Source organism: Wolbachia endosymbiont (group A) of Yponomeuta plumbellus, from assembly GCF_947251575.1.
GTDB lineage: Bacteria > Pseudomonadota > Alphaproteobacteria > Rickettsiales > Anaplasmataceae > Wolbachia > Wolbachia pipientis.
Genome location: NZ_OX366353.1, coordinates 1,325,037 through 1,382,707 on the forward strand (window position 1 = coordinate 1,325,037; position 57,671 = coordinate 1,382,707).

At 34.6% G+C, this 57,671-nt stretch carries 53 protein-coding genes and 3 pseudogenes (2 of these 56 cut by a window edge); 46 read left to right on the forward strand and 10 right to left on the reverse strand.

The features are described 5' to 3' along the window. The 5 genes in view from OPR39_RS06620 to OPR39_RS06640 are tightly spaced (at most 51 nt apart) and all read right to left on the reverse strand, a layout consistent with a single transcriptional unit that may run on beyond the window. Window positions 1-259: the beginning of an AAA family ATPase gene (locus OPR39_RS06620; protein WP_265039181.1), read on the reverse strand. 1,763 nt of this gene lie to the left of the window's left edge; the window shows 259 of its 2,022 coding nt (coding positions 1-259); the start codon lies at window positions 257-259; its stop codon lies off the left edge, out of view. A 22-nt stretch (window positions 260-281) separates the two neighbouring features. Further along, on the reverse strand, window positions 282-1,514 hold the full coding sequence (locus OPR39_RS06625; protein WP_265039183.1) for an AAA family ATPase: 1,233 nt from the start codon (window positions 1,512-1,514) through the stop codon (window positions 282-284). Continuing rightward, window positions 1,511-1,999 carry a hypothetical protein gene (locus tag OPR39_RS06630; protein WP_015587751.1) on the reverse strand — a complete coding sequence of 163 codons (489 nt, stop codon included), beginning with the start codon at window positions 1,997-1,999 and terminating at the stop codon, window positions 1,511-1,513. The genes OPR39_RS06625 and OPR39_RS06630 overlap by 4 nt, the downstream gene beginning before the upstream one ends. Before the next feature lie 23 nt (window positions 2,000-2,022). Beyond that, window positions 2,023-2,820 carry an ATP-binding protein gene (locus OPR39_RS06635; RefSeq protein ID WP_265039185.1) on the reverse strand — a complete coding sequence of 266 codons (798 nt, stop codon included), beginning with the start codon at window positions 2,818-2,820 and terminating at the stop codon, window positions 2,023-2,025. Between the two features lie 51 nt (window positions 2,821-2,871). Then, the gene (locus OPR39_RS06640; protein WP_182365598.1) at window positions 2,872-3,363 is read right to left on the reverse strand and encodes an RNA polymerase sigma factor; all 492 of its coding nucleotides are present in this window, start codon (window positions 3,361-3,363) and stop codon (window positions 2,872-2,874) included. Between the two features lie 753 nt (window positions 3,364-4,116). Here OPR39_RS06640 and OPR39_RS06645 point away from each other — a divergent pair. The 30 genes and pseudogenes from OPR39_RS06645 (at window position 4,117) to OPR39_RS06790 (ending at window position 28,891) form a co-directional block, all read left to right on the forward strand. Beyond that, window positions 4,117-4,587, forward strand: coding sequence for a RuvC family protein (locus OPR39_RS06645; RefSeq protein WP_265039193.1), 471 nt, complete (start codon window positions 4,117-4,119; stop codon window positions 4,585-4,587). 133 nt (window positions 4,588-4,720) lie between these two features. Next, entirely contained in the window at window positions 4,721-5,191 is a 471-nt protein-coding gene (locus tag OPR39_RS06650) for a hypothetical protein (RefSeq protein WP_226079475.1), read from the forward strand. A 19-nt stretch (window positions 5,192-5,210) separates the two neighbouring features. After that, window positions 5,211-6,688: pseudogene (locus tag OPR39_RS06655) on the forward strand (ankyrin repeat domain-containing protein). Next, entirely contained in the window at window positions 6,685-8,508 is a 1,824-nt protein-coding gene (locus OPR39_RS06660) for a phage terminase large subunit family protein (RefSeq protein ID WP_265039195.1), read from the forward strand. The pseudogene OPR39_RS06655 and the gene OPR39_RS06660 overlap by 4 nt, the downstream one beginning before the upstream one ends. Window positions 8,509-8,511: 3 nt before the next feature. Beyond that, a complete protein-coding gene (locus tag OPR39_RS06665; protein WP_265039197.1) occupies window positions 8,512-8,727 on the forward strand; it encodes a gpW family protein in 216 nt (71 codons plus the stop codon). Further along, entirely contained in the window at window positions 8,728-10,146 is a 1,419-nt protein-coding gene (locus tag OPR39_RS06670; RefSeq protein ID WP_265039198.1) for a phage portal protein, read from the forward strand. It begins immediately after the preceding gene. 24 nt (window positions 10,147-10,170) lie between these two features. Then, a complete protein-coding gene (locus OPR39_RS06675; protein WP_406833340.1) occupies window positions 10,171-11,247 on the forward strand; it encodes a S49 family peptidase in 1,077 nt (358 codons plus the stop codon). Next, on the forward strand, window positions 11,222-11,590 hold the full coding sequence (locus OPR39_RS06680) for a head decoration protein (RefSeq protein ID WP_262986414.1): 369 nt from the start codon (window positions 11,222-11,224) through the stop codon (window positions 11,588-11,590). The genes OPR39_RS06675 and OPR39_RS06680 overlap by 26 nt, the downstream gene beginning before the upstream one ends. A gap of 25 nt (window positions 11,591-11,615) precedes the next feature. Continuing rightward, entirely contained in the window at window positions 11,616-12,620 is a 1,005-nt protein-coding gene (locus OPR39_RS06685; RefSeq protein ID WP_265039414.1) for a major capsid protein, read from the forward strand. A 91-nt stretch (window positions 12,621-12,711) separates the two neighbouring features. Continuing rightward, the gene (locus OPR39_RS06690) at window positions 12,712-13,032 is read left to right on the forward strand and encodes a head-tail joining protein (protein WP_264377373.1); all 321 of its coding nucleotides are present in this window, start codon (window positions 12,712-12,714) and stop codon (window positions 13,030-13,032) included. Then, window positions 13,025-13,513: a phage tail protein gene (locus tag OPR39_RS06695; protein WP_265039416.1), complete on the forward strand. Its 489-nt coding sequence runs from the start codon at window positions 13,025-13,027 to the stop codon at window positions 13,511-13,513. The genes OPR39_RS06690 and OPR39_RS06695 overlap by 8 nt, the downstream gene beginning before the upstream one ends. Continuing rightward, window positions 13,494-13,967 (forward strand): hypothetical protein, encoded by a 474-nt coding sequence (locus OPR39_RS06700; RefSeq protein ID WP_065094331.1) that lies wholly within the window; start codon window positions 13,494-13,496, stop codon window positions 13,965-13,967. The genes OPR39_RS06695 and OPR39_RS06700 overlap by 20 nt, the downstream gene beginning before the upstream one ends. Next, entirely contained in the window at window positions 13,954-14,409 is a 456-nt protein-coding gene (locus tag OPR39_RS06705) for a phage baseplate assembly protein V (RefSeq protein ID WP_265039203.1), read from the forward strand. The genes OPR39_RS06700 and OPR39_RS06705 overlap by 14 nt, the downstream gene beginning before the upstream one ends. A gap of 8 nt (window positions 14,410-14,417) precedes the next feature. After that, window positions 14,418-14,672 carry a PAAR domain-containing protein gene (locus OPR39_RS06710; RefSeq protein ID WP_065094333.1) on the forward strand — a complete coding sequence of 85 codons (255 nt, stop codon included), beginning with the start codon at window positions 14,418-14,420 and terminating at the stop codon, window positions 14,670-14,672. Between the two features lie 5 nt (window positions 14,673-14,677). After that, the gene (locus OPR39_RS06715) at window positions 14,678-15,013 is read left to right on the forward strand and encodes a GPW/gp25 family protein (RefSeq protein ID WP_264683014.1); all 336 of its coding nucleotides are present in this window, start codon (window positions 14,678-14,680) and stop codon (window positions 15,011-15,013) included. A gap of 9 nt (window positions 15,014-15,022) precedes the next feature. After that, window positions 15,023-15,820, forward strand: coding sequence for a baseplate assembly protein (locus tag OPR39_RS06720; protein WP_264683015.1), 798 nt, complete (start codon window positions 15,023-15,025; stop codon window positions 15,818-15,820). Window positions 15,821-15,826: 6 nt separating this feature from the next. Beyond that, window positions 15,827-17,044: a phage tail protein gene (locus OPR39_RS06725; RefSeq protein ID WP_264683017.1), complete on the forward strand. Its 1,218-nt coding sequence runs from the start codon at window positions 15,827-15,829 to the stop codon at window positions 17,042-17,044. A 20-nt stretch (window positions 17,045-17,064) separates the two neighbouring features. Next, complete coding sequence (locus tag OPR39_RS06730; RefSeq protein ID WP_265039418.1) at window positions 17,065-17,751, forward strand: hypothetical protein; 687 nt, start codon at window positions 17,065-17,067, stop codon at window positions 17,749-17,751. Between the two features lie 16 nt (window positions 17,752-17,767). Then, a complete protein-coding gene (locus tag OPR39_RS06735; RefSeq protein WP_265039274.1) occupies window positions 17,768-19,699 on the forward strand; it encodes a DUF4815 domain-containing protein in 1,932 nt (643 codons plus the stop codon). Between the two features lie 4 nt (window positions 19,700-19,703). Continuing rightward, window positions 19,704-20,888, forward strand: a pseudogene (locus tag OPR39_RS06740) (hypothetical protein). Then, window positions 20,888-21,082, forward strand: a complete 195-nt coding sequence (locus tag OPR39_RS06745; RefSeq protein WP_114517444.1) for a hypothetical protein — start codon at window positions 20,888-20,890, stop codon at window positions 21,080-21,082. Before OPR39_RS06740 ends, OPR39_RS06745 begins: the two are co-directional and overlap by 1 nt. Beyond that, complete coding sequence (locus OPR39_RS06750) at window positions 21,079-22,509, forward strand: SF-assemblin family protein (RefSeq protein WP_265039276.1); 1,431 nt, start codon at window positions 21,079-21,081, stop codon at window positions 22,507-22,509. Before OPR39_RS06745 ends, OPR39_RS06750 begins: the two co-directional genes overlap by 4 nt. Window positions 22,510-22,515: 6 nt before the next feature. Further along, complete coding sequence (locus OPR39_RS06755) at window positions 22,516-23,073, forward strand: hypothetical protein (protein WP_226079826.1); 558 nt, start codon at window positions 22,516-22,518, stop codon at window positions 23,071-23,073. Window positions 23,074-23,088: 15 nt separating this feature from the next. Continuing rightward, on the forward strand, window positions 23,089-24,246 hold the full coding sequence (locus tag OPR39_RS06760; RefSeq protein WP_265039280.1) for a phage tail sheath subtilisin-like domain-containing protein: 1,158 nt from the start codon (window positions 23,089-23,091) through the stop codon (window positions 24,244-24,246). A gap of 13 nt (window positions 24,247-24,259) precedes the next feature. Continuing rightward, a complete protein-coding gene (locus OPR39_RS06765) occupies window positions 24,260-24,766 on the forward strand; it encodes a phage major tail tube protein (RefSeq protein ID WP_265039282.1) in 507 nt (168 codons plus the stop codon). 16 nt (window positions 24,767-24,782) lie between these two features. Beyond that, the gene (locus OPR39_RS06770; RefSeq protein WP_015588509.1) at window positions 24,783-25,034 is read left to right on the forward strand and encodes a phage tail assembly protein; all 252 of its coding nucleotides are present in this window, start codon (window positions 24,783-24,785) and stop codon (window positions 25,032-25,034) included. A 688-nt stretch (window positions 25,035-25,722) separates the two neighbouring features. Next, window positions 25,723-27,317: pseudogene (locus tag OPR39_RS06775) on the forward strand (phage tail tape measure protein). A gap of 3 nt (window positions 27,318-27,320) precedes the next feature. Further along, a complete protein-coding gene (locus OPR39_RS06780; RefSeq protein WP_191110947.1) occupies window positions 27,321-27,737 on the forward strand; it encodes a phage tail protein in 417 nt (138 codons plus the stop codon). Window positions 27,738-27,747: 10 nt separating this feature from the next. Then, complete coding sequence (locus OPR39_RS06785; RefSeq protein ID WP_255586148.1) at window positions 27,748-27,921, forward strand: tail protein X; 174 nt, start codon at window positions 27,748-27,750, stop codon at window positions 27,919-27,921. A gap of 1 nt (window position 27,922) precedes the next feature. Continuing rightward, on the forward strand, window positions 27,923-28,891 hold the full coding sequence (locus OPR39_RS06790; protein ID WP_265039283.1) for a phage late control D family protein: 969 nt from the start codon (window positions 27,923-27,925) through the stop codon (window positions 28,889-28,891). Here the strand turns inward: OPR39_RS06790 and OPR39_RS06795 are convergent. Beyond that, the gene (locus OPR39_RS06795) at window positions 28,868-29,380 is read right to left on the reverse strand and encodes an ankyrin repeat domain-containing protein (protein ID WP_264711400.1); all 513 of its coding nucleotides are present in this window, start codon (window positions 29,378-29,380) and stop codon (window positions 28,868-28,870) included. The two genes, OPR39_RS06790 and OPR39_RS06795, sit on opposite strands and share 24 nt — an antisense overlap. 148 nt (window positions 29,381-29,528) lie before the next feature. Here OPR39_RS06795 and OPR39_RS06800 point away from each other — a divergent pair, with 148 nt between their 5' ends. Then, entirely contained in the window at window positions 29,529-29,747 is a 219-nt protein-coding gene (locus OPR39_RS06800) for a hypothetical protein (RefSeq protein ID WP_264711399.1), read from the forward strand. 4 nt (window positions 29,748-29,751) lie between these two features. Then, complete coding sequence (locus OPR39_RS06805) at window positions 29,752-30,672, forward strand: patatin-like phospholipase family protein (RefSeq protein WP_264378081.1); 921 nt, start codon at window positions 29,752-29,754, stop codon at window positions 30,670-30,672. 201 nt (window positions 30,673-30,873) lie between these two features. Here the strand turns inward: OPR39_RS06805 and OPR39_RS06810 are convergent, their stop codons facing one another. After that, window positions 30,874-31,017 (reverse strand): hypothetical protein, encoded by a 144-nt coding sequence (locus tag OPR39_RS06810; RefSeq protein WP_226079608.1) that lies wholly within the window; start codon window positions 31,015-31,017, stop codon window positions 30,874-30,876. 527 nt (window positions 31,018-31,544) lie between these two features. On the opposite strand from OPR39_RS06810, the gene OPR39_RS06815 reads away from it, so the two are divergent. From OPR39_RS06815 to OPR39_RS06825, 3 genes are all read left to right on the forward strand, one after another. Further along, on the forward strand, window positions 31,545-31,682 hold the full coding sequence (locus OPR39_RS06815; RefSeq protein ID WP_265039285.1) for a hypothetical protein: 138 nt from the start codon (window positions 31,545-31,547) through the stop codon (window positions 31,680-31,682). Continuing rightward, window positions 31,673-34,144, forward strand: coding sequence for an ankyrin repeat domain-containing protein (locus OPR39_RS06820; protein WP_265039286.1), 2,472 nt, complete (start codon window positions 31,673-31,675; stop codon window positions 34,142-34,144). The genes OPR39_RS06815 and OPR39_RS06820 overlap by 10 nt, the downstream gene beginning before the upstream one ends. 95 nt (window positions 34,145-34,239) lie before the next feature. Further along, the gene (locus OPR39_RS06825; protein ID WP_174516910.1) at window positions 34,240-35,319 is read left to right on the forward strand and encodes an ankyrin repeat domain-containing protein; all 1,080 of its coding nucleotides are present in this window, start codon (window positions 34,240-34,242) and stop codon (window positions 35,317-35,319) included. 185 nt (window positions 35,320-35,504) lie between these two features. Here OPR39_RS06825 and OPR39_RS06830 read toward each other — a convergent pair whose 3' ends face one another. Continuing rightward, window positions 35,505-35,636: a hypothetical protein gene (locus OPR39_RS06830; RefSeq protein WP_264954044.1), complete on the reverse strand. Its 132-nt coding sequence runs from the start codon at window positions 35,634-35,636 to the stop codon at window positions 35,505-35,507. A 55-nt stretch (window positions 35,637-35,691) separates the two neighbouring features. On the opposite strand from OPR39_RS06830, the gene OPR39_RS06835 reads away from it, so the two are divergent. The 6 genes from OPR39_RS06835 to OPR39_RS06860 all read left to right on the forward strand — a co-directional run bounded on the left by OPR39_RS06835 (window position 35,692) and on the right by OPR39_RS06860 (window position 50,332). Then, window positions 35,692-44,289 carry an ankyrin repeat domain-containing protein gene (locus OPR39_RS06835; protein WP_264683035.1) on the forward strand — a complete coding sequence of 2,866 codons (8,598 nt, stop codon included), beginning with the start codon at window positions 35,692-35,694 and terminating at the stop codon, window positions 44,287-44,289. Window positions 44,290-44,410: 121 nt separating this feature from the next. Further along, complete coding sequence (locus tag OPR39_RS06840; protein ID WP_265039289.1) at window positions 44,411-45,160, forward strand: NTP transferase domain-containing protein; 750 nt, start codon at window positions 44,411-44,413, stop codon at window positions 45,158-45,160. 125 nt (window positions 45,161-45,285) lie between these two features. Beyond that, on the forward strand, window positions 45,286-46,239 hold the full coding sequence (locus tag OPR39_RS06845; protein WP_264376250.1) for an NAD-dependent epimerase/dehydratase family protein: 954 nt from the start codon (window positions 45,286-45,288) through the stop codon (window positions 46,237-46,239). After that, entirely contained in the window at window positions 46,196-48,523 is a 2,328-nt protein-coding gene (locus OPR39_RS06850; protein WP_265039290.1) for a glycosyltransferase, read from the forward strand. The genes OPR39_RS06845 and OPR39_RS06850 overlap by 44 nt, the downstream gene beginning before the upstream one ends. Continuing rightward, on the forward strand, window positions 48,484-50,160 hold the full coding sequence (locus OPR39_RS06855; RefSeq protein ID WP_265038716.1) for a WG repeat-containing protein: 1,677 nt from the start codon (window positions 48,484-48,486) through the stop codon (window positions 50,158-50,160). Before OPR39_RS06850 ends, OPR39_RS06855 begins: the two co-directional genes overlap by 40 nt. A 4-nt stretch (window positions 50,161-50,164) precedes the next feature. Then, window positions 50,165-50,332, forward strand: coding sequence for a hypothetical protein (locus OPR39_RS06860; protein ID WP_265038717.1), 168 nt, complete (start codon window positions 50,165-50,167; stop codon window positions 50,330-50,332). Here OPR39_RS06860 and OPR39_RS06865 read toward each other — a convergent pair. Next, a complete protein-coding gene (locus tag OPR39_RS06865; RefSeq protein ID WP_007301954.1) occupies window positions 50,322-51,194 on the reverse strand; it encodes an IS982-like element ISWpi16 family transposase in 873 nt (290 codons plus the stop codon). The genes OPR39_RS06860 and OPR39_RS06865 overlap by 11 nt on opposite strands. 205 nt (window positions 51,195-51,399) lie before the next feature. On the opposite strand from OPR39_RS06865, the gene OPR39_RS06870 reads away from it, so the two are divergent. The 5 genes from OPR39_RS06870 (at window position 51,400) to OPR39_RS06890 (ending at window position 57,293) form a co-directional block, all read left to right on the forward strand. Continuing rightward, the gene (locus OPR39_RS06870) at window positions 51,400-52,140 is read left to right on the forward strand and encodes a phytanoyl-CoA dioxygenase family protein (RefSeq protein ID WP_406833341.1); all 741 of its coding nucleotides are present in this window, start codon (window positions 51,400-51,402) and stop codon (window positions 52,138-52,140) included. Continuing rightward, window positions 52,141-53,916, forward strand: a complete 1,776-nt coding sequence (locus OPR39_RS06875) for an ABC transporter ATP-binding protein (protein ID WP_108784045.1) — start codon at window positions 52,141-52,143, stop codon at window positions 53,914-53,916. 1 nt (window position 53,917) lies between these two features. Beyond that, window positions 53,918-54,967 carry a threonine aldolase family protein gene (locus OPR39_RS06880; protein WP_211908672.1) on the forward strand — a complete coding sequence of 350 codons (1,050 nt, stop codon included), beginning with the start codon at window positions 53,918-53,920 and terminating at the stop codon, window positions 54,965-54,967. Then, window positions 54,964-56,007, forward strand: a complete 1,044-nt coding sequence (locus tag OPR39_RS06885; RefSeq protein ID WP_211908064.1) for a threonine aldolase family protein — start codon at window positions 54,964-54,966, stop codon at window positions 56,005-56,007. The genes OPR39_RS06880 and OPR39_RS06885 overlap by 4 nt, the downstream gene beginning before the upstream one ends. Before the next feature lie 95 nt (window positions 56,008-56,102). After that, a complete protein-coding gene (locus tag OPR39_RS06890; protein WP_265038718.1) occupies window positions 56,103-57,293 on the forward strand; it encodes an MFS transporter in 1,191 nt (396 codons plus the stop codon). 17 nt (window positions 57,294-57,310) lie between these two features. Here the strand turns inward: OPR39_RS06890 and OPR39_RS06895 are convergent, their stop codons facing one another. Continuing rightward, a protein-coding gene (locus tag OPR39_RS06895; protein ID WP_265038719.1) for a UDP-glucose dehydrogenase family protein crosses the window boundary here: on the reverse strand, window positions 57,311-57,671 show its end. 947 nt of this gene lie beyond the right edge of the window; 361 of the gene's 1,308 nt are visible here — the last part of the coding sequence; its start codon lies off the right edge, out of view — the gene reads right to left on this strand; the stop codon is at window positions 57,311-57,313.

The following is a 57,671-nucleotide window of genomic DNA, read 5'->3' on the forward strand; positions in this document are numbered from 1 at the left end:
GCATTACTTCAGGAAATTCTATTTTGGCATTCTTCCCATGTACCGTTGCCCAAAGGTCGATAATGTCACCGCCTTCTCCTGTTGCAAAATCTTTCCATAATCCAGCTCTTTCGCCTGTTAATTCTATTACAGTACTTTTGCCTTTGTTACCCTGTACATCACCTACATAAAACTTATCACCACGAAATGTCCCTCTTGGTAATAGATGAAAAAGACAAGATCTGATATTTTGCAAAAGCTGAGTCTTTAGCTCTACCATAGTATCCGTTTTTGCGGACAAGTTAAGCCGTAGCTATAATTTTAGAATTCTGCCAACGCCCATTTACCCTGCTAATGAATTTTGCTGGTATTGATTTACCGTTTCTTAGCTCATATACTACCTGCAAGACATTTGCGCGTTTACTTGGTTGAAACATTACCATACCAGACGTGTAAAAACTTCTTAAAGCATTAGCACCAATTAAAGCTTGAAAAGGACTTTTTGCTAGTGTAGCTGTGGATACTTTTCTGGTATGACGTGTAATAATGATTCCAGCCGTAGGATTAATTACAGAACGTAGTTTTTCTATTCTGCTTTGCAGGCCAGAAAATATATTTTCATAGTCAAGGGAATCCAAAACGATAAGGTCTATCATTTTGATATCAAACTTTTCTTTTATAATATCTTTTATTTTCTCTATACCTTCATCATTTAAAGTTAATCTCATCTTTGTAGTAACAATCAAGTTTTCTTCTGCTAGATTTGGCAGCCTTTGATTAGTTATGATTTGTTGTATGCGTTCCCTGATATAATTGTACTCCATCTCATTTTGTAGATAGATTATTTTTAGTGGTCTTGCTGACTTCATCTTAAGAAATGACACTCCTGCTGCAAGATGTGCAAGCAAAGAGAGAAGAAAATAACTTTTGCCAACCTTTGGCGTACCACCAATGACTAAAAGACCACCTGGAGTGAGAATTCGTGGAGCTATTATATCTTCTGGTATTGGTGATTGATCACTTAAGTACTGCTTTACAGAAAATATTTTTTCTTCTCTTTTCCGCCCTTTTTTTTCTCCACTCTTTGATTTTTTATTGAGCCACTTTCTAGCAGAATATATATCACCCTTAATTAAAATCCAAAGATCAATAATATCACCACCAGTTCCTTCAGTAAAATTACGCCAATCACCAGCTTCCTTACCTACTATTTTAACTGTAATTGTATTTCCATTTAAGTCTCCAATATAAGTTTTTTCTCGGTAAAACTCACCATTTGGAAGTAGGTAAGAAACACACTCCTTGATATTATCAATCAATAACATCTTTAACTCTTTTTGCTTTTTAGACATAAAATTCCCATACATATTTTTCATACGTGTAAAGTTGAGATTAGCTAGCTCACAAACAGTTTCAAAAGATTTTGAATTCAGCCAATTAATTGCTTCTTCTCTTAGCTTTGGGTTTTTTCCTACTGCGTCCTGAATACCTCTAGTAACGACAGCAGACCAAAGCTTTTCCTCGTCGTACTTCAAAATGGTACTCTGTCAATTTCATAATTTTTGCGGTATTCTGGAGTAACTACCGAGGCAATTTTGTTCTTCTCTCCATATTCATCAGTTATAACACCTACCTTTACTGTAAACTCTAAGCCATTTAATTCTGCAACTGAATTTAACTTACGAGCAAGGATTGCATTTTCTGAGTTATCATGTGGATGAATGTCACGTGCCGATTCCAAGATACTGCGAAGCATAGAACGACCCATTTCTCCCCAAGTATCTTCTGCTTTACTACTTTTAATACCAATTATTTGATAAATTTTGTGCTTTGCGTATGGGCCTTCAATAACGGTAAATTCTGTATTTAAATAAATGCTACCGGTAGTGGGGCTTTTAGTAAACCAATGCTCATAACCTCCAGGCTTGATTGTCATTTTTACTTTTACTATTGTCCCTTTAGGTATCAATCTACTTTGCGGTTTTACAGTGTTAAAATCAGTTAATAGGTTTTGTAACATATATCACTCTCCATGTTTAAATTTTAAAACTTGCTTTTAATCTTTGTAAGCAGCTTACCTAAGTGTGGTTCTTCAACCATACTCAGGCGTCCACTACGGTCCTTAGCTGGGTATCCCCAAGGGTTTAAAGTGTGGCAAACAAAAGAGCGCTTCTCCGTTCCATCATTTTTCTTGATTCCAATCATACTGATTACTTCGTCAACTATCCCAGGAATTTCACTAGCAGTTTTAGCCCCTTCGCATTGAGGTAGCCAAATTGGACGATTGAAATCATCGAGATATTGACCTAAAGTGCCAACTATGATGATGTCTTTGTCTCTGATGTGTTGAAATTGATTGAGCCAAGCCATCATTTCCTGAGCAAGTAATCCATATGCAGCTCTCATGTCCTGTTTTCCCGATCTCTCAGAAAAAGCCTCAGGTTGCATTTTTGCCCATAATAGACATAAACGTGAAGCAACGGTTATACTATCTACAAAGATGCATCGGTATTTAGAAAACTCAGAGAAAAGATCTTTGTACTTACCAGATACATGTTCATGGTGTCTTTGGCTATATGCTTGATCAGACTTCAGCGCAGGATTAGGCCCCCCTATAAGACAAGCAGTATCTCTAGCTTCATTCCAAGTGCGAAGACTAATTGAATCTCCTTGCCAATCTTGAACAGCAAGAAGCCCTGCTTCAAAATCAAGGCAAAGTGTTGGTTCATCTACGGTCTTTAGGAGACTTGTTTTACCAATACCATAAGGACCAAAGATGACCATTTTTACAGTTGATATTGTTTGCAATCTTTCATTATTATTCAAAATTTTAAGAACCATTATTTATCCATGCTACGATGTGTATATATACAAGAAAGGCAAAAATTTTGTTCAATTTTTCTTTTTGCCTGCGTAGTAAATAGGAAAAAGTTTGGCACGTATCTTCTTGATAATATTGTTTAAAGTGGTTCTTGAAACGTTGTTCATTTTGGCAACTTCATGTAAGTTGAAAAACTTAAGTTGCTCACATATATTTTGCCATTCCTTTGGTAAAACCGAGATCATATAGTCTACATCAATGCGTTTTGTTATTTCACCCTCAAATAGCTCTGTTACATCAATACTAATGTAATTGTTGATATCACGTTTCGCACATCGCTGTTTCTTTAGCAAGTTAATAGCTTTATTTTCAGTTAATCTTGCTACAAAGGTATTAAAGCTACTTTTGTCTTCATCATACTGATCAAGATATGGCCAAATTTCACAGAAGAGTTCTTGCTCAAGATCTTCGTGAGCTTCATTAATAAAGCACTTAGCAAGTTTCAGTCTATAAGCTTGATATTTTACATTTTTAATAACTATATGGTAGTTTTGTAATTTCATAACTTTCCTTAAAAACAAATTGATGCTTTTAAGGATGAGAGTTATTAATGCTGTTATGTAGGACAGGAGCAAAAATAAATAATACTGATGCGATTTTTAATCTATTGATATTCTGTTATTTTTTTTTGAGAATAATACTGATACAATTTAAAATAATACAGTTCAGGTTTTTGGAACCTATTTTGAATGGATTTCAATATTTTTAAGAATGGGTAGCTCAGGCTTCCTAAAGTTATATTAAAAACATATAAGAATTTCATATTTTGAAATTCAATATCACCTAAAGAGCTAAAAATGTGGATTTCGCTATTAAAAGAATAGCTTAAATTTTTAAGAGGAAAATAGTTGAAAAGTATGCTCTCTATAACCTTAAGTTCCGTTCCTAATTACTGGCTTCCTAAATCAGGAATTAGGAAGCAGGAATCTAGAATTAGCCTGTATGGCGGGTTTTCACCATGCGTTCCTAAAACCGTTCCTAGGAACGGCATATCTGAAGTCCGCCAATATGGAGGATTCTAGCTTCCTGAAACCCTTATATATAATATATATATAATACATATATAAAAATATACACATATATAAAAACATATAAAATATAAGAGTAGAATAATAAAAACCTCTAAAAGTAGAGAAACCCGTTTGAAAGGTCTTCAAATTCAAGAATTATAAAAAAAAATTCCTAAAAATTTGAAGATTTTTTGGACGTAATTTTTTCAAATCTTGTATATATATGTACTCAGCAATTGAAAGGAAATGCTCACCCTAGATCTTGGCAAACAAACTGGTTGGACTATTTTACATGATGGAATAGTGCAAAGTGGAAGTAAGAGTTTTCATGTTAGCAGATTTAGTGGTGGTGGAGTGCAGTTTTTAAATTTTCGTAATTGGCTTAATGCACTTAAGTATAAATTTCCAGGTATTGAAGTTGTATACTTTGAAGAAGTGAGAAGACACTTGGGAACTGATGCTGCACATATCTATGGAGGGTTTTTAGCACACCTTTCTGCTTGGTGCGAGGAAAGTAATATTCCCTATCAAGGTGTTTCAGTTAAGACTATTAAACGTTTTATAACTGGCAAGGGAAATGCAAGTAAAGCTGATGTAATTGAAGCAGTGCAGGAAAAGGGTTTTTGTCCAACAGATGATAATGAAGCAGATTCTTTAGCATTAATGTTCTATGTTATGAATTTTAGTAAAGATTTTAGTGTATTAAAAACACTATAGAAAGTGGGTCCTTTCGGCCATACTGGCGGGTTTGGTGGTCCTGACCTCGGGCCTTCTTTAGCGTTAGATATATTTCAAATGTTAACTACTTACGAAATTATAGCTGAGCAGTGCTAAAAAAGGAGAAAAAAAGGTGAGAATTACGCAAGCAGAATGGGCAAGGGAAAAAGGGTTTTCGAGGCAATATGTCTGTTCTTTAGTAAAAAAAGGAATAGTTGAGCTGGAAGATGGACTTATTGACCGAGAACAAGCAAATGAAGCGGTAGCAGCAATAAGAGATCCAAGTCAACCACTTAGGAGAAAAGAGCGCGGAGAAACACTTTCAACGATATTGCTAAAAACGCGAATAAAAAATGAAACCGAGCGTGGTAAACTTTTGGAAGCTAAAGTGAAAGCTGAAATAGGCAAATTTGTGTCAATTGAAGAGGTAAAAACTGAAGCATTTAACGTAGCAAGAGTTGTCCGTAATAATTTGCTTAATATTCCAAATAGAGTTTCAGCACTGCTTGCATCACTGAGTGACACTGAAAAGATTCATATGGCGCTAACTGAAGAGATTACAAACTCATTACAAGAATTATCTAATACTAAATTTCAAATATAAAAAAGATTTTGAATATAAAATGACTGATAACTTAAGTTTGGAGTTAATAAAGTGTCTCATTAATCAACCTGGATTAGATGTTAATGTCAGAGGATTAAATGGAAAGACACCACTACATTGTGCTATAGAATTTGATGAATTAAGCATGGTGGATTTATTACTCACGAAGAAGAATATTAATCCTTTTGTGGAGGATAATGAAGGTAAAACATCTCTTGATTACGCCAAAGAAGGGAAAAAAGCAGAAATATTACAAGCGCTAATTAATAACAAGTACGGGTCAGAACAAGATAGCTTACTTCATTTAGCTGCAATGATAGGTGAAGTTAATGCAGTTAGATATTTGATCAGAAAAGGTATTGACGTTAATGTACGAAATGCTCTGCATCATACTCCATTACATCTAGCAGCAGGCATAGGACATGAAAATGTTGTCAAAATTTTAGTGAAAGAAGGAAATGCTGAAATAGATGTCTTTGATGCACGAAATCAGACACCAATGCACTATGCAGTTAATAACAAAAAGCTGGAGATAGTAAAGTTACTACTGAGACTAGGAGCAGATGTGAATAGCGCGCGCATGGGACAAAACTCAATGAAATTGTCACCTGTTCATATAGCTGTAAGTAATACTAATTACGATGAAAGAGACTTATGTCTTGATATCCTCAAATGCTTAATAAAGGAGCCTAATGCTCAAGTAAATTTGCAGGACTACGAAAATAAAACACCACTACATTATGCTGAAAGACTGAAAACAATAGAAGTTTTACTAACGCGAGAAGATATAGACCCTCTGGTAAAACACCATTTGATTACGCTAAACCTGAGATAAAGAAGGCTTTGATGAGTAATAAATACGGTTCTGAAAAGAATAGTCTACTCCATTTAGCTGCACAAAGAGGAGAAATTGAGATTGTAGATGCAATTTTAAAAGAAGAAATCAATATTGATATTGTAAATAATAAAGGTCACTCTCCGATTTACCTTGCTGCAGAAAGAGGACATTTACATGTAGTAAAATTACTACTGAAAAAAGGAGCAAATTATACACCTGTTCTGCACTTAGCAATCAAATCAAATAATTTGGAGTTACTTAAAGTTTTATTTACTGAAAAAAATGGGTCATTGCTCTGCAGAGATACCGTTATTAATTTTCCAACCCTTCATAATAAATATATAGCACAGAGAGAAATAGCAGATAAAAGGACGAAAAAACATAATAATATTATCTGCATCTATACTACATTCAGCGCAATAGCAGTAGCAGTATATATAGGGTTGATAACAACAACAATAAGCAGTGCAATCATTTTTGCAACAATAACAGGGATATTTGCTTTTGTTATAGCAATAATGGTAAGTGAGATGAGCAAAAGATATATAGAAAACGAATTTCAGAAAAAGATGTTTATGGAATTGGAGGAGTGTGGAGGAATAAACTCTACTGTTAACAATATTGAGATAGAACCAATTATGAGTAGATGCAGACAATGATATACGCTACATCTTTTTCTGAAGGTTTAAAACCAGATCCAGAGCTTAAAGTATCAGAGTGGGCGAATGAGTATCGAGTTTTAGCGCCAACTGCAGCATCAGAGCCAGGTAAATGGAGAACAGAAAGAACTCCTTATTTAAAAGAAATCATGGATTCACTATCTCCTTCTTCACAGGCTGAAAAAGTAGTATTCATGAAAGGAGCGCAGATTGGAGGAACAGAAGCTGGTAACAATTGGATTGGCTATATTATCGATCAAACACCAGGACCAATGCTAGTAGTACAGCCAACAGTTGAAATGGGAAAGCGTTGGTCAAAAGGAAGATTTGCACCGTTAATAGAGAGTACGCCATGTTTAAAGAGTAAAGTAAAAGACCCAAGATCAAGAGATTCAGGGAATACTGTACAAAGTAAGGAATTTCCAGGTGGAATAGTTGTGATTACTGGAGCAAACAGCAGTGTAGGTCTCAGGTCTATGCCAGTAAAGTATCTCTTTCTTGATGAGATTGATGCTTATCCAGGAGATTCAGGAGGAGAAGGAGATCCAGTACTGCTTAGTATTGCTCGAACTAATACCTTTGCAAGGCGAAAGATTTTTTTAGTGTCAACACCAACGATTCATGGAATAAGCAGAATTGAGAAAGAATTTGAAGTAACAGATAAGAGATATTTTTTTGTACCATGTCCGCATTGTAATTATTACCAAATATTAAAATGGTCACAAATAAAATGGGAAGATAAAAATCCAAATACAGCACACTATATATGTATAGAATGTGGTAAAAAGATAGAAAATCATCAAAAGACAGGAATTCTTGAGCGTGGAGAATGGAGAGCTACAAATCCAATAAAAGGTGAGAAAAAAGGATTTCATCTTTCAAGTCTTTATAGCCCAGTTGGCTGGTATAGTTGGACTCAAGCAGTAGAGGATTTTCTCCATGCGAAAGAAAGTGAACAATTACTGAAAGTTTGGATAAATACTACGCTTGGAGAAACCTGGGTAGATAAAGGAGAAGTACCGGACTGGAAGCAATTATTTAACAGGAGAGAATTTTTTCAGATTGGCACAGTACCAAAAGGCGAAGTAGTTCTCACAGCAGGAGTAGATGTTCAAAAAGATCGCTTGGAAGCAGAAGTTGTAGCCTGGGGAAAAGGCAGAGAAAATTGGTCAATAGACTACCGAGTATTTGAAGGAGATACAGGAAGTGGAGAAGTATGGGGAAAGCTTTCGGAGCTCCTCAATCATCATTTTATCGGTGAAAATGGGCTTGAGTATATGATAAGCATGATGGCAGTAGATGCAGGATATGCGACACAAGAAGTATACAATTGGGTGAGAAGTCATCAAGGCTCTGGAAGAGTAATGGCAGTAAAAGGTGTAAATAAAGCACTAGTGCCACTTAGCAGCCCAAGTAGAGTAGATATAACAGTTGGTGGTCAAAAGCTAAAGAGAGGAATAAAGCTATGGCCAGTAGGAGTATCGATATTAAAGTCAGAGCTTTTTCAATTACTTAATGTTTTAAAAGAAGGTGAAGAAGCTCCAGCAGGATATTGTCATTTTCCCGAATATGCACCTGAATATTTTAAGCAGCTAACAGCAGAGCAATTAGTCAGCAAAGTGGTAAAAGGATACACCAAACAAGAGTGGCAGAAGGTAAGAGAAAGAAATGAAGTATTAGACTGTAGGATTTATGCAAGAGCAGCATCGATAGCACTGGGAATAGATAGATGGCCAGAGAGTAAATGGAATAGTTTAAGTGAAAAACCAGAAAGTAAAAAATCAAAGAAAATAGTGAAAAGCAAATGGATCAGCGAGTAGTAAATGTATAACGAAGATTATCTAATTCAAGTCGAAGAAGCGATAAAGAAACTGCAAAATGGAGAGAGAGTAGTATCAATTGCATATGGTGACCATATTGTAAGATATGCTGAAGTAGATATAAATGATTTACTAAGCTTAAGACAACGAATTAAAGTTGAGCTAAAGATTGCTGGAAAGAGGAAAATTGTTTTTTCAACGAGTAAAGGAATTTTATAAATGCTGCTAAAAACCTTCAAGCAATTATTTAACAAACCAAAAATCAAAAGTTCTGCTTGGGATGGAGCAGGTTCAGGAAGAAGATTTTTTCACTTTCAACCAGAGTTAGGAAGTATAAACAATTTGCTGTCTCAAAGCCTTGAAACTTTACGTAGTAGGTCACGTGATATGGTGAGAAAAAATCCATATGCAGCAAATATTATTGATACAATAGTAAGTAACTCTATTGGAACAGGAATAAAGCCGCAATCAAAAGCAAGAGATGCAAAATTTAGGAAAAAAGTGCAAGAATTATGGCTAAGATGGACAGATGAAGCAGATAGCTGTGGAATAAGTGATTTTTATGGATTACAAGCTCTAGTATGCAGAAGTATGATAGAGGGTGGAGAATGTTTTGTACGTTTAAGAACGAGAAAGCTGGAAGATAGATTTTCTGTGCCATTACAACTGCAAGTACTTGAGTCTGAACATTTAGACAATAAAACAAATCAAACTTTAGCAAATGGTAATGTAATAAGAAACGGGATTGAGTTTAACAAGCTTGGGCAAAGAGAAGCTTATTACTTATTTAAAGAACACCCTGGTGAAAATACCTTTGGAGAGTCAGTAAGAGTCCCAGCAAACGATGTTTTACATATCTATAAACCACTGAGACCTGGACAAATTAGAGGGGAACCTTGGCTTTCTAACGTGCTTTTAAAACTTTACGAACTTGACCAGTATGATGATGCAGAATTAGTGAGAAAAAAGACAGCAGCAATGTTTGCTGGATTTATTACAAGACTCGATCCAGAAGCAAATATCATGGGAGAAGGTGAAGCAAGTGAGCAAGGAGTAGCACTATCTGGCCTAGAACCTGGTACTATGCAACTACTTGATCCAGGTGAGGATATAAAGTTTTCAGAGCCATCTGATGTAGGAGGAAGCTATGAAGCATTTATGAGACAGCAACTGAGGGCAATAGCAATAGGCACAGGGATAACATACGAACAACTAACAGGAGATTTAACCGGTGTTAATTATTCATCAATCAGAGCAGGACTGATAGAGTTTCGTCGTCGATGCGCTATGCTGCAACATAACATTATGGTATTCCAATTTTGTAGACCAGTATGGAGTAGATGGCTAGAGTTAGCAGTACTTTGTGGAGAACTCCGTATAGATGAAAAAGTGGCAAAAGCAGCGAAAGAAGAAGTAAAATGGATACCACAGGGATTTGATTGGGTGGATCCACTGAAAGATCAACAAGCACAACAGATGGCAGTAAGAAATGGATTCAAGAGTCGAGCGGAAGTAGTATCAGAAATGGGTTATGATGTAGAAGAAATTGACCAAGAAATAGCAGAAGATCAAAGACGTGCAAGTGAACTGGGCTTAAGTTTTGATTCTGACGTTACGGCCAATCAAGAGGTGATATGAAACAACAATGGCTAAACAGATGTAATGGTAGAACCAAGGAGTTTTGAGTTACTGTCACTACAAACAGGAAAGCAGCCTATCTTTAAAAATATAAAACATGCAGTAAGAAATAGTGAAAGAGGAATAATACCGATACATGGCATTTTAACTAAAAAACCTGGTGCATTTGATGAAATGCTCGGAATGACATCATATGAGCAAATAGAAGAACAAATTACACAAGCATTAGCAGATAGTAGCATAGAGACAATTATACTGGAAATAGATAGCCCCGGAGGAGAGGTAAACGGTATATTTGACCTAGCTGACTTTATTTATGAATCAAGAGGAAAAAAGAGGATAATAGCGATAGCAAATGATGATGCATATTCTGCTGCGTACGCTATAGCTTCTAGCGCTGAAAAGATTTTTCTCACCCGCACTTCAGGAGTTGGGAGTATAGGAGTAATAGCAAGTCATATAGATCAAAGTGGATTTGATGAAAAATGTGGAATAAAATATACCACAGTGTTTGCAGGAAGTAGAAAAAATGATTTAAATCCACATGAGCCAATAACTTCTGAGAGTTTAGAAAATCTAAAAAGCGAAGTGAATCGTTTATATGAAATGCTGGTTGAGCTAATAGCACGCAATAGAAACCTTTCTGTAGAGGCAATCAAATCAACAGAAGCAGGGCTATATTTTGGCGAGAAAGCAGTAGAAATAGGTCTTGCAGATGGAATTACAATTCTTTCAGAGTTTAAATATATTAATAAAAACAGGAGTATTACTATGAACGAACAAACTATAACTGACCTAAAAGAAGAAACTAATAATTTAACTAAGTATCGTACTGAAGTTCTTGAATTAATACGTTTATGTAATATATCAAAGATGCCAGAAAAGATAGGAGAATTTATTGAGCAGGGTGTAAGTGTTGAGCAAGCAAGGGAGGTTTTAATGGAATTACTTGCAGAAAGAACAAAGAAGACAGAGATAATAAGTACAATACCACAGAATTCAGGAGAAGAGTTGATGATGCAGGTAGCGAAAAGTCGTAGGCATTTAAAATATATAACAAAAGGAGAAAAGCAAAATGAGTACTATAACCGAACAAAATAATCTGAGTGACTTATTAAAGTATGAGGCATCAAGCCTGTATTCAAGAGATCAAATAACAGTAGCAAAAGGGCAGAACCTAAAGCTTGGTACAGTAGTGGCTCTCGATAAAGATAGCATGGTTAAGATAATAAATCCAACTGCCACAGATGGTACACAAACAGCGATAGGTGCAATAGTAAGTGATGTAAATGCGACAGAAAATGCCAAAGCAGTAATCATTACACGTATAGCAATGCTAGCAGATCATGCAGTTGTATGGCCAGCAAATATCACTGAAGAGCAGAAAGCTGCAGCAATAAAGCAACTTGAAGGACGAGGGATCATTGTCCGCAAGGGAGTGTAACTTAAATTAATAAGGGGGAAAAAGAATGCAAAATCCATTTACAAATACAGCATTTAGTATGACGGCACTAACAAATGCGATGAATATATTGCCGGTAAATTATGGACGAGTTGAAAATTTAAATTTGTTTCCAAGTAGGTCAGTAAGATTTAGACATATTACCATAGAAGAGCAAAACGGAGTATTAAGTTTACTACCAACGCAGTTACCCGGAGCACCAGCAACAGTAGGAAAAAGAGGAAAAAGAAAGGTAAGAACATTTACGATTCCACATATTCCACATGATGATGTAGTGTTACCAGAGGAAGTACAGGGAATAAGGGCATTTGGATCAGAGAGTGAACTTAAAGCGCTGGCAGATGTAATAACCGATCATTTGCAATTGATGAGGAACAAACATGCAATAACATTAGAGCATTTGCGAATGGGAGCGCTGAAAGGAATAATTTTAGATGCTGATGGGTCAGAATTATTAAATCTGTACAACGAATTTGAAATCACGCCAAAAGTAGTAAATTTTGCACTGGGAACAGCAACAACAGATGTAAAACGTAAGTGTCTGGAAGTATTGCGGCACATAGAAGATAATCTAAGTGGTGAATATATGACCGGAATTCATGCCTTGGTAAGCCCTGAGTTTTTTGATGCACTAACTTCACATACTAAAGTGAAAGAAGCATACGAGAGATGGCAAGAAGGAGCAGCGCTTCGAAATGATATGAGATCAGGATTTACGTTCTGTGGAATTACATTTGAGGAATATAGAGGGCAAGCAACTGACCCTGAAGGAACCGTAAGAAGATTTATTGAGAAAGATACAGGGCACTGTTTTCCACTAGGAACAGCAAGCACATTTACAACATATTTTGCACCAGCAGATTTTAATGAGACAGTGAATACTCTTGGACAGCCACTATATGCAAAGCAAGAACCAAGGAGGTTTGATAGAGGGACTGATTTACATACGCAGTCAAATCCTCTGCCAATGTGTCACAGACCTGGGGTATTAGTCAGGGTTGTTGCAACATAACAACACAGGTAGAGCAATTATAAAGCAGTGTGAGGTAGAAGAATGCTTTACCTCTTCTTAGCATGTAAATGTTAGTATATAACGGAGAAATGTGCAAGAAAATATTAAGCGATTATTTAAAGATTGTTTTGCCCATTTAGGAGAAGTGGCTTTATATAAATCAAAGGATAAGTCATATATTGTACAGGTATTAAAGCAACAGCCAGATAAATTATACGAGATTGGTGAAGGACAATTTGTGGGAGAGATGCTTTTTCTTGAGGTAAATGTTTTTGATGTACTGAGGCCAATGGTGGGAGATATTTTTGTTATTGATGGCCGTAAATATAAAGTATATTCTCCACCACTGCGAGATAATTCAGGAATAGTATGGAATATAAAATGTACAGTACTTGGAGAGAAGGATGTTTAACATTGAGGTTAATGAAAATATTGAGAGAATTATTCACAACATTGATGCTAACAAAGCCAAAATAGAATTGGCAGCGGTAAGAGCGCTAAACAAAACGGCATTATGGTTAAAATCTCAGGCTGTCCGAGAAATCAGTGAAGAAAAGCAAATTAGGCTAAAAGTAATTAGAAAAAGACTAAGAATTATCAAGGCAAGGAAAAGCACTTTGAAGGTTTTAATTAGAGCATATCTGTATGATATAAATATAAAACAAGCAAAAATAAGAACAGCATTTAATGATGCATTTATGGCAACGATGCCAAGAGGCTATCGTGGTATTTTTAAACGTGTAGGAAGAACAGCACTACCGATACAGGAGGTTAAACTACCACTTGAACCTGAGGCTTCAAGGATAATAGAAAATCTTGTTAATTATGAAGTTAAAAGGATATTTGAAAAATATTTTACACATAAGTTATTTTATGACGGCATTTTGGACTAATTTACATGAGGCAATCTGTAATACGCTAAAGGCAGAGATACCAGCAATTCAAACTTGTGAGGTTTATCCAGCAATAAGGAAAGAGTTAGCAGCTCCAGCGGTATTTATAGAATTGTCAAGTCTAGAGCAAGGAAAAGATCCAGGAACAGAGGAGCTAGCGCTGAGAGCAAAATTTGAGGCACGAATAGTGATCGATAGCACAATAGAAAATGCCCCTATTATTGTCAGATCATTAGCTGCTGAGGTTGCCAGAGTAGTAAATAAAAATACTTGGAACGTGAAAAATGTTTCACCAGGAGAATTTATATCAGGAGGAGGAGATGATTTTAGGCCAGAGCTCGATGCATATTTAGTGTGGATGGTAGACTGGGCGCACGAATTGCATGTAGGGCGATCGATTTGGGAAGTGAGTAAAATAAAACCTCATTTAATCGATGTGAATGTTGGAAAGTAATTTTGCAATTTCAGAATTGCGGAGGAAATTGGCCAACATTGTCCGTATAGGCATTGTCGAAAAAATAGATTATGAAAAAGCTAAAGTAAAAGTTAGAATAGGTGAACTTGTAACAGATTTTCTTCCATGGATAACAAATAGAGCTGAAAGTTGGTCACCACCAAATATTGATGAACAGGTAATAGTATTATCACCATTGGGAGAATTGTCTTTGGGGGTGGTGTTACCGGCAATATATCAGGAAAAATACCCTCCTCCAGAGAATAAAAAGGAAGTAAATAATGTAAAATTTCAAGATGGGACAAGATTTACATATGATAAAGAGAAACATCATTTAGAGATTGAAGTAGTAGACAAGATAACACTGAATGTTGGGGAATCAAGTGTAGAGATAACAAAGAGCGAAATAAAACTAAAAGCAAAAAGAGTAAATCTAAATTAGGGAAAGGAATGAATAAATCAGTTATACGCCTAGGAGATCACTGTGAAGGAGCGTTGCTGCATTTTTGTATAAGTGGAAGCAGAGATGTATTTATAAACGGAAGACCTGTCTGTAGGCAAGGAGATAATTTTAGTGAAGGAAAAGTAATGACACAAGGGTCGAAAGCAGTGTTTGTAAATGGCAAAGCCATTGCTCGTACTGGTGACCTAATTTCCTGTGGAGCAATAGCAGAAGAAGGGAGTGATAACGTTTTTGCAGGGTAAATAATATGCGTGGTATGAGTTCTGAAACTGGTAAAACAATAAGTGGTATAGAGCATTTAAAACAATCAATAGTTGATATTTTAACTACGCCAATTGGCACTCGTGTTATGCGCCGAGATTACGGATCAAGGTTATTTGAGCTGATTGATCATCCAATTGTACCTGGTTTTGCACAAGAACTTTATGCAGCAGTTGCAGAAGCATTAGAAAAGTGGGAGCGTCGATTTAAGCTTAAACGTGTACAAATAACAGAAATAAAAGAAGGTAAAGTAACTCTCATTTTAGAGGGAACCTATCTACCAAATGGAGAGCCGATCCGCCTTGATGGTATTATAGTATAAGGTAGTAGGATGAAAACACCAAATATTGTCGAAACATTAAAATTTGAGGAAATCTTTTCGCGAATGAAAGAAGAGTTAGTGCGTCGGAATGCAAGTTTTTCTGCACTAACTGAGAGTGATCCAGCAATAAAGATACTGGAAGTAGCAGCCTGGCGTGAACTTTTGCTTAGGCAAAGGATTGATGATGCAGCACAGGCAAATTTACTTGCTTTTGCAAGAGGTAATGACCTTGATCACTTGGCTGAATTTTATGGTGTGCTGAGAAAGGAGTCAGAGAATGATGAATCCTTAAGGAAGCGGGTAAAAGCCAAAATTGTTGGTTGGTCAACAGCAGGGAGTAAGGAGCATTATCGCTATCATGCATTATCTGCTGACACGAGAGTAAAAGATGCGCAAGTGGTATCACCTATACCAGGAAGTGTACAGATTTCAATACTTTCCACAGAAAATGGTGGAGTACCTTCAGAAGAATTGCTAGAGATCGTCAGAAATCACGTTATTCGCGATGATATTCGTGTATTAACAGATACGCTTACAGTTATTGGCTGTGGTATTATTCCCATTACTATTCATGCTAAAGTGCATATTTACCCTACTGCATCCAAAGATGTTATCGAAGCTGCAAAGGAACAATTTATCAAAGATCTTGAATCTGCTAAAGGTTTAGGGTGGAATGTTACCAGATCATGGATTATTGCCCACCTCTTTATAGAAGGTATGCAGAATATAGAGCTTACAGAGCCGATAGAAGACATCGTCGTGCAAGATAATGAATGCGTTACTTTAAATAATTTAAGTGTTAGGTAAAAATTGGTGATACTTCCTCCAAATGCTTCAAAGCAAGAGCAAATACTTACAGACATAATTAATTATTCTTTTGATGCAAATTCTCTACGGGGATTTAAATTTAACCCACAGACTGAAATGTTGCCGTGGCTAGTAGCGGAATACGGCTTGGGAGAAATTTTATCCTGGGGTAAGAAAGCTACTAAGAGTGTATTAAAAGAATGGGTCTTAGCTAAGCAAAACGGAATAAGATTTCAACGTTTGCGCGGTACACCACAGTCACTGAAGATGGCGCTGAAGTGGGCAAACATTGATAATATTACCATTCAAGAAGAACCACCAGGAGAGCATTTTGCTGAATTTCAAATTGGCATCTCTGATGTTCCTAATGACTTTTTTGTCGATAGTGTAATTGCTCTGGCAAAACTTTCTGCACCGGTAAGATCTCGATTAATGCGAATATTCAATGACTATTACAATGCTCAGCGGTTTATGTTAGATGAAAGTATTTTTGGAGATCTTCTTTCAGACTACTCAGGTGTAAAAATAGCAAAAGAAGGACCAGTATTATCGTTTGGAAGAAAAAACTCATTTGAGCTGAAAATAGGAAATCCAAGATTTAAATTTGGCACTTTTAGATCACATTATGATAGAAGTTACAGTAATGATTTATATAGGTTAGATGTTGCAACATTAGGAGAGACAGAGCCTCACACGAAGAATTACAACGGTACATATGAAAGAAATCATGAGTGGTACAACTTAGAAGCACTATATCCTCTACCACAGAGTTTATTGCCAGAAATTAAGTTTGCTAAAGCATTGATAGTATTGTCAGATAGTTGGAATTTAGGGGATATCAATGCTTGTTTTGCATCAACTACTTATGAAGAAATAGAGCATACATTTCACTTAAGTGAAGATAAACTTTCTGAGCAGATTTGGAATTTTCAACGTACACCAATTTTAGAGCGATTTAGTATAACTTATTACTATGAAGCGAAGAATTTTACTGATCAAAAAATAATAGAGTCTAATTTAGTGGAATATCACGTTGATTGTAAAAATGATTCAGATTCAAAACAGAAAGATCCCATTCATGAGCTAGAAAATTACGTAGCAGCATTCTATCTAGGTATGGTTACTTGGCATGAACATCGCCACTTACATCGCCCTTGGAAAGATTTTGATCCTATTATTGCAAAAAAATTGGACGTTTTTTCTACGGATCTTGTATATACATAATATCAACTGCACAATCAACTATGTCAGTACTCACACAATCAGGCAGAGCAGCTATTGCTGCGAGCATAAAAGAGCAACCGATACATCTTGCTTGGGGATCTGGAGATTCTACCTGGGAAAGCAGCTACAAAGTTGAAAAAACTTTTGCAGCAGGCGGCAAGATAAGTTTAGATCACCACACTATTAAAGATGTAAAAGTTTATACAGGGCAAACAATTTATCAGTCAAGCATAGATTATATAGTTGATAGTAGCTCAGGCACTATTGAGCGTGTAGAAAATGGTGCAATTATAGCAGATAGCGTAATCACTATAGAGTACACTCAAGACACACCACCGGAACTAATTACTTCTGCAACATTAATTAAGGAAGTTGGACGTCGTGTTGTTGATGAGATACTCTTTTGTACTGGTGATGATGATGGAGAGCTTCTAACTCCCACAGGTAGGTTTAAACCCTCAAATGTACCAACCAATAATTTGTACCTTAAATTTACTTTCGATTTCACGGACGCAGCAAATCAAGTTATACGGGAATTAGGAGTTATGGTTGGTACAAAGGTAAAAGAAAAGTTGCCTCCTGGACAGAGATATTTTGAACCACAAGATATAGAAGACCCAGGGATCTTATTAGTTTTAGAGCATACAGTACCGCTCATTAGGACTTCAGCAACCCGGGAAACTTTTTCGTTTGTAGTGACATTTTAGAAAAAGAGAAAAAAAGATGACCTTAAATAGCTATTATAACCGCTTTAATCCTGACAAAGAATACGAAAAAAGCTTGTTCCTGGCAGGAAGAGGTCTACAGTCAGCAGAATTAAACGAGACGCAAGAATATGCTCTCTCTAAGCTTAAAGGCATAGGCGATGCAATATTTCGTGATGGTGATGTTATAACAGGAAGCAATTGTATTATAGATAGAGAAACTGGTAAAGTTACGCTTGAGTCAGGAAAAATCTATCTTCGTGGAGCAGTTAGAAAAGTTGAAAAAGAAGAATTTACTATTCCACTAAGTACCACAGTGCGTATAGGTGTTTATTACCTAGAATCTACGATTACAGAACTTGAGGATGCAAATCTTCGTGATCCTGCAGTTGGTACAAGAAACTATCAGGAGGTAGGAGCTGCAAGGCTTAAAGTTTCCATCATTTGGGGATACCAAGTAGAAAGTGTTACTGTTAACTCTACAAATGGCGAATTTTATCCAATTTATAACATTGAAAATGGAGTACTGATAGAACATTCACCACCTCCACAAGCAAATATAGTAACTACCGCTCTTGCTCGTTATGATAAAGAAGCCAATGGTTCCTACGTTGTAAATGGCCTTGAAGTAATGTGTCTGCAGAGAGAAGAAGGAGACGAAAAGGGGAAAAAAATATTTGTGATTAATGAGGGCAAAGCTCATGTTGATGGCTATGAGATTGAACTTCCTCACAGTATTCGTGTTTCTTTTGATCAAGATCCGGATATAAAATCAGTTGAATCAGAACCACATACTTTTCAGCCAAATAGCCAAAGAGTAATGGAACTGAAGGTTAATGATTTTCCAATAAGTGAAATCAAAAAAGTAGATATAACTGTTCAAAAAACTATTACCATTACTCACGGTTCATATTCAGGAGCCATTGATCCGATACCTGACTCTGCAGTACTTGAAATTATTCAAATTAAACAAGGCAATGTTATTTATGAAAATAGTATAGATTACAAATTAAACGCAGGAAACGTCGATTGGTCATTACCTGGTAAAGAGCCAGCTCCTGGAAGTAGTTACCTAATAACCTATCGCTGCCGCACTCATGTAAGCCCTGAAGATATAAATGAAAAGGGATGTAAAGTAAAAGGAGCAGTTGATAACAGCTTGGTTTTGATAGATTATACCTGGAAAATGCCGCGTTATGATTTAATCACTATAAATGCAAAAGGCGCAATAAGAAGGATAAAAGGCATAGCTCACCCTTGGCGACCATCAATGCCTAAAGCACCTAGCGGACAACTTTTGCTCTGCTACATTCATCAGACGTGGAAAAAAGGCGAAGGGGTAAAAATAGTGAATAATGCTATTCATGCTGTACCGATGAATGAGCTTGAAGCAATGAAAAAAGGAATAAATGATCTTTATGCTCTTGTTGCACAGGAACGTTTACGCAGTGATGCAAATTCAAGAGAACCTACTACCAAAAAAGGAGTATTTGTTGATTCGTTTTTTGACGATGATATGCGTGATCAAGGAATTTCGCAGTCTGCAGCAATAGTAAATAGAGAGCTAGTTCTGCCAATAGATGTAGAAGTTGCAGATATTGAAAAAGGTGGGGAAAGATATCTTTTGCCTTATAAACTTGAACCGGTACTGGAGCAGCTTTTACAGACTAAAGGAGAAAAGATTAATCCGTATCAAGCTTTTGATCCAGTCCCGGCACAAATTACTCTAAATAAAAACATTGACCACTGGACAGAGGTTACCACGAATTGGAAAAGTCCAGTAACAAGAGTATTTAATGTTAAAGAAACGACAGAGCTGCTGTCAAGTACTTCATACGAAACTGAATTTATGAGAGAAGCAGTACAGAATTTTGAAATTGAAGGTTTTGAGCCAAGTGAGAAGCTTAAAGAGATAAAATTTGACGGAATAATTATTCAACCTATAGCATAAAAATATGTTAATAGTTAACAATCAAGGACAAATAAGTGGAAAAATAAAAATCCCAGCAAATATTCCAGCAGGTACTAAATTAGTACAGTTTTATGGTGATAAAAGAAGCTATGGAGAAGCAACGTACACTGGTAAAAAAACTATTACCATAGAAGAGAGAAGAAGAGTTATCGCAGCAAGAAGAATTGATCCTTTAGCGCAAACATTTACTTTAAATGAGAGTAGGCACATAGGAGGTCTAGAGTTATGGTTTATAAATAAAGGCAAAAAACGTGTTGTTGTGCAGATTAGAGAAACAGCAGTGGGAATGCCATCGCAGACTGTTATTGCTGAAAGCTATATTGAGCCAAAAGATATAAAGATAGATGGCACAGCAACACGTATAGAGTGGTCACCAGTGTTTTGACATGCAGGACGAGAGTATGCAATAGTACTGCTTACTGATGATCAGGGTACTGCAGTAAAAATAGCAGAACTTGGCAAATATGATGCAGTAAATAGCCGTTGGGTAACGAGTCAGCCATATCAAGTAGGAGTATTACTCTCATCTAGCAACGCAAGTACTTGGACTCCACATCAGAACTTAGATTTAACGTTTCGGCTTTTGGCTGCAAAATTTAGCGAAGTTTCTCACATTATTGATCTTGGCAAGGTTACTGCAAATAACGTATCAGATTTAATTGTTTTGACGAACGTCGAAAAAGTAGCATTTGATACCAATGTAGAATTTATTTTAACAGATGAAGAAGGAAAAGAAAATTTTTTGTCTGATAATTTGCCACTCGCACTGCGTGAAAGATTATCTGGAGAGCTAACGGTAAAAGCAAGCCTAAAAGGAGGGCGAGAAAAAAGTCCAGTGCTATATCCTGGGTTACAGCTAGTTCTAGGTAATCTTTCAGAGTCTGGAGATTATGTAACAAGAAGCATTACAGCAGGAGCTAACACTAAAATCACCATAACGTATGATGCGCTAATACCTGGCACTGCAGATGTTAAAGCATATGTGCAAAAAAACGTGGATTGGCAATTAGTAAATTTAACATCAGGAAAACCAATTGGAGAAAATTGGGTAGAAAGAACTCATGTGCTATCAAATTTTAATGCCAATGAGACAAGGGTAAAATTAGTTTTAAGTGGAACGGTTGTTTATCGCCCTAAGGTAAAAAATCTCAGAGTGATTGTCACATAATGACTGTTGACCAAACCAAACGAGGATATCCACTGCCTCATCCAGAAAATATTGCAGTTCAAGATGTGGTACGTATTCGAAGAGCTATAGAAAAAATAGATGAAGATATTACCGAAAGAGAAGATGAGCATAATCAACTAAAAAATAATTTTAAACGATTTAGATTTGAAACTTTTTTGAATTTTTGGGAATGAAAGAAGCAATAGAAGCGTTACATAAAAGGATAAAGGATTTAGCAGTAAGTAGCACAGCTGATCAACTGGCATATCTTGCAAAATCGCTGGAATTGATAGCAGATAAAAAAGCTATTTCCAACGTTGTGCAGATGACTGAAGTAAAAGGAATAATTGATGCACTACAAAAGAGGCTTAAGGATTTAGCAGCAAACAGTACTCCAGATCAATTAGCATATCTTGCTAAAGCATTGGAATCAATAGTCGACAAAAGTGCAGTTTCTGAAATTGTACAGATGACTGATGGTAAGCTAAAAGAGCTTCTTGATAGTGCAAAAAAACACTTAACTGATCTGGATAATAAAAAAGCTAGTTCTTTAGCAGTGATCTCTGAATCAGAGAAGCAGTTATTAAAGAGAATTGATGAAAAAGGAACAACAAATTTATCGCTACTTGATACGAGAAAGAATGCCAATATTGCAGCAATAAATAGCATTAGTAATAGTCATAAAGATGGTCTTAAAGGTTTAGTAGAAGATTTTCGTGCTGTTAATAATGTACCACCTGGCTCATCAATTATAGGAGAAATAGAAACTCGAATTGAAAACATCTCTAATGAGGTAAAAACTCGGGATGAACAGTTAAAAGTGTCTCTTATAAATGAAATAAGAAAGCGCAACATGGTTGAACCAGGGTCATTACCTTTCTTATTTGGTGTACTTGGCAGAAAAAATAATTATTTTGGCCACGGAACTTTTACGACAGAGCTTGGAAAGTGGAGTAGTGATATAACAAAAACTGACTATATGTTACAACTACTAGCAGGTAGCCATACGTACAATACAGATTACGTTAGTTTTTATCGGCCAAGACAACTCTATTTTATAGAGGGAAGTAAAGGAACATTTATTTACGGAGAGTTATGCACAAAAAGTTTTTCTGGTAGTTATGATGAGATATACTATTACCCGTATGCTGCACTTGGAGTAGTATTTGTAAAAAATACAACCAATGTGAACATAAATAAGACAATGGAATTTGTTGGATCATCGTATTCGAGTACGGAGTATGGGGGAGCAGGATTATTTGTGGGAACTCCTGATAACACTAATTCTAATAAATCAAGTATTTCAAAAATAGTATGGAAAAATGTTTACCAATACACGAGTTCTGATAGCAAGTTAGCCGGATCTGGTAATGTGGAGATTCCAGCAGGAAAAACAGTTGCAATATTACTTTACACATCATCTTACCTGTATTCCAGGACACAAGTTAGTCAAGGTATGCTTGCATCAAATTATGTACACAACTATGGTCAATTTATTCAGTGGGGGATTTATAACATACGTAGCAATGTTCTAACTACAGGACTTGAAGTAGATGTGGAGAGAACGCTAAAAGCTTGGCAATGTCCAGGATTATCTAACACGTATGAGATTTGGAGGTAACAAACAATGTCTATCTACATTAGATTTGAAAATGATAAACAAGTAGAAACAACAACACTTGAAAGCAAGCCAACTGAAAATGATTGGTATGAAGCACCAGAAGATTTTGATTGGCAAAAAAGTTATTGTTTAACAGAAGGAGGCAAAATTGCTCAGCGGAATCAAGAAGATATTGAATTGGAGTTACTACAAAATGCGAAGTTTTCTGCACTTTCTAATCTTCATGCTTATTATGATAACTATACTCACCAATACTCAGGATATTCTCATCAGAAGTCTAAGTCGTACGAAATACAAGCAAAAGCCGCAGAGAACATTTTAGCAGCACCAGAATCTATAGACAAAAAAGATGCAGAAATTATAGAGCCATTAGCAAAAGTCCGAGGAATTTCAGTAGTAGAAATGGCAAGAATAATTCAGGAAAAAGCAAAAAGAGCGAAAAAAGCAATAATCAAGTGCGAAGAATTGGTGGATATAGCTGAAAGGGAAATCGGTGAAGCTAAAAGTAAGGAAGAGCTGCAAACTTTGCTAGATAATTGTAAACAAAAAATGCAAGAAAGTTGAAAAGGGGAAAAAGAAATGACAGAACAGTTTCTACATGGAGTAAATGTTATCGAGGTTACCTCAGGAGCGAGGACAGTACGAACAGCTAAATCATCGGTAATTGGAGTAATTGGTACTGCACCTGATGCTGACGGGCAAAAGTTTCCACTAAATAAACCAATATTAATAGCAGGAAGCTTAAAAGAAGCAGCAAAACTTGGTCGATCTGGGACTTTGCCTTCAGCTATTAATGCAATTTTTTCCCAAATTGGTGCAACAGTAGTAGTTATTCGAGTTGAGGAGAAAGTAGAAGAGACGCTCAGCAATGTCATTGGTGGAGTTAACGAAGAAACTGGAGAATATCAGGGAATTCAAGCGTTCTTAAGCAGTGAAAGCATAGTTCATGTTGCGCCAAGAATACTAATTGCACCTCAGTTTACTCATCAATTATCTGGAGATGCTGGAAATCCAGTGGTTAGCGCTTTAATTCCTATAGCAGAAAAGCTAAGAGCAATAATAGTAGCAGATGGACCAAATACCAATGATGAAGAAGCAATAAAATGGAGAAAAAGTGTAGGCAGCTCAAGAGTTTATGTTGTTGATCCGTGGGTTAAGGTTTTTATTGAAGGAAAAGAAGAAATTCTCCCTCCAAGTTCATTTGTAGCTGGTTTAATAGCTAAGATAGATAGCGAGCAAGGCTTCTGGCACTCACCTTCAAATAAAGAGATAAATGGTATTGTTGGAACAAGCAGGCCTATTGATTTTACGCTCGGTAATATAAATTGTAGAGCAAACCACTTGAATGAAAATGAAGTAACAACGATAATTCATCAAAATGGCTACAGGCTTTGGGGAAATAGAACATGTTCAAATGACTCAAAATGGGCTTTTTTGTCAGTGAGAAGGACTGCAGATTTAATCAATGATAGTTTACTTCGAGCTCATTTATGGGCAGTTGATCGCAATATCACCAAAACTTATATAGATGATGTAATTGAGGGGGTGAATTCTTATCTGGCAAGTTTAAAAGCACAAGGGGCGATTATTAGCGGAAAATGTTATGCAACCCCAGAACTCAATACACCAACAAACATTGCAAGTGGAAAAGTATACTTTGACTTTGAGTTTACACCACCATATCCAGCAGAACAGATTACTTTCAGGTCACATCTTGTGAGTGGTACAATATTATAAAAAAGAGGAAAAAATGTTACCGAAGATTTTAAAGAATTTTAACGTATTCGTAGATGGTCGGGGTTACGCAGGAAAAATAGATGAAATTACCCTACCAAAACTTACCATAAAAACAGAGGAGTACCGTGCTGGTGGTATGGATATTCCAGTAAATATTGATATGGGCATGGAAAAGCTTGAAGCAGATTTCACTTTTTCTGAATATGACACAGAACTCTTTCGGCTATTTGGGTTGATAAATGGGAATTCAGTAGCTTTGACACTCAGAGGTGGAATGCAAGGGAGTGGTAGTAACGATATTGAAGGAGTAATAATCAACCTTGGGGGCATATTCAGAGAATTTGATTTTGGTAGCTGGAAACCTGCTGAAAAAGCAACGCTGAAGTGTACTGTAGCTGCTCATTACTATAAACTTACTATCGGTAGTAATGAATTAATAGAAATCGATGCTGAGAACATGATCCGTAAGATTAACGGTGTTGATCAAATGACTTCTATGCGCACAGCTTTAGGAATTTAACTAAAAGGGTAAAACAATGCAAAAAATTAAATTAACTGAACCAATAAAAATCGATGGAATTTTAGTTTCAGAGCTAACTCTACGCCGTCCAAAAGTTCGAGATCGTTTAGCTGTTGAACGTATGGGTAATAGCGATGCAGAGAAAGAAGTAGCACTGATTGCAAATCTTGCAAGTATTTCAAGAGAAGCAGTAGAAGAATTTGATTTAGCAGACTACAATAAGATTCAAGAAACGTTACAAGGTTTTTTGTCTCAGCAGAAGAATTGAGGTTGAGCATATTATCACTTAGCTCAATGGTTGGTGGTGGAATCAATCAGTGGCTTGATATGGATATTGAAGAATTTATTACTTGGTTTGAAAGTAGCGGAAAATTATACAAATGAAGGCAATTTCTATAGTAATTGGAGCAACACTGCAAAGCAGTTTTAATAGTACGATAGCAGGTAGCACGAAGCAACTTTCTCGTATTGGTAGTACGATAAAACAACTTGAATCATCAAGTAAATCAGTATTCAAGTTTAAACAATTAAGCCACGATGCTCTGCTTGCTAGGCGTTCTTGGAATGAACTAGAAATAAAAACAAAATCTCTTGCTCAGCAGATAAAAAATACAGGAGCACCAAGTAAGAGCCTGCAAAACGAGTTTACAAGGTCTAAAACTGCAGCGCTGAAAGCTAAAACAGCTTATTTACAAAAAAGAAGTGCTCTCCACCATTTACGCACGGAGTTCAGTAAAAGTGGTAGAGATATAAAATCTCTTATTGGAGATCAAGTTAAACTTGGCTCTTCTATTGAAAAGCTTAAAAATAACTATACAGCTTTAAATTCCGTAATGCAAAAACGTAAAGGAGTTTTAGCACAAAGAGCAAATTTCAAAGCTCAAATGATGGATGCTGTGGCACTTGGCCTCACCCTTGCAGCACCACTTAAGGCTGCAATTAGTTTTGAGAGTGCCATGGCTGATGTAAAGAAAGTTGTAAAGTTTGAAGATACAGATGTAAATGGCTTGACAAAACTTGGTGAAACATTAAAGGGGATGTCACGAACAATTCCGCTATCTGCAGCAGAACTTGCGCAAATTACTGCAAGTGGTGGGCAGCTTGGTATTGAAGCTAAGGATCTTACGGTTTTCACAGACACTGTGGCCAAGATGGCAACTGCATTGATATGTCAGCAGAAGAGGCAGGAGATGCTATTGCTAAGCTCTCTAATATTTACCAAATTAAAATTGGTGAAATGAAAAGCGTTGGTGATGCGATAAATCATATCTCTGATAACACTGCCGCAAAAGCTAAGGACATTGTTCCTGCACTAAACAGAATTGGTGGTACGGCAAGGCAATTTGGCTTAACTGTAGCGGAAGCAGGAGCTCTGGCAAGTAGCTTCATTAGTCTTGGTAAGACCCCCGAAAAAGCAGGTACAGCAATTAATGCGATGCTCAGTAAGTTGCAAACAGCAAGTAAGCAAGGTGGCAATTTTCAAAAAGCTTTTCAGCAGCTAAAAATAAATGCTAAGGAATTTGAGAAAGCAATTGGCAAGAATGCACAAGGCACATTAGTTAAGTTTTTAGAAACAATTGCAAAACTAGATAAGCAAGAACGTTCTAGCGTTCTCTTTGATCTCTTTGGCCTTGAATATCAAGATGATATAGCACTACTTATTGGTAGTCTTGATGAATACAAAAAATCTTTACGATTAATAAACGGGGAATATAAGGGCTCAATGCAAAGGGAGTTTGAAAATAGAGCAAATACTACAGCAAACAACCTTCAGTTACTTAAAAACTCAATAGCAGAAGTAGGAATGAATCTTGGTTCTGTACTATTACCACCTTTAAATTTTACTGTTAATCTTCTGAGGTCAGCAACTACACAAGTAGCACTTTGTGCCAAGGAATATCCAGTACTGACTACAGTGATCATAAGTACGATTGCAACATTGATTAGTATTAAAATAGCAGCCATATCTCTTGGATATGCTTGGACTTTTGTAAAAGGTTCCTTATTTGCTCTTTTATCTACTTGGAAAATGTTTGGATCTGTTGTTACTTTGGTAAAAATAGGTCTTTCTGCAGTTTTTCCAGCAATAATTGCTGGATTTAAAGCATTGACAATTGCCGTAATGAGCAACCCTATGGGGCTGATTATTGGTGGTCTTGCTGTTGCTGCAACTTTGATAATTACCAAATGGCAAGTGGTAAAGAACTTTTTTGTTACTATCTGGGAATCGGTAAAAATTGTATGGAAATCTTTTTCTGATTGGGTAGGAAAGTTTTGGAATAATATTACTCAGCCTTTTAAAACAATCAATAATCTATGGAGCAAAAAAAATGAGGCTAAACTAGAAGTTAGATCTGTAAGTAATACTATAAGCGACGCCCTTAAGCACCCAATTGCAGCGCACAATAAGACTATAGAGAATAAAACACGCAATAATCACTTTAATGTTAATATTCACCCAAGCTCTGGACAAGACGTACGTAGTATTGCTGATGAAGTAATGGAGCGAATTAGAGAGCAATTTAGTGGCGCACTTTATGATATAAATTAAATTATGCTGTCTCTTGGTCCATATAGATTTTCATTAACTGAGCGAGGTTTCACACGCAGGAATGAATATCGCTGGCCTGCACTTGAGCGTATTGGAGAAAAGCCATTACTTCAAAGTATTGGTCCTGGAGAGGACGTTATTGAGCTTGCGGGAGTAATCTATTCAGGAGGACTGGGGCAAATAAATAATATGCGAAATTTATCGAAACCTCTTTTACTCATTGATGGCCAAGGTAACATTTTAGGCCATTTTGTTATTGTGAAAATAGAAGAAACGCAGAGATATTTTTTTCCAAATGGTGAAGCAAGAAAGATTGAGTTTCACTTAAGTTTGAAGCACTATGATAACGTGTTGTCAGACGGATCACTAAATAATCCAGTTGATGATATACAACTTGATAATGATATATTACAAAACTAAGGAAAATGATATGTTAGATTTAATCTGCTGGAACTACTATGGATTCAGCTCAGGAGCAGTTGAGATTGTGTTAAGAGCTAATCCTGGGCTTTCAGAGTACGAACTTCTTCCTGCAGGATTAATCATTAAACTTCCTGTTATTCAAAAAGAGACACAAAAGCAAGTAGTAAAACTATGGGATTAAAATGACACCAGACTTTAGTATTTCAGTAGAGGGAATTTTAATCACTGAGTTGATAAAAAGTCGGTTAGTATCAATGCATATTACTGATGAAGCTGGAGTAATAAGTGATACTGCTGTAATTCATCTTGATGACCGTGATTCATTATTTGAAATTCCTAGAACTGGGGCAAAGCTAAATATTTTACTTGGGTATAAAGAAACTGGCATTGTGCCGATGGGAGATTACATAGTGAATGAAATTACGCTACAAGGCCCGCCACAAGGACTAAAAATCAAGAGTCATGCAGCGGATCTAAAAGAGTCATTAAAGGAACAAGTGTTTAATGAGTGGCATCAAATCACCTTAAATGATTTGGTAAAAAAGATTGCAGACAAACATAGCTATCAAGCTAAGGTTGCTGCAGAGTTTGCAAATATCATGATATCACATATTGATCAGACTGCAGAGAGCGATATGCATTTTTTAACCAGGCTTGCTCAAATTTATGGAGCAATAGCAAAACCTGCTGGAGGGTATTTACTGTTTGTTTCAAAAGGAAAAGCAAAGTCAGTTACCGGAAAAACTTTAAGCACTATTACTTTAACACCTAGAGATATTACAAATTGGAAAGTAAAATTTAATGAGCGTAATCAATATGGCTCGGTTATTGCTTACTGGTATGATTATGAAAAAGCAGAGACAATAACGGAAAAAGTAGGTGATCAAGAACCAAGCTATATTTTGCGAGATATTTATGCAAGTAGTGATTTGGCACAAAGTGCAGCATCTGCGAAGTTGAATCAGCTGATGAGTAATGCAGCAACACTCAATGTCACAATGCCAGGAAATCCTGAATTATTTGCTGAAGCAAAGATTAATCTTTCTGGATTTCGCAAAGGAGTTTATGGTAAATGGATAATAAATAGGGCTGAGCATGTAATTGATAACCTTGGCTATCGTACTATATTAACAGCAGTTATGGGAAAATAAATTGATAATTTCCTCATAAATATCTTTTTTTTCTTTATTATTGTTTAATTCCTCTACAGCAAGATCTAAAGGAGTTTTTTTATCTTTGTTTTTAGCAAGAGGATTTGCTCCATTTTTCAGTAGAAATTTAACAATTTCCAAGCGTCCTTCCTGTGCAGCATAGTGCAAAGCTGTCCAGCCAAAAGCATCAGTAGTGTTTACATTAATGCCTTCTTCAATTAGAAATTTTACAACTTCCAAACAGCCTCCGCTTGTAGCATAGTGTAATGATGTTGCACCAAAATGATGAGTAGCATTGATATCTACTACATTTTTTATTAAGGATCTTACAGTATCTAAATTACATTTTTCAGCTGCAGTAGATAATGTTTCCAGATCATTGCCACTTGCCTTACTTTTTATTGGCACATCTTTTGATAATTGGTCTGTACTAAAGTGCTGATACAGAACAATAACGCATATCATCGGTATTATTGAACTTGTTAACAATTTCCAAAAAAGGCTAGATTTCATGTTGATTATATTATTTACATCGCTTGTTTAGTGCAACTAATTAACTTTATTTTAGAAAAGATTTTTTGGACGTATTTTTGATGAATCTTGTATATGTATATATACAACTTTTCCTTTAAAAAAGATGACAAACACAGGAAAGATTCCTATGGCAGTAATTGCTACTATGGTGATACAAACAATAGCATTGATCTGGTGGCTAGCTAAGCTCGACTTAAGAGTGCATATGCATGATAAATTTATAGAGCAAAATCAAAGGACTACAGAAATCATCTATCGCCTTGAAGAAAGGGTCAAAAACCTTGCTGAGGAAGTTAATGAACTTGAGCAGAGACAAAAATAAAAAAGTGGCAAAGTATATTTTATCTGTTGATGGAGGTGGAATCAGAGGAATAATTCCTGCCATTATTCTAGCAGAAATTGAATCTAGAACAAGAAAGCCAATTTCCCAGATTTTTGACTTAATGGCAGGAACCTCAACCGGTGGGATTATTGTTGCTGGACTTTGTAAAAGCAATAAACCTCAATACTCTGCCAATGATTTAGTTGGACTGTACCAAGAGTATGGAGCTTATATCTTTCAATCATCATTTTGGAGAAAATCAATTGCTTCTTGGCTGAGTGGTTCTCAGTACTCGTATAGAAATATGGAATTTATTCTCAACAAATACTTTGGTGAAAGTACTATGGCCGATGTTGCAAGTAATCTACTGCTCACCAGTTATGACATTCACAATAGTTGTGAATTTTTCTTCAAAAGTTGGAAAGAAAAAAACATTAAGTTGAAAGATGCACTCAGAGCTACAACAGCTGCTCCAACGTACTTCACACCAAAACGTCTGAAAATTAGCCAAACAGAGAGAGTGTTGATAGATGGCGGAGTGTTTGCTAATAATCCAGCAGCTTGTGCATATGCAAGTGGCAAGAGATTATTTCCAAATGATGAGATTATACTGCTATCAATAGGCACTGGTGGAACAGATAGAAGTATAAAGTATGCTAACTCAAGGAAATTTGGCAAAATAGGGTGGATCAAGCCACTACTGAATGTGATGTTCGCTTCTGGATTGGATTGCGTTGATTATCAACTAGAACAAGTAATAGATGATAAATACATAAGAATACAATCGCAATTGAAAGTAGCATCGACTGAGATGGACAATATTACACTCAAAAATATCAAATTTCTTCAGCAAGAGGCAAGTAAAATGATAGAGGATAACCAGAAAGTGATAGACAAATTCTGCAAGCAAAATCGAAAACTATAACTGAGCTAGAAAAACAAAATAAGCGAGTTTCTAGTATCTACTTTAATAAATTTACTAAAATATTTTTTTAATATTATATATTGAATACAGAAGCACAAGAATTTCATCCAGTAATGCAGATAATTAATTATGTAATCACCTTTGTTGGTATTTTAATATATTGTGTAGAAATCAGTAAACTAATGTTGCTTTTAATTCAGGTTAAGTTTTGGAAGCGTGATTTTCAAGTTCCTCAATAGATAAATCTGTTATTTTAGAAATAGCATCAACAGAAACGTCCAACATACGTAGATTATTTGCAACCTTTATTGACTCTGCTTTGTAAATCGGGAATGTTGCTACCAAATGTTGACATTAAACTTTATGATATGAGGTATCTTTGATGTTTTTACGCTACTAAATTCATGATATCCATCTCTTGGCGATTTAAGCCTATTTTTAGAGTATTGATAAAAAGACGATAAGACCCCTTCTACATCTAAAGCCTAAAATGCAATTCTCAGATGATCTCTGACAGACGTTTTTTTCATCAACACATTCAAAACAATAAAAAGATTGAATATTTCTTCACAATTGTGTATAATTATTAATGCTTTGGTGCACGTAACGATTATACTTTAAAAAGAATGTTGGCTACTGAGAAGAATGAAGACATCTTCATCAGAAAAAAAAGGGGCAAAAACAGAGAAAATTGATGTAACTACTTAAGGCAGGTGTCTCTATTGCAGCTGAGACAGCTGATCACTCATGATCAAATAAAAAAGTTATAAGCACACAGATTGGATCACAGTATCTTTTTTAAGAAGAAGATTTATCTTGCTTAAAAACTTGTAGATACTATATTTTACATAAATTCTTCATGCGAGGCCTTTATGTTTACTAATAGAATATCTAATAATCTGGATCAGCTACAATTTTTTGTAGAGTTTTTAAACGAAAATTATGAAACTCAGAAACATCTTAGTCTTACACCACTACATTTAGCAGCAGGAATGGTCAGTTGGATTTAGTCAACACTTTATTAGGAGGGGGTTTAGATATTAACTCAGAGATTAAGTACGATGGCTTTACGCCACTGTATTTTGCAATTGCAAAAAATCACTTAGAGATGGTTAACTTTCTTATTGCTCATGGAGCAGATGTAAACCATAGGGCCATTCTAGGCTTTACACCTTTAAGTTTTGCATCCCAGCAAGGATATTTAGATATAGTCAACACCTTGATTGCAAATGGAGCAGATCTTAGTACTAAAACAGATAAACTTAATACACCTTTACACCTAGCAGCAGAGAATGGTCGTCTAGATATAGTAAATGTTTTTATTGAAAAGGGATTAGATGTTAATGCTGTAAATAATGATCGAGCAAGACCTTTGCATTCTGCAGTACAAAATGGTAACCTCGAAGTAGTTAAAGCTCTTATTTCACAAGGGTCTAATATTAACGCTGGATCTTCAGGCATAGGTAATCGTAAAGTTGATGCAAACATTACACCCTTACATCTGGGAACACAAACTGGTAGGTTAGATATAGTTAAAGTTCTGCTTGAAGCGGGAGCAAACGTTAATGCAAAAACAGATGATAAGATTACACCTCTACATTTAGCGTCTCAAAATGGCTTTTTAGAGTTAGTAGACATTTTACTAAAAGCAAAATCTAATGTTAATGCTAAGGATTATGAGAATCTTACACCCCTACATTTAGCAGCAGAACGTAATCACTTTGGAGTAGTTAAGTCTCTTCTTCTCGTAAGGGGAATTGATGTTAATGCTAAGGACCACGATAATTCCACAGCTTTACATATAGGATCTCAGAATGGTCACTTAGAAGTAGTGAAGCTACTAATAGAGAAAAAAGCCAATGTTAATGCTAAAAAAAACGAAGGTTTTACACCTTTGCATCTAGCAATTCAGCAAAGTCATTTCGAGGTGAGTGATTTTTTAATTAAAAATGGAGCAAACATTAACACCGTGGATGATCAGAATTGGACTCCTTTACATAATGCAGCATATAATGGTTTTTCTTTAAAAATAGTAGAGAGCTTAATTGCAAAAGGAGCAAATATAAATGCAAAGATGGATGATGGTAGAAGAGCTCTACATTTGGCAGCAGAACATAATCACTTGGAAATAATGAATTTCTTGATTGAAAATGGAGCAGATATTAATGCTCTAGATAACAGAAGTTGGACTCCTCTACATTGTGCAGCATATGATGGTAGTTTAGAAGTTGCTAAATCTTTGCTTGATAAAGGAGCAGACATTAATGCTAAAACAGTTAAAAGTACTACACCTCTACACTTTGCAGTAGACCATGATCATTTAGAGGTGGTTGAATTGCTCTTAGAAAAGGAAGCAGATATTAATGCTTTAGATCACACAAATTGGACTCCTTTACATTTTGCAGCAGAAAAAGGTTATGATCAGATAGCAACCGTTCTATTGAAACATGGTGCTGATGTAAATGTAAAAGAAAATCAAAATAAAGGCACAGCCCTACATCTTGCAGCTCAATATGGTCATCCTAAGGTAGTTAAAACTCTTATTATAAATGGAGCGGATGTTAATGCAAAAATGGATAAAAATGCTACGCCTTTACACTTAGGGGCACAAATTTGTAATTTAGATATAGTTAGGTCTCTACTTATGAGCGGAGCATACTTTAATGCTAGAGCTGAAGGAGGTAGATATGTTTTACCATTACACTTTGCGGAAAGAAGAGGAAACCCAGAAGTAATAAAATTACTAAAATTGGTTGAGAAGTTATTTAAGGCTATAGAAGATAATAATTATTTAGGAATTGAGAGTTCCATTAGAGATGGAGCAATCATTGATTCGAAGAACGTGGATGGAAGAACGCCATTACATTATGCTGTTAATAATGGGCACATAAAAGTTGTAAATATCTTGCTAGCAAATGGAGCTGATGCTACTCAAGTTACTAACAAGGGTAATACACCATTACACACTGCTGCTTCCAAAGGTCATAAAGAAATTATTGAAGCTTTGTTACAACGTGTAAGCCACAATAAATTGAGTGATTTTATTAATGCTAAAACTACTTCTAGTGGTACTACATCACTTCATGTTGCAGCTAAAGGTGGCTCCTTGGAAGTTGTAAAATCTTTATTAAAACATGGTGCAATTTATAACATCAAGAATAAAGAAGGTAAAGCACCACTTGATCTTTCTCGAGACCAAAATATTACTAACCTATTGAAATTAGTAGAAGAGCTGTTTGAGAATGCAAAAAATGGTAATGTTGAAATTATCAGTAAGCTGAAAGCAATAAAACCTGATGAGCGCGTAGCTGTAACAAATGCTCGTAATGATCAAGACAAGTCATTAATCCAGGTTGCAGTAATCAATAAACACTCAAACCTTGCAAGTAGATTATTAGAAATATTAAAAAGTCCAGATCAGAGTTTACAAGATGTCAGCGTAGAAAATCGAGTAAAGAGTTTAAAGTTATAGCTCTCTTAAATGAAACTCTAATGAGGGTGCCAAGATCTAGAAAATATACAAAAATTTTGTTACAAAATAGTGAAATTTAGGAGGATTTTAAAAATATGCTAAATAATAATATTAACAAAGAATTAGAAAAAGCAGTCTATGAACGAAACTTAGAAAAAGTTAAAGCTCTTTTGTCTGCAGGTGCTAATGCTAACCTTAGAGTAGAAAGGAATAGAGATACGTTACTTCATACTACTAGTAGTGTAGAAATTACTAAAGAGCTTTTGTTAGGTGGTGCCGAAGTCAATTCAAGAAACATGTATAGTGAAACTCCACTACATTCTGCTATAACACTGGGGAAGGAATTAGAATTAGTTAGAGAACTTCTGAAACATGGTGCTGATGTAAATGCAACAAACCGTAAAGGCAATACTGCACTGAACCATGCTGTAAAAAAAAGTGGTAAAAATCTGGAAGTAGTTAAAGAACTATTAGAATATGGAGCTGATATTAATATAAGAAATCGTGAACGACGGCTTTATGATAATTGTTCCACATCTTTAGATAACGCTGTAAGTGATCTAGCATGCGCTAAATTGTTGATTAAATTTACTTTAGTAAGGAACTTCAATAAGGATTACGGAAAAATTATTGACTTATCTCCTTATAAAGGATGCAGTAATTACAGTAAATTATCAAGTTATCTAGATGACTGTGTTTGTGAAATTCTTCAAATGAAAACAGATGAAATAAAAGATAGCCTTCCACTATATGAATTTGTTACAAATAACTTCAACATACATGTACTATATAATAATCAATTATCTGTAAGACTAGCAAAAATTGATTATTCCATACGCTATCCTATATATAATGATATCATATTAGATAAGGTAAAACCTTTTTTAGAAAGAGCAGATTTGTTAAATAAGTTAAGTAAGATACAATTTTATACTAAATTAGATGTGGCAGATCAAGATGCCAAAGAAAAGAAAATTATTCTGGATCATGATTCTACATATAATATAACTGAATATCTATCTAATGATAACTTGTTAAACTTTATAGTAGCGTTTGATGATTCCAATAAACGTACTTTTCAATCTTTAAGTTCCTTAAATAATCTCGTAGAGCCTGGTACAAGACTTTATGAAACTTCTATAAGTAATGATACCAAACGTGCAAGATTAGAATAAATACATTTTTTGTCAGTACTAGAGTTTTTTATGAACAACAATTAGTCGTATGGTTCCAGAGAGGTGATACATAAGAGATTGCTATAATGCCAAAACACTAAACTTAGTGCTTTTTTATGTAAGTTGATCATCATTTCTCTTTGTTGTTTTCAAACGGGTTATTATTAGTAGGTGTTACTAATAATTTAAACAACCAACACATTTCCCACACCCAAAATCAAATGTTGTGAAGGCTTTTCGTCCTGAAATTGCAGGATTAGTAGATATTCTCTCAAAAATATTTTATTAACAAAAGATGCTATTTTAATTTTTGCCATATTAAGTAAACTTTGCTATTCTAATACTGGTGTAAATATATCTCAGAGAGGGTTTATGCATGTACCTAAACAACAAACCAGTTTTTATCAAGAAGATAAACAGTTTTTATCACGTTCTTACACATCAAAAGAGGAGTTTATTAGAGAATATAAAAAGCTCTACCGCAGAAAAGCAAAAGCTGAAGAACTTTATCTCCTGGTTTTAACTGAACTCGAAGAGGCAATATCAGATGGTAATGTCGACAGCTTAAAAAAATTAAGCAATTTTATTGATTACATAAGTGATGCAGAAGATCAAGTAACTTTGAGAGACTATTATGATAATGCTAACAATCCTGTTAAGAGTACTAACTTAGTTATCTTAGCTTGTAAACACAATAAGGTAAAGATTTTAGAATACCTACTTGGCAATAATAGTAAAATTCTCAGTAATTTATCTGTTGGCATCAGAGAAACTACTATATTACCAGATGATGAGGATGAAACATGCCATAATGCGTTTTATTATGCTATACGTTCAGGTAATGTTGAACTTCTTGATACACTCATTAATAAATGGCCAGGTAATTATTTTGCTGTTCATTTCAGGGAATTAGATGAAATTCTTTCACGAGCTTATGAGGAATTAAAACTAAAGAACGTATTCTTGTCAGAAGAGATAGAAATTTTTGTTGAAAATAAGTTGATAAACCTCCGTTTTTTCTCTAGTGCTTCTGGACAAGATCAGAATGTGAAGAGTTATCTTAATAACATAAGAGAGCGGATTGAGTTAGTACTTCAAAATATTAGCCTGTTAAAGGCAGAGTATTCAAACACAGAAAAAGTAGATGAAAAGTTTTTATTCATAGCAAAATTTATTGCACAAAATATTCATATATTAAAGCGGCAGTTGAAATCAACCTACGATAGACTACCTTGGGAAGAAATGGAATTTTGTTTGATCAGTTTTGTTTCTTCTCACATAAAACGACAGGAAATGAATCTATTCTATAATGCCACATTGAATAAAAGTAAAATACTAGACCACTTGGAAAATTTTGCAAAGAAACTTAAAGAAGAAAAAGATATTATAGAAGGTGTGGACATTGGTAAATTTGCTGATCTCCCGAAGTTAAAACGTGAGAGGGTTGTTGCAGAGATCGTTAGCAATTATCCTCAATTTGGAGAGTTGTATAGCGATTATCAACAAATTAGGGATATTCATTCTTTAGAGAAAATAAGTGATTATATAAAGTTGGCATTATCAGCTAATCCTAAAGAAAGGGAAGGACAGTTAATTATTACAAGGGTTTTACAGGTTATTGGTGAATATTTAAAAAACACTCTAGAATCTCCCAAGTTATCTAGCACTACAAGCGAGCTTCTTCTACTATCATTACCAAAGAACACAAGAGAAGTCATTATAGATTTACGTAACTCACTATCACATGCTTACTCGCTCTCTAAAAGAACAGAGATTGAGGAAAATACAGATGTTAACTTTTTTATTGGTGTTCAAAATGATACTAAAAGAATCGATAATGTAATTACTGATATTCTTTACAATAACAAGATTAAAATAGTCATAATATTGCTAAAGAAAATTACCAGTAGTGAAAACTTAGACGAGATAAAAGAAGTTGCTGGAATATTTAGTAACGTTGAATTAGATGAAATGATTACAGAGAGTTTTAAAGTGATGGAACATGATAAGCTTGAAAAACTCATAAAAGAATTAAGCAATAATATAACTGAAAAGACGAATTATGAAAAGGAGCTGTTTAATAAAATTGATAACATAATCAATTTTGCAAAAACTAAATCAAAAAATATCAGAACTGATTATGTTACGGCGTTTATATCATTAAAGAGCTTAGATGTTGGTTTGAATGACAATAAGATTGACCATAATGTTATTAGAGGAATAAAATTCTTTGCTAATAAAACACTAGAGAATATTCCTTCCCAAATAGAGTCTCACAATCTTAAAGAAATAGCCGAACTATCAATGAAAATTTCTCATAGTGTTAGGTCAAGAATACAGGATGACAACCTTGATAAAGTAAATAGATTAACTTGTGAGATTTTTTACATTGCTGAACTTGGAACAGGTGACCTTAAATGGATTGAGGAATTAAGAAACAAGTTGAATGAGAAAGGTTCGTTTATTCCTATACATAAACAAAGGAAGGCTTACAACATAACAGAAGAAAAATACAATAACCAGCTTGAACTGAAGTTATCTGAACTGAAAAGTATTTTGAGGAATAACGCATTAAGTGGCAAGTTAACTGAAAAGCTTCCTTCCTACAAGAGGAATAAAAAGTTGCAAGCAGTAGTAGAAATGCTTGTTCTGGATATAATGTCAATTTTAGGTAGATCAGAGAAGCATCTAGAAAACAATCTACTTTTTTTAGATGATAACACTCCTTTATTAACTGGAAAATGTTTGCGTAATCATTTAGCACACGATAATACCTTAGTTGATGTATTGTTATCTGATCCCTCAATAGCAGTTATCTTGAACGCTAAAAAACTTATTTCAGAAAATGTAATAAAAAGTAAGAAGAAAATTGGCAAGTCGGTAAGAGATGATCCTTCCAAGCTGAAAGATAAATACGATCAAAACCTTATCACTATTACTAATCAGGAAAAAATGTTTGCTGCGTTGGAAGAAGGAAATCTTGAAGACTTAAAGAGTTATCTCAAAAAAGGAGCAGACATCAATGCTAGAAGTATTAACTCATGGACTACATTACATTTTGCTGCTAAGGGACCTAGTCTTGAAATTATAAAATTTGTTCTTAATCAAAATTTAGACGTTAATGTTAAAGATATTAATGGTCAAAGCCCACTACATATTGCTGCTGCATATGGAAGGAAAAATATTGTGGAATTTTTTATAGGAAAAACAGGTGTATATGTTGATGATCTAGATAATAGTGGCAAAACATCACTACATATTGCAGCTAAAAATGGTCACAAAGATGCTGTTGAAATTCTACTAAAAAATAATGCTAATACTAATACCAAAGATATAGCTGGTTTTTCACCTTTACACTATGCAATAAAAAACAATCATATTGATGTTGCTAAGATTATGCTGGAAAAAGAAGCGAATGTTGACATCAACGAAACTATGGGTGGCTTTACTTCACTACATATAGCTGCAGAAAGTGGTTATCTAGGGCTAGTTAATTTTTTACTGAAAAATGAGGCAAATGTTAATGCAAGAAACGATAAGGAGGGAATACCATTACATACAGCAGCACTAAATGGCCACCTAGAAGTAGTGAATGCTTTAATTCTCAAAGGAGCCGATGTTAACTCCAGAGTTATAGATGGTTGTACACCATTACACTATGCAATAGAAAACGGTCATGAAAAGATAGCTAATATTTTATTGAAGCATGGAGCTAATGTTAATGTTGTTGACAAAACCTATAATAACACACCTTTGCACTACGCAGCAAAAGATGGACATGAGAAAATTGTTAAGGCTTTACTGACAAATAAGGCAAATGCTAGTATTGCCACTGTGGAAGGTATAACCCCACTACATTTTGCAGTGCAGAGTGGCCACTTGAAGATAGTTGTTGCTCTTCTCGAGCATGGGGTTAACATTCGCGCTAAAGATAAAAATAATGCTACGCCATTACACTATGCAGCAGAGAGTGGTCATAAGGCAGTTGCTGAGCTTTTAATAAAAAATGGAGTAGAAATCAATGATAAAGCCAATAATAATCTAACACCATTACATGTAGCTGCTCTGAAAGGTCACAAAGATATTATTGAACTCCTAATAAGAAATAAAGCTGAAGTTAGAGCTCAAGATATTAAGGGTAGTACACCATTACATGCAGCTGCGATGAATGGTAGCAAAGATATTATTGATCTTCTAATAAAAAATAAAGCTGAAGTTGATGCTAGAACTAATGATGGCATGACGCCATTGCATGTAGCTGCTCTAAGTGGACATAAAGACGCTATTGCTTTTCTAATCAAAAGTAAAGCTGAAGTCAATACTAGTGCTAATTATGGCCTTACACCTTTACATGCAGCTATTGTGGGAGGTCACAAAGATATTGTGAATCTTTTAATAAAAAATAAAGCTAAAGTTAACACAGAAGGTATTGCAGGTAGTACACCATTACATGTAGCTGTGGAAGGAGGTCATAAGGAAATCGTTGGAATTTTGGTAGCAAATAGAGCCAGTGTTAATGTTAAGAGTAACAACCTAACACCATTGCTTTCTGCTATTAAGCATAATCATAAGGAGATCGTTGAAGTTCTTGTAGAAAATGGAGCTAGTGTTAATGCAGAAGGTGGTGAACCTTTATCATTAGCAGTACTCGCTGGTTATAGGGATATTGTAGAGATTTTGCTAAAAGACAAGGCCCATATTGATATAAAAGGTCCTGAAGATGCTACACTATTACATTTGGCTGCTAAAAGAGGACATAAGGGGATAGTAAATGCTCTGATAGAAAGGGGAGCCAATGTTGATGCTATGACTATTAATAGTATAACACCATTATATCTTGCGGCACAAGAAGGCCATGAAGAAATTGCTGAAGTTTTGATAGCAAACAAGGCTAATGTTAACTTTGTAAATGTTGAAGGTACTCCACTACATATAGCTGCAGGACACGGCCATGTTAATGTTGTTGAAGTCCTATTAAGTAATGGAGCAAAAGTTAATGTTAAGGATAATAAGAGCAGAACACCTTTAGAATTAGCAGTTGCACATGGTCATTTGCAAGTGGTTAAAATGTTACTGCAGTATAAAAAAGTAGATATGAATGCTAAAGGCAATGATGATTGGACTATACTGCACATTGCTTCACAGGAAAGTAACTTGGAAATGGTAAAATGTCTAGTAGATGAAGGGTCTAATATTAATGCTAAAAATGCCTCTGGATCAAAGCCTATACACATTGCAGCTAGAGAAGGTTATAAAGATACCGTAGAGTTTTTCCTTAGCAAGGGGTTGAGTATTAATGAGCTTGGTACAGCTAACCAGACATTACTACACTATGCTGCAATGAAAGGTCGGTTAGAAGTTGTAAAGTATTTGATAGCACAAGGTGCTGACGTTAATGCTAAAGATACTAATGGCTTAACCCCTATGCATATTGCTGCTAATTTTGGTTATAAAGACGTTATTGAAGTTTTATTAAAAAATGGTGCAGTTTATAACGCTGTTGACAAGCTTTGTAGAAGACCATTAGAAATGACTAACGATAAAGACGTTATCAATCTATTAGCATCAACTGAGAAATTATTTGAGGCTGTAAAACGTAATAGCTCTTCAGAGGTTGAGAATTACATTAAAGCAGGAGCGTTTGTTAATGCCAAAAATGCTGATAGTGTAACACCATTATATTATGCTGCATGGAAGGGCTATGATGGAGTTGTCAATATTCTATTACAAAATAAAGCTAATCCTAATGTGGTTGGTAACAAGGGGTTTACTCCTCTGCATTATGCTGCTAAGTTCTCTCACTTAAAAGTTGTAAAGGCCCTATTATCTAATGGTGCAGTATACAATGCTGTCTCTGACAGTGGGAAAACACCATCAGATTTTACTGTGGATAAAAGTATAACTAGCTTATTTAAACTAGTCAGTGAATCATTTAAAAAGGTTAAAGATGGTAATGCTCAAGTTATTAATGACCTAAATAAGATAAAGGATATTGATACAGTAAAAGCAGTGATGAGTGCTCGTAATAGAGAGAACAAAACGTTAGTAGTTGCTGCAGTACATAGTAACTTTTCAAAAGTCGAGCAGTTGAAGCAGATATCGCAAAGTGACGTATCCGCTCAGATTGATACAGCTTTAGTGCTCTTGAATCAAGGCAATTACCAAAAAGCCTTAAGTATTTTCAGAAGCGCATTTGAAAGAAGAAAAGAAATACTAGGACCAGACAATCCTGGTACTTTAGATATTCAGACATATATAGCCAAAGTGCTATATAAGCAAGGAATTTACCAAGAAGCTTTAAATATGCTTAAAGAGATTTTTCAGAAACAAAAAGAAATGCTGGGTTTAAACGATAAGGATACTTTAAGTACAAGAAGTACAATCGCTTTAGTGCTGCATAGACAGGGGAAAGATGAAGAAGCTTTTAATATTTATCAAGAAGTCTATCAGAGACAAAAGGAAATACTAGGGTCAAATCATTCAGATACCTTAAATACTCAGTTTCACATGGCATTAGTATTAGATAAACAGGGAAAATATGAAGAAGCGTTAAATATCAATAGGGCAGTTTTTGAAAAGAGGAAAGAAACACTAGGTACACATGATCTAGCCACTGTGAGTGCCAAAAATAATATAGCAATGGTACTAGCTAACCAAGGTAAATACGAAGAGTCCTTAAAAATCTATAAAGAGGTTTTTGAAAAGAAGAAAATAATTTTAGGTATTAATCATGCTGATACCTTGAGAACGTTACATAACATTGCTGGGGTACTCTTCAATCAAAATAAATATCATGAAGCCTTGAAAGCTTTTCAAGAGGTTTTAAATATCCAGAAAAAAGCTTTACAACAAAATCACCCAGAAACCTTGAATACTCAATACAACATAGCAAATGTACTTTTTGCTCAAGGGAAATGGATCAGCGCACTTAAAGTCTACAGAGAAAGTTTAGATCAAAGAAAAGCTGTTTTTGGACCAAGTCATCCGAGTGTTTTAGATATTTTAAAAAAGATAGAGATGATTAATTTTAGATTTAAGCTTGAGGGTAGCGAAGCATCAGAGGTTCTCCAGCATCTGCAGAAAGATATCAACATTGCTGCTAGTAAAGGTGATATACGAACTGTTCAGCGTCTGTTAAAAGATGGAGCTGATGCCAACGATAAAGATATTGATGGAAGAACACCGTTGCATTACGCTGTTAGCAATGGACACATAGATATTGTAAACATCTTACTAACAAATGGAGCTAACGTTAGTCAAGTTACTAATAAAGGTAATACACCATTACACACTGCTACTTCCAAATGTTACAAAGAAATTGTTGAGGTTCTGTTACAACATATCAGTCGTGATAAATTAAATGACTTTGTTAATGCTAAAACTACTTCTAGTGGTACTACATCACTTCATGTTGCAGCTAAAGGTGGCTCCTTGGAAGTTGTAAAATCTTTATTAAAACATGGTGCAATTTATAAAATTGAGAACAAAGAAGGTAAAATACCTATTGATCTTTCTAAGGACCAAAGAGTTACTAACTTACTGAAATTGATCGAAGAATTGTTTAGAGATATAAAAAATGGTAATGTTGAATCTATCAGCAAGCTAAGAGCAGTAAAACCTGATGAGTTCTTAGCTATAACAAATGCTCGTAATAATCAAGGGAATACATTATTGCAAGTTGCTATAGCCAATAAACATAAGAATATTGCAACTAAATTGTTAAAAATGCTGAAGGAGCCAGATCAAGTTCAATCACAGTTTAGCCCTGAATGTGAGTTGGATCAACTTGAGAAGCTTAAAAGTGCTACAGAGGTGCATATCCGTTTTTCTGAGCTTTACCTTCCTATGTTGCGTAGCATGTCGCAACCATATAGTTCAGAAAAGAATACTTCTCCTTGGAAAACTCTTAAGGAAGGTTCTTATTACCTAGGAAATGCATATCGCTTAGTTGAGGTATACAAAGATTGTGTACCTGGTTCGATAAATAATAAAAGCATACAGTCAGTAAATGATATGCTAGTAGCACTAGAATTTGATCCAAAACACATAACGTCAGGGTATACAGATGAAGCTTACGGTGGGAAGGCTGAATGCTTCGTTTCCAAAGGGCAAGGTACAAAATATTATAAGTTATTGCATAGTGAGTTAAAGAAAGATGTAAGATCGTTCATAGAAATGGTTGAACTTAATATTGACATTCCTGTAAAAAGGTTTTTAGAGTCAATCAATCAGAGGTTACAGTCTGCTTTTTCTGAAAAGTTACTTGAGGCCATAGAAAATGACAATCCTTTAGCGGTTGAGAATTGCATCAAAAGAGGGGTAATTGTTAACTTCAAAGATACCGATGGAAGAACGCCATTACATTATGCTGTTAATAATGGGCACATAAAAGTTGTAAATATCTTGCTAGCAAATGGAGCTGATGCTACTCAAGTTACTAACAAGGGTAATACACCATTACACACTGCTGCTTCCAAAGGTCATAAAGAAATTATTGAAGCTTTGTTACAACGTGTAAGCCACAATAAATTGAGTGATTTTATTAATGCTAAAACTACTTCTAGTGGTACTACATCACTTCATGTTGCAGCTAAAGGTGGCTCCTTGGAAGTTGTAAAATCTTTATTAAAACATGGTGCAATTTATAACATCAAGAATAAAGAAGGTAAAGCACCACTTGATCTTTCTCGAGACCAAAATATTACTAACCTATTGAAATTAGTAGAAGAGCTGTTTGAGAATGCAAAAAATGGTAATGTTGAAATTATCAGTAAGCTGAAAGCAATAAAACCTGATGAGCGCGTAGCTGTAACAAATGCTCGTAATGATCAAGACAAGTCATTAATCCAGGTTGCAGTAATCAATAAACACTCAAACCTTGCAAGTAGATTATTAGAAATATTAAAAAGTCCAGATCAGAGTTTACAAGATGTCAGCGTAGAAAATCGAGTAAAGAGTTTAAAGTTATAGCTCTCTTAAATGAAACTCTAATGAGGGTGCCAAGATCTAGAAAATATACAAAAATTACAGTGGGATTTACATCTTACTAATTATGAATTAACTTACTACCTAATCAATTCCTGAGTTATGTATGAGTAACATTTTGATAATATTAGCAGCAGGAAAGAGCAGTAGAATGAATTCTGAATATTCAAAAGCGTTGCACCAAGTGGGAAATCTTACTCTTTTAGAACATATAATTTCTAATGCAAAATTGCTGAGTCTAAAAAGCTTATCAATTGTTGTTAACAACTCCCTTCTAAAAGATTTAGAAAACTTTGATAGCCTAAAAAGTATAATCGATCAATATAATATAAAACTAATAATGCAAGAAGATATTACAGGCACTGGCACTGCAGTTAAAATTGCTCTAGAAAATCTGGAGGAGTTATCTGATCAAGACATAGTTTTAATACAGTATGGAGACACTCCCTTTATATCTAGTGATACAGTTATGAAAATGACTGATTGTTTAAAGTATAATAATTTAGTTCTTCTTGGATTTAATAGTCAAGATGAACAATATGGAAGATTAGTAATTGATAATTACGGAAATGTTCAAAAAATCCTAAAAAATGGAGATAAAATGCTTCTTGCAAACTCTGGAATAATGGCTTTATATGCTAAAGATCTCTTTACCTTAGTAAAAGAAATAAAATTCAATAATTCGACCAATGAATATTGTCTTAATGATATAGTGCCCATTGCAGCAAACAATAACTTGAGTGTAGGTTATGTAGTTTCTGATGAAAGAGAAGCAATGGGAGTAAATAATAAAGAGGATTTGATTAAAGCCGAACACTATTTTCAAGAAAGAAGGCAGCCAACTTTTCTTTCATAACTACATTTTTTTATTCATTAATTTAAGTTGACATTTGTTTTATACTGGTTTTATAATACCTTTTGATTCTTACTTGTAAGATAATTGGTACGACAAATTTTCCTATTTGTAGTGAGAGGGTATACATGGGGATATTAATAACAGGTGCTGCAGGTTTGATAGGATCAACCTTGGTGAAAAAGTTAGAAAACCAGGGCCATGAAGTAATAAGCTGTGATATTAGGTTTCGCAACAATCCACTCAGTTTTTTTTCAGAAGATATAGTACCACTACTTGCTAAGTGTACAGGAATTATTCATCTGGCTGCAATTTCTCGAGTTATACATGGTGAACTTTATCCTGAACTGTGTAAAAAAATTAATGTTGATGGTACAATGCAGTTTTTAGGGTTATGTAAGTCACTTCCAAATAAACCATGGTTTATATATGCAAGTAGTAGGGAAGTCTATGGAGAGCAGAAGGAACTGCCGGTTACAGAATCTGCTAGTATCGATCCAATAAATAATTATGCCAAAGGTAAAGCATTTATTGAGAAGCAAATAACAAGTTTAAAAGATTTTAATGTAGCAATATTACGCTTTTCAAATGTATACGGTGGTTTACTAGATCATAACAGTAGAGTAATTCCCGCACTCTGTATTAATGCATTAAGAGGTGATCCAATTAAAATAGAAGGTAAAGAATGTGTTTTTGATTTTACCTACTTGGATGATGTTATAGAGGGTATATGCTTAACTGTTAAATATTTACAAAGTGAAAAATCTTCTCTTCCTGCTATTCATCTTACTACTAATAGCCCATGTACTTTAGAAAACTTAGCAAAAACAATATTAAAAGTCACGAAAAGTGATTCTAGAATTGATTTTTATCCTCCAAGAAATTTTGACGTAACTAAGTTCCATGGTGATTTTACTAGAGCTAAAGAGCTACTTGGTTGGTCTCCAAAGCATTCATTAGAAGTAGGATTAAGCAATTTTATAAAAAGTCTACAAAACAATATACAAGAGTATCCTAACAATATAGATATGGTAATATATGAAAATATTAAAAGTTATTCATGGTTACCCTCCTTATTATAGCGCTGGTTCAGAGGTTTACAGCCAAACTCTTGCTCATGAACTAGCAAATAACAATGAGGTACAAGTATTTACTAGGTATGAAAATAGCTTTTTACCTGATTTTTATTACACTACAGTCCTAGATCGTAGTGATTCTCGAATCTTACTGCATTTAATTAATATACCCATAGCTAAATATCGTTATAAATTTATTAATGAAGAAGTAGATATAAAATTTAAAAGAGTAATAGATAACTTTCAGCCAGATCTTATACATTTTGGTCATCTTAATCATCTATCAATTACTTTACCAGAAATTGCTTTTAAAGAAAATATACCTACAATTTTTACGCTACATGACTTTTGGTTAATGTGTCCAAGAGGAAGGTTTATTCAACGCAATTCTGAAGATTTATTACAGCTTTGTGATGGACAAAAGGATCAAAAATGTGCAACCCAATGTTACAAGGGATATTTTACAGGAGATGAAGAATTCCTGAATTCAGACCTAAATTATTGGGAACAATGGGTTGCAACTAGAATGAAGCACACAAGGAAAATAATAGACTATATAGATTACTTTATTTCCCCATCGAAATTCTTGATGGATAAATTTACTCAGGATTTTTATGTTCCGATAAACAAAATTTCTTATCTTGATTATGGTTTTGATCTCAATCGTCTTAAGAATAGAAATAGAGTACAAGAAAAAGAGTTTATTTTCGGTTATATTGGTACTCATACTCCCGAAAAAGGTGTTGATCTATTATTGAAAGCTTTTTCTCACTTATCATCTAAAGCAAAACTTAGAATTTGGGGAGCGGCAAGAGAAGAAACTAAAGCTTTAAAAGCGATTGCCGATCAGTTTTCACCTGTTGTTAAAGAAAGAATAGAGTGGATGGGAAGTTATGATAATAAGAATATAGTTACTGACGTATTTAATAAAGTTGATGCAATAGTCGTTCCTTCAATTTGGGGTGAAAATTCACCGTTAGTAATACATGAAGCACAGCAACTTAGAATACCAGTTATAACAGCCGATTATGGTGGCATGGCAGAATATGTAAGAGATGGACTATTATTTAAGCACAGAGATGCAAGTAGTTTGTCAGAAAAAATGCAAGTCCTATCTACAGATCAGGAGTTATATAATAAACTTACCCAAAAAGGCTATCCTTATACTGAAAATGGAAATATACCTTCTATAGGTGAGCATACTGAGAAACTTAACAAGATTTACCGTAATGCTATTGAAAAGAAAGGCAAATCAGTAGCTGTGAAACCTGGTCCTTGGAGAATTACTTTTGATACTAATCCAGATTACTGCAATTTTGCTTGTATAATGTGCGAATGTTTTTCACCATACAGCAAAGTTAAAGAAGAGAAGAAAGCTAAAGGAATAAAACCTAAGATACTGTCGATAGAAACTATCAGAAAAGTAATTAAGGAAGCAGCTGGCACACCTTTAAGGGAAATCATTCCTTCTACTATGGGTGAGCCTTTAATGTATAAAAGCTTTGATGAAATAATCAATTTGTGCCATGAGTTCGGCCTTAAGCTTAACCTCACAACCAATGGTTCTTTTCCCATTAAAGGAGCTAGAAAATGGGCTGAACTATTGGTACCAATTTTATCTGATGTTAAGATTTCCTGGAATGGGGCAACTAAAGAAACTCATGAAAGAATCATGAAAGGTTCAAAATGGGAAGTAGTGACAGAAAATTTAAAAACTTTCCTTGAAGTTAGAGATAAATACTTTAGCGATACAGGTGAAAGGTGTACCGTTACTTTACAATTAACATTTTTGGAAAGTAATTTACATGAACTCTATGACATAGTTAAGATGGCCATAAAAAATGGCATAGATAGAGTTAAAGGACATCATCTTTGGGCACATTTTGAGGAAATTAAGGATCTATCTATGAGAAGAGATGAGTTAGCAATTAGTAGATGGAATACAGAGGTGAGAAGGTTATATGAGCTTAGAGATAATATGCTATTACCAAATGGTAAAAAGATAAAATTAGAAAATTTTACAATTCTTTCTCAAGAAGGTATTAAGGATTTGGCTCCAGGTGGTCAATGCCCATTTTTAGGTAAAGAAGCATGGATAAACAATGAAGGAAAGTTTAGTCCTTGCTGTGCTCCAGATGAACTCCGTAAGACATTAGGAAATTTTGGTAATGTTAATGAGGTTAAACTCGAGGAAATATGGCAGAGTAGTGAGTACCTAAGCTTACAAAAGAATTATTTAAATTACAAATTATGCAAAACATGCAACATGAGAAAACCTTTGATCAATTAATCAAAGATAATCTTAGATCTATTAAAATTTCACCGTGTGAGAGCTTTCACGAATTACTAGGAAATCCTTTGTATGAAAATAGGTTTATAAAGGTTGGTAAATTTCATGAGCCCGGTCTTGCACCGGTTTATGATCAGACAGGTGCTTATCATATCAATGTAAGAGGAGAAGCAGTTTATCATAATAGATTTCTAAAAACTTTTGGATTCTACTTTAATAGAGCAGCCGTAGAAGATGATACAGGGTGTTACCATATTGATTCATTTGGATGTAGAGTATACAAACAGTCTTATCAATGGATTGGAAATTATCAGGAAGATGCTTGTGTAGTTAGAAGACATGATAAATGTTTTCATATTAATTTAAATGGCAACAGGATTTATCAGGAGGAATATGATTATGTTGGAGATTTTAAGGATGGTATCGCTGTAGTCTATAAGGATGGTAAAGCTACACATATTAATCATCATGGAAAGTTAGTACATAATAAATGGTATAAAAAACTTAATGTTTTTCATAAAGGTTATTCTATTGCAGAAGATCAACATGGTTGGTTTCATATAGATATTAATGGTGATCCTGTTTACCAGCAGAGATTTAAAATGGTAGAAGCATTCTATAATGGGATGGCAAAAGTTGAAACTTTTGAAGGTGTGTTAGGACAAATCGATATTACCGGAAATGTAAAGTTTAGTATTTTTGATTTAGGTAAAGAATCTCAAGTGCATAGGATTTCTGCAGAACTTTCAGCCTTTTGGAAAACTTACCTAACAAGCGTTGCTATTGAACTTGATTTGTTAAATATTTTACCTGCAACTATGCCAGTTTTATCTAAAAAGTTAAACATTATCGTACCAAATCTAGAAAGGCTGTTAAGGGCGTTGTGGGAAATAGGGTTTATTGATTACGATAAGGACAAGGACTTATGGCAACTATCATCAAAAGGTAAGTGTTTTAAGGAAATACCATTTTTGCCAAAAGCAGCAACGATGTGGGCAAGAGTTGCCGCTGAAAAGAATTGGTTAAAGATTGCCGATATACTAAAACAGAAGTCAATCTCTTCATTTGAATCTTTTAAGGAAAGAGAAGCATCAGAAGATAAGAAAATAGCGTTTTACCAAGCATTGCTAGGATATTCTAGATTTGATACTAAAGAGTTTAATTCTAGAATTAATATAGATGATGCTAAGAATATATTGCTATTTGGTGTACACTCTTTATTTCTTGCTTATTCTGATATACACAATAAAGGTTCCATAGGCCTATATAACGAACATAAAGTGCCAAGACAGTTAGTAGAAAATTTAAAAGTCAAACTTATAACTCAGGAAGAACTATCAGCTACAAATTATGAATTAGGTGTCTTTTGCCGCTTTCTACAGCATTATGATGATGATAAAGTATTATCTTATTTAAAATTGGTCAAAGGAATATCTCGTATTTTATTGATAGAAACTATTTTAGATTACCGCTCTCCAGATGGAGGCTCTGTAGATATTAATGTAATGGTTGAAACAGGAGGTAAACTAAGAACATTAAGCAATTGGGAAAAAATACTCAAACAAGTAAAAGGATTCAAAATTTTTGCTGTTATACCTTTAACAGATTACTTATCAGTTATTGATGTCAGGTGTTAATCATATGGAAACATTACAAAAAAATGGTTTTTTTATTATCAAAAATCTGGTTCCTTTAGAGCTAATAACTCAGTCTTTAAGTGATATAACAAATAAGATATCAAAGCTATCCCAAGAACTAAGTGTTTCAACTTCTGACTACTTAAAACCTCAGTTATGGATTAGCCGATAAAGAAAGGCATAGAAATAGAAGGCTTTTTGGACTGCATGGAGTAGGAAATCAGAACAGAAAAAACATGAATTAGGAAATTTGTTGGCGATCTATGTCTTGTATGCTCAATCTCAAATTTGTTTTTCAAGGAATCAAAAACAGTCTCAATAATCGACCTTTTCCTTAATAAAATCTTCTCTTTAAGTGAAATTAGTGCGTTTTTCATACCTTTTTTTACTTTAGTGACTAACTTTAGGCCTCTATCGAAGAGTTTCTCAAAAAGCTCTTTCTTTATATAGCCCTTATCTCCAAACAAAAGTCCGGTCAGTCTTTTAGTGAGAGTTGGTAAAGGTTTTCTGTCATCAACGTTACCTTTGGTTAGGGTAAGTGCTTGAATTTCACCAATTTCGTTAATCACTAAGTGCAACTTGAAGCCAAAAAACCAACCATACGTACTCTTACTAATTTCTGCTAGATGATTAAAAACTTTATTCCTAGAGATCCTTTTTTTGTGGCAAACGGCAATCGTAGAGGTGTCGATGTAGGAAGTGCCGGTCATTTTCGCTTGTTCACAGAACCATTGCAAAAGTAATGCTAAATACCACAAAACTCGCGGCTTTAAGGCAATAAATCTGTGATATGAAGGCAGCTTTGAAAACTCTGATCTATAGAATAACTGAAGATAACAAAGATAAAAAGCCTTGAAGTTTTTACATGGTGATTTATGGTATAACAGGATTATGGTTAGAATTTCTGAGTGCGCTATTTCTGGTACTCTGGTTGGTTTTTTGCCGTTTGATAAGAACCTATTTGCAAAATTATCATCTACCGCACGACAAAAATCCTCGACGCAACAGTACAGTTCTGTAATATCTTTCTTCATGGGTAACCTCTTATTATTACTAAAATACTCGAGTTTACCCTGTTTCCCTCTTCTTAGTTATACTTTTATCTATTTTCTAATCCATAACTGAGGTTTAAACTGTACCGGCAGATGGGGCACGTCATCTCAAGTAACTAGAATTATCTCTCAAGCATTAGATAAAATTATTAAAAATTACCTTGAAAAGTCACTTCAGTGTCAGATACTGCAGAAAAAATCAAATGTTATATGTAAAACTGCTGATTTAATAGATGCAGTTCCCTTCCATCAAGACATCTCCTATAGTTTCAATGATCCTTACCACTTTTCTGTTTGGTTAGCTTTGAATAATGTAAGTGAAACTTCAGGTGCACTGCAAATTATAGAAAACAGTCATAAATGGGAAATACAGCCTTTAGTTGATTTTTGGTACCCATATTTTTTTGATCAGTACTCAAGTAATCGGGAAAATTACAAAATTAAGTCACTACCTATTTCAGCAGGAGATGCGATAGTTTTTGATTCACGGTTATGGCATGGTAGTGATAAGAATACAGATGCTAAAGATAGATTTGCTTATGTAACAAGGTGGATTGTAAAAGATCAAGATCTTCCCTATGTGCCAAAACCTCAGCCTTCAGTTTTTGGTATACTCAATTGTGGTGAGTTAACAGAATCTATACTGAGAGAATGCTTGTCATTATTTTGCTACCAGGAAAGTATAAAAGTAAAAAACATGGAAGAACTTATCAAGAGCTGGTTAGCCTTTATTACAGACACAACTACAAATATTTCTGAGATCGACACTACTGAGGCTAAGCGAGATTTATATAAGCTACTTATTCTGAATCGAGCATCAGCACTACATGATGCTGGAGACATCTCAGGAAAAATATACAAAAATTTATGGTTTTCACTACTTGTATTTCTCAATAAAAAAGTCAACGTAGTGGAGCTAGCATTGTAAATGAACAGAAGTAGAGTTGATAGCTTCAAATGTGTATTGATGTTCATCTTGAATATAGTATCTAAATTCAAACTTAATGTACTTATAATGTCTTTAGTTGCCCTGGTGGTAGCTGTTGATTTGTCTTTTAGAAAGTATTTAGTAAAAAATATTCTAGATACAGCTGTAAAATATCAGGAAGGTAATGTAATTGAAAATCTTTTATTACCTGTAAGCGCTTATCTTGGCATGGCATTACTTATCACTACTGCTTTTAGATTCTATGGCTATTTTGTTGACATTCGAATGTTTACCTTAATGCGTCAAAAAATAGCTGATATATCTTTTTGTAGGCTACTCCAACAAGACCATTCCTATTATCAGAACAATTTATCTGGAAGCTTAGTACATAAGGTCAGTAGCTTAATGGATAGTGTGATAGAGTTAATAAGATTGCTTATAGATTGTTTTTTCGGTTACAGTATAGCATTAGTCTTAGCTATTTATACCTTATCATTAGTAAACATAAAGTTTGCAATCGCTACATTCACTTGGGTAAGCATTTTTATTTTAGTCTCGATTTTCAGCTTTCGTGTACTTACTGAACTAGCTGATAATTACTCTAAACAAAATTCAAAAGTAATAGCTAGTATAGCAGATAGTATTTTAAATGTTATATCAGTAAGGTTATTTTCTCAGCAAGCACATGAGAGACACAAATTTTTTCAAATATGCAAGAAAAGAACTATTGCAGAGAGAAAATTACAATGGGCATACTTTTGTCTTTGGTTTATATATGGCTATTCATTCGATATACTCCAAGCAGTAAACTTGTATTTTTTAATTCATGATTATCAATTGAACAAGATCGCAATAGGAGATATTGCTCTTGTACTTGGAATTAATATATCGATTATAGAGTTTCTTAACCATCTAACTAGGAATCTTACCCAATTTTCTACTCATTTCGGCAAAGTTTCAGATGCATTGCCAATCTTGACTACTGTACCAGAAATTCAAGATAAGGAAAATGCTAAAGAATTAAATTTATTAAGTGGAAGAATAACGTTTAACAATGTTTCTTTTTCTTATGAAGGTCAGGAGCCATTATTTCAAGATTTCTCAGTTACCATTAATCCTTGCGAAAAGGTAGGTCTAGTTGGTTATTCTGGAGGTGGTAAATCTACTTTTATAAACTTAATTCTAAGGCTATTTGATGTTAAAAAAGGTAATATACAGATTGATAATCAAATAGTATCAGAAGTTACACAGAGTTCTTTGAGGCAACAAATATCTGTAATACCTCAAGACCCATTGTTATTTCATGATACTATTTTAGCAAACATCATATATGGTAGACTTCAATCTACTATCGAAGAAATAATGAGAGCTGCAAAGCTGGCTGGTATTCACGATTTCATTATGACTCTACCAGATCAATATGGAACTACAGTCGGAGAAAAAGGCATCAAGCTATCTGGAGGAGAAAGACAAAGAATAATAATAGCCAGGGCATTTTTAAAAAACGCTCCAATATTATTTCTCGATGAACCAACTAGTCAGTTAGATTCTATAACAGAAAAAACAATTCAAATGAGTTTATTCAAATTGATGAAAAATAAAACTACGATTACTATAGCACACCGTATTTCTACACTTTTACACATGGACCGAATTCTAGTATTTAACAAAGGAAAAATTGTCCAAGATGGTAAACATGCTGAATTAGTTTCTAAGCAAGGTCTTTACAAGGAACTTTGGAATGCTCAAATTGGTTGTTTGAATGGCAAAAAATAAGATGGAAAAAATTATTGATCTGAGAAGTGACACTACAACTCTGCAGGGCTCCAACGTTATACATGCAATAAGTAATGCAACTGTTGGAGATTTTGCTTATGGTGAAGACAAAAGCTGTAATGACTTATCAGAATATTGCAAACAATTATTCAAAGTAGAAGAAGCATTATTTGTAACCAGCGGTATGCTTGCAAATAGATTAGCCATTGCCAGTCAAACAAGTCCTGGTGATGAACTAATAACTCATTATAATTACCACGTTAATTTTTTCGATAGCGCAGGCAATGCAAAAGTAAATAATATCGTATTTAATTGTATTAGAAATAATAGCGGAATCTTAGATGTTGATGAAGTAGAATATGCTATTAATTCTAAGCCGAGGTATAAAATTTTTGCTCAGGTGAGTCTTGTTTCTATAGAAAATAGTATAAATGGGTTTAATGGTAAAATTTATCCTTTTGAAAAACAAGTCGAGTTATATCACTTTTTAAAAGCTCACAATGTAAATCTTCATTTAGACGGTGCAAGAATATTTAATGCTCATATCGAAACAAATATTGCTTTAGCAGATTATGCTAAATATGTGGATACAATGAGCTTTTCTTTTACTAAAGGACTTGGCGCTCCTTTTGGTTCAATGCTTATGGGTAAAAGAGAGATAATTGAAAGGGCTAAAAAGCTACAGGTTTGGCTAGGTAGTGGTTATCATCAGATAGGGTATTGTGCTAATGCAGCAAAATACGTACTACAGAATAATATCTCTAGGCTTAAAGAAGATAATAAGCTCGCTAAATTGTTTGCAGATAAGATTAAAGAAATTCCACACATAAAACTGGTACTACCTTATCCAGAAACTAATATAGTAAGCTTCAGTATAAAAGCACTAAATGTAACTAATGAGGTTTTCTTGAGTAAGTGCCAAGCTTATGGTTTATTGCTTTTTCCTTGGCTCGAGTCTCATATAAGAGCAGTTACCCATCTTGGCACAAAGGAAACAGAAATCATGAAAGCTGCTGAAATTATAAAGGAGGTTGTGTTAAATTTAATATGAGAATAAAAATAGATTTCTTTAGCGATTCAAACACTGACCCTTCAGCTAAAATGAGGGAAGCGATGGCTAAAGCAAAAGTTGGAAACGAAGCTGCATGTGAAGATCCAACTGTAAACGAATTAGTGGCAACCGCATGTAAAATATTAGGTAAACCTGCAGGAATCTTTTTGATTTCAGGAACGATGTCCAATGTAATTGCTTATAAAGTACACATTCAAAGACCTGGTGATTACTTGCTGCTTGATGAAACTTCACATCCACTCATAGTACAATCTGGCTTGATCGCAGCCCAGGCACATGCCACTCCTTTGCCCATCAAAGGTACGAGAGGAATATTTACTGGAGAACAAATTGTTGAGTTTATTACTCGTCCTAGTTTAAGAAATATTCCGAGAGTTGGGCTTGTTTCTATCGAACAAACGACAAATTTTGGTGGTGGAGCTGTGTGGCCTTTAGAATATATTCAAGAGATCTCAAGTCTCTGCAAAGAGAATGACGTATTCACTCATTTAGATGGAGCAAGACTGTTCAACGCTTGTGCTCATACTAAAATATCTCCAAAAGAGTATGCAAGTTATTTTGATTCGATATTTATTGATTTTAGTAAAGGATTAGGTGCTCCAATGGGCGCAATATTGCTTGGAAGTGAAGATTTTATTGAAAAAGCTTGGTACTATAAGTTTCAAATTGGCGGAGGTATGCACCAAGCTGGCATTATTTCAGCTGCATGTTTATATGCTCTACATAATAATGTAAATTCTTTAGAAGAAGATCATAAAAAAATGCAGCACCTTATAGAAGGCCTAGGCTCTATAGATCAAGTTATAATTGATATCGACCTGTATAAAACTAATATAGCGTATTTTTCATTACATACTAATTGTATATCTACTCAAGAATTAATAAACGTACTAATGACAAATTATGGAATTAGAATGGCTAACATCAAAGGTAAAATCAGAGCTATAACACATAGAGATATAAGCTATGAAGATATTAATACTACTGTATCTGCTATAAGAAAGATACTAAGTAAGTAATTTTCTGCACTAATTGTTTGCAAACTTCTTGTCAAACAATATTATACCAATATAGTATTATGCTAGCATCTGCATAGAGCTATTTGGGAATAGGTGTGAACTTTGTCTTCTTTCAATATTTACTATTCTTCTGTGGATATATGCTGCTTTATTTATCAAGACAAAGTATACCAATTGCTCTACCACTGTTAATAGATACTGACCATGTAAAATTAAGCTATTTTTTTGCCTGCCTTTCTTTTTTTTATGGAGTATCAAAATTTGTTAATGGAATAATCATGGACTCCAAAAATAATCCATTATTTATGTTTGGGCTATGCAATATTGCAACTGGATTATTAACCATTGGTATAACTTTATCATATAATAATCTGACTTTATTACTGTTAACATTAATATTATTAGCTTGGACACAAGGGTTAGGTTGGCCAGCTATTACCAAGTTTATGGTTACAAACTCTAGCATCTCTTCAATTGCATCATTATGGGGAGTTATGAGCTCATCTCAGCAACTTGGTTCTTGTATTACTTTAATTGTATTACCAAGTATAATTAAAATATATGATGCAAAAAGTGCATTTTTGTACTCTGGTCTCTTATGCTTACTTTTTGGAATTTATACAATATTAAAAGCATATTACAAAGAAAGTGCCAACTTTACTACCTATTATAAGGTGCAGAAATCTCAAATAGGTATCAAGGTAACAAGTTCCATATGGTTTCTATGTTGTGCTACTTTTTGTGCTTATATTATAAAAATGGGAATCTTCTTTTGGTTTCCTATAATTTTAAGGGATAAATTACAAATTTCTCTTGTACAATCCTCACTAATAACAGGCGTATATGATTTAGGTGGAATCCTTGGAACTTTAATCACAGGAAGAATTAGTGATATGTACTTCTTTCAAAATAGAAGCTTGCTGGCATTACTTTACATGTTGGGTATAGCACTCACTTTTATTGCAATGAACTTTGGTCAAAACATAATTCTTATGAACCTTGGTGCAATCTTATCAGGATTCTTTATATTTGGAGTGCAAGTACTGACAGGTGTTATAGCTGTAGAAATTGCTCCACAAAATAATGTGTGTGCAATTGTAAGCTTAACAGGATTATTTGGGTATATTGCAAGTTCAATATTTTCATGCGTGCTCTTAGGAGTACTTGTTAAGCACTGTGGTAACAGTATTATGTTTTCATTTTTTTCCATTTGCTCTGTTGTTGCACTCGTTTGCTTTTCCATACTATCAAGCAAAGATCTAAAAAAACTAAGTAAAGCGGTGTAAAAAAAATTTCTCAACAGTTAAACTTTGTAGATAGATTTTTTACCCAAGGAATAAACATGGTAACCATATCTTAGTAATAGCTCGCTATCTAATAAATTACGGAAATCAAAAACATTAGGTGCAGCCATAATACTCTTTAAACTTGCAAAATCTTGATTTTTAAATTCTTTCCACTCCGTTAATAATAATAAGGCTTCCGCGTCTCTTGCAGCCCCTATAGCATTGTCTGCGTACTCTATATCCTTTAGAACTTGCCTAGCATTATCCATCCCCATTGGATCATATGCAGTAATTTTAGCCTTGTTATTCACTAACAATTTTGCAATATCTATAGCTGGGCTATTTCTTACATCATCAGTACCAGACTTAAAAGTTAGC

What these genes read in the sequence shown, in the direction of transcription:
- OPR39_RS06630 (WP_015587751.1), bottom strand. Translation starts at nt 1,999, where the DNA reads ATGTTACAAAACCTATTAACTGATTTTAACACTGTAAAACCGCAAAGT.
- OPR39_RS06635 (WP_265039185.1), bottom strand. Translation starts at nt 2,820, where the DNA reads ATGGTTCTTAAAATTTTGAATAATAATGAAAGATTGCAAACAATATCA.
- OPR39_RS06640 (WP_182365598.1), bottom strand. Translation starts at nt 3,363, where the DNA reads ATGAAATTACAAAACTACCATATAGTTATTAAAAATGTAAAATATCAA.
- OPR39_RS06645 (WP_265039193.1), top strand. Translation starts at nt 4,117, where the DNA reads ATGCTCACCCTAGATCTTGGCAAACAAACTGGTTGGACTATTTTACAT.
- OPR39_RS06660 (WP_265039195.1), top strand. Translation starts at nt 6,685, where the DNA reads ATGATATACGCTACATCTTTTTCTGAAGGTTTAAAACCAGATCCAGAG.
- OPR39_RS06665 (WP_265039197.1), top strand. Translation starts at nt 8,512, where the DNA reads ATGTATAACGAAGATTATCTAATTCAAGTCGAAGAAGCGATAAAGAAA.
- OPR39_RS06670 (WP_265039198.1), top strand. Translation starts at nt 8,728, where the DNA reads ATGCTGCTAAAAACCTTCAAGCAATTATTTAACAAACCAAAAATCAAA.
- OPR39_RS06675 (WP_406833340.1), top strand. Translation starts at nt 10,171, where the DNA reads ATGGTAGAACCAAGGAGTTTTGAGTTACTGTCACTACAAACAGGAAAG.
- OPR39_RS06680 (WP_262986414.1), top strand. Translation starts at nt 11,222, where the DNA reads ATGAGTACTATAACCGAACAAAATAATCTGAGTGACTTATTAAAGTAT.
- OPR39_RS06685 (WP_265039414.1), top strand. Translation starts at nt 11,616, where the DNA reads ATGCAAAATCCATTTACAAATACAGCATTTAGTATGACGGCACTAACA.
- OPR39_RS06695 (WP_265039416.1), top strand. Translation starts at nt 13,025, where the DNA reads ATGTTTAACATTGAGGTTAATGAAAATATTGAGAGAATTATTCACAAC.
- OPR39_RS06700 (WP_065094331.1), top strand. Translation starts at nt 13,494, where the DNA reads ATGACGGCATTTTGGACTAATTTACATGAGGCAATCTGTAATACGCTA.
- OPR39_RS06705 (WP_265039203.1), top strand. Translation starts at nt 13,954, where the DNA reads ATGTTGGAAAGTAATTTTGCAATTTCAGAATTGCGGAGGAAATTGGCC.
- OPR39_RS06710 (WP_065094333.1), top strand. Translation starts at nt 14,418, where the DNA reads ATGAATAAATCAGTTATACGCCTAGGAGATCACTGTGAAGGAGCGTTG.
- OPR39_RS06715 (WP_264683014.1), top strand. Translation starts at nt 14,678, where the DNA reads ATGCGTGGTATGAGTTCTGAAACTGGTAAAACAATAAGTGGTATAGAG.
- OPR39_RS06720 (WP_264683015.1), top strand. Translation starts at nt 15,023, where the DNA reads ATGAAAACACCAAATATTGTCGAAACATTAAAATTTGAGGAAATCTTT.
- OPR39_RS06730 (WP_265039418.1), top strand. Translation starts at nt 17,065, where the DNA reads ATGTCAGTACTCACACAATCAGGCAGAGCAGCTATTGCTGCGAGCATA.
- OPR39_RS06735 (WP_265039274.1), top strand. Translation starts at nt 17,768, where the DNA reads ATGACCTTAAATAGCTATTATAACCGCTTTAATCCTGACAAAGAATAC.
- OPR39_RS06745 (WP_114517444.1), top strand. Translation starts at nt 20,888, where the DNA reads ATGACTGTTGACCAAACCAAACGAGGATATCCACTGCCTCATCCAGAA.
- OPR39_RS06750 (WP_265039276.1), top strand. Translation starts at nt 21,079, where the DNA reads ATGAAAGAAGCAATAGAAGCGTTACATAAAAGGATAAAGGATTTAGCA.
- OPR39_RS06755 (WP_226079826.1), top strand. Translation starts at nt 22,516, where the DNA reads ATGTCTATCTACATTAGATTTGAAAATGATAAACAAGTAGAAACAACA.
- OPR39_RS06760 (WP_265039280.1), top strand. Translation starts at nt 23,089, where the DNA reads ATGACAGAACAGTTTCTACATGGAGTAAATGTTATCGAGGTTACCTCA.
- OPR39_RS06765 (WP_265039282.1), top strand. Translation starts at nt 24,260, where the DNA reads ATGTTACCGAAGATTTTAAAGAATTTTAACGTATTCGTAGATGGTCGG.
- OPR39_RS06770 (WP_015588509.1), top strand. Translation starts at nt 24,783, where the DNA reads ATGCAAAAAATTAAATTAACTGAACCAATAAAAATCGATGGAATTTTA.
- OPR39_RS06780 (WP_191110947.1), top strand. Translation starts at nt 27,321, where the DNA reads ATGCTGTCTCTTGGTCCATATAGATTTTCATTAACTGAGCGAGGTTTC.
- OPR39_RS06785 (WP_255586148.1), top strand. Translation starts at nt 27,748, where the DNA reads ATGTTAGATTTAATCTGCTGGAACTACTATGGATTCAGCTCAGGAGCA.
- OPR39_RS06790 (WP_265039283.1), top strand. Translation starts at nt 27,923, where the DNA reads ATGACACCAGACTTTAGTATTTCAGTAGAGGGAATTTTAATCACTGAG.
- OPR39_RS06800 (WP_264711399.1), top strand. Translation starts at nt 29,529, where the DNA reads ATGACAAACACAGGAAAGATTCCTATGGCAGTAATTGCTACTATGGTG.
- OPR39_RS06815 (WP_265039285.1), top strand. Translation starts at nt 31,545, where the DNA reads ATGTTTACTAATAGAATATCTAATAATCTGGATCAGCTACAATTTTTT.
- OPR39_RS06825 (WP_174516910.1), top strand. Translation starts at nt 34,240, where the DNA reads ATGCTAAATAATAATATTAACAAAGAATTAGAAAAAGCAGTCTATGAA.
- OPR39_RS06830 (WP_264954044.1), bottom strand. Translation starts at nt 35,636, where the DNA reads ATGGCAAAAATTAAAATAGCATCTTTTGTTAATAAAATATTTTTGAGA.
- OPR39_RS06835 (WP_264683035.1), top strand. Translation starts at nt 35,692, where the DNA reads ATGCATGTACCTAAACAACAAACCAGTTTTTATCAAGAAGATAAACAG.
- OPR39_RS06840 (WP_265039289.1), top strand. Translation starts at nt 44,411, where the DNA reads ATGAGTAACATTTTGATAATATTAGCAGCAGGAAAGAGCAGTAGAATG.
- OPR39_RS06845 (WP_264376250.1), top strand. Translation starts at nt 45,286, where the DNA reads ATGGGGATATTAATAACAGGTGCTGCAGGTTTGATAGGATCAACCTTG.
- OPR39_RS06850 (WP_265039290.1), top strand. Translation starts at nt 46,196, where the DNA reads ATGAAAATATTAAAAGTTATTCATGGTTACCCTCCTTATTATAGCGCT.
- OPR39_RS06855 (WP_265038716.1), top strand. Translation starts at nt 48,484, where the DNA reads ATGCAAAACATGCAACATGAGAAAACCTTTGATCAATTAATCAAAGAT.
- OPR39_RS06860 (WP_265038717.1), top strand. Translation starts at nt 50,165, where the DNA reads ATGGAAACATTACAAAAAAATGGTTTTTTTATTATCAAAAATCTGGTT.
- OPR39_RS06865 (WP_007301954.1), bottom strand. Translation starts at nt 51,194, where the DNA reads ATGAAGAAAGATATTACAGAACTGTACTGTTGCGTCGAGGATTTTTGT.
- OPR39_RS06875 (WP_108784045.1), top strand. Translation starts at nt 52,141, where the DNA reads ATGAACAGAAGTAGAGTTGATAGCTTCAAATGTGTATTGATGTTCATC.
- OPR39_RS06880 (WP_211908672.1), top strand. Translation starts at nt 53,918, where the DNA reads ATGGAAAAAATTATTGATCTGAGAAGTGACACTACAACTCTGCAGGGC.
- OPR39_RS06885 (WP_211908064.1), top strand. Translation starts at nt 54,964, where the DNA reads ATGAGAATAAAAATAGATTTCTTTAGCGATTCAAACACTGACCCTTCA.